Origin of the sequence: Caballeronia sp. LZ003 (genome assembly GCF_031451465.1) — a bacterium.
In the GTDB taxonomy this organism is placed as follows: Bacteria; Pseudomonadota; Gammaproteobacteria; order Burkholderiales; family Burkholderiaceae; genus Caballeronia.
This window is the reverse complement of sequence record NZ_JARUXJ010000001.1, coordinates 1,170,075-1,226,220: the sequence shown is the minus strand read 5'-3', so window position 1 is coordinate 1,226,220 and position 56,146 is coordinate 1,170,075. Positions and strand designations below refer to the sequence as shown.

The window sequence follows — 56,146 nt, the reverse complement described above, 5'->3', positions numbered from 1 at the left end:
GCGTGGTCGACACACCCGAATTATTCACGAGGATGTCGATGGTACCGGCTTCCGTCTCCGCATGCGCGACCGCGGACTTGATGCTCTGATAGTCGGTCACGTCCAGCGACACGACATGCGCCGCGCCACCCGATGCCTCGATTTCCGCGCGCAATTCCTTGAGACGCTCGGTGCGGCGGCTCGCCAGCACCACTTTCGCGCCGGCTTGCGACAGTACTTGCGCAAAACGCTTTCCAAGTCCACTGGACGCGCCGGTAATCAGCGCGACCTTGCCTTCCAGATTGATCGAACGGCCCATTGTGCTTCCTTCTTTTACGGTTGATTCGGCCTTACGCGGCACGCGGCATGCGCCAGTCCGCTAGTGGCATCGACACCGATTTCGCGGCGCCGTCTAGAATAGTACGATCGTACTCGATCAGACAAGGTCGGTTGCAGCCTGCCTGACGTTCGCTGACAATACGCGATCTTAAAAGGCCATTCTAACGGTACAGAGGAGCATTGATGACCCCGGCGAGCCTTATCGAGCAGTACGGTCCCCGCGAATCGATGGAATACGACGTCGTCATCGTCGGCGGCGGGCCAGCCGGTTTGTCGGCGGCTATCCGGTTAAAGCAGCTTGCGCAGGAAAAAGGCGTCGAAATCGGCGTGTGCGTGCTGGAAAAAGGTTCGGAGATCGGCGCGCACATTTTGTCGGGCGCGGTCATGGACCCGCGCGGTCTGTCCGAACTCATCCCCGACTGGAAGGAAAAAAACGCACCGCTCGACGTCGAAGTGACCGAAGACCGCTTCCTCTTTCTCACGCAGGACAGCGCGAAGCAGGTGCCGAACTGGCTGCTTCCCGACAACTTCAAGAATCACGGCAACTACGTCGTGAGTCTCGCCAACGTCACGCGCTGGTTGGGCGCGCAGGCGGAGGAACTGGGCGTCGAGATCTTCCCGGGCTTTCCGGCCGCCGAAGTGCTGTACAGCGACAGTGGCGCGGTGAAAGGCGTCGTCACCGGCAATCTGGGCATCGGCAAGGATGGCGAGCCGACCGAGAACTTCCAGCTCGGCATGGAATTGCACGCGAAGTACACGTTATTCTGCGAAGGCGCGCGCGGGCATCTCGGCCGTCAGTTGATGGACAAGTTCAAGCTCAATCAGAATGCCGATCCGCAGGTATATGGCATCGGCATCAAGGAATTGTGGGAGATCGATCCCGTCAAGCACAAGCCGGGGCTCGTTATCCACACGGCGGGCTGGCCGCTCGATCCCGACACGTACGGCGGCTCGTTCCTTTATCACATGGACAACAATCAGGTGATGGTGGGCTTTGTGGTCGGACTCGGCTATTCAAACCCGTATCTTTCGCCGTTCGAAGAGTTTCAGCGCTACAAGACGCATCCGGCCATTCGCCCGTTCCTCGAAGGCGGCAAGCGCATTTCCTACGGCGCGCGCGCCATTACCGCGGGCGGCCTGATGTCGTTGCCAAAGCTCGTGTTTCCGGGCGGCGCGCTGGCCGGCGACGACGCGGGCTTTTTGAACGCATCGCGCATCAAGGGCAGCCACGCGGCGATCAAGTCCGGCAAGATGGCCGCCGAAGCCGCCTTCGACGCGGTGCAGGCGGGCCGTCAGAGCGACGAGTTGAGCGCGTATCCAGAAGCCTTCGATACTTCCTGGCTCAAGACCGAACTGCATCGCGCGCGCAATTTCAAGCAGTGGATGAGCAAGGGCCTGTACCTCGGCACGTTCATGGTCGGGCTGGAACAGAAGGTCATGGGCGGCAACGTGCCGTGGACGCTGCATCATCAGCATTGGGATCACGAGATGCTGAAGCCCGCGTCGCAGAGCAAGCCGATCGTTTATCCGAAGCCGGATGGCAAGCTGACGTTCGACAGGCTTTCGTCGGTGTTCATTTCGAACACGAATCACGAAGAGAATCAGCCGGCGCATCTGACGCTGAAAGACCCGAGCGTGCCGGTGAACGTGAATTTGCGGACCTATGCAGGTCCGGAAGGACGTTATTGCCCGGCAGCGGTGTACGAGTTCGTGAAGACGGACGATGGCGGCGAACGTCTGCAGATCAACGCGCAAAACTGCGTGCATTGCAAGACATGCGATATCAAGGACCCAACGCAGAATATCGTGTGGGTGACGCCTGAAGGCGGCGGCGGGCCGAATTACCCGAATATGTAATCGGGTGAGATGGTGGGCCGCGCGTGGGCGCGGCTGTCGTACGGCGCCGGTCTTGAACCGGCGCCGTGCTTTTATCGGCGAGGATAACGCCGGCGCGGTCAAGCCTGCCGTTCAGAAAAGCGCAATCAAAGCGCGATCAACTAGCCGGCGTATGCGCCGCAATCTTCGGTGTGCCGACGACGACATCGCCGTTCTGCGCACGATGCCTCAGCGCGTGGTCCATTAGCACGAGCGCAAGCAGCGCCTCGGCGATAGGCGTCGCGCGGATCCCCACGCACGGATCGTGACGGCCGAAGGTCTCGACAGTCGCGGGCGCGCCCGATTTGTCGATCGACTGACGCGCCGTGCGAATGCTCGATGTCGGCTTGATCGCAATCGACACGGTGATGTCCTGCCCGCTCGAAATGCCGCCGAGAATGCCGCCCGCATTGTTGGTCGCGAAACCTTCGGGCGTCATCTCGTCGCCATGCTGCGAACCGCGTTGCGCCACGCTCGCGAAGCCCGCGCCGATCTCGACGCCCTTCGCTGCATTCAGGCCCATCATCGCCTTGGCGATGTCCGCATCGAGTCGATCGTAAAGCGGCTCGCCCAAGCCGACCGGCACGCCGCTCGCGACCACTTCGATGCGCGCGCCGACCGAGTCGCCGTCGCGCCGCAAATTGTCCATGTACGCTTCGAGCTGCGGCACCACGTCGGCATTCGGCGCGAAGAACGGGTTCTCGCGCACATGTTCCCAGCCGACGAACGGAATGGGAATCTCGCCGAGCGCGCTCATGTAGCCGCGCGTTTCCACGCCGAACTTTTCGCGCAACCATTTCTTCGCGACCGCGCCTGCCGCGACTGTCGGCGCCGTCAGACGCGCCGACGAACGGCCACCGCCGCGATAGTCGCGCACGCCGTATTTCTGCCAGTAGGTGTAATCGGCGTGACCGGGGCGGAAGGTTTCGACGATATTGCCGTAGTCCTTGCTGCGCTGATCCGTATTGCGGATAAGCAGCGCGATGGGCGTGCCGGTGGTCACGCCTTCGAACACGCCCGAGAGAATCTCGACCTGATCCGCTTCCTGGCGCTGCGTCACGTGGCGCGACGTGCCGGGACGGCGGCGGTCCAGTTCGACCTGGATATCGGCCTCGGTCAGGGCCATGCCGGGCGGGCAGCCGTCGATCACGCAGCCGATCGCCGGTCCGTGCGACTCGCCGAAGTTGGTGACGGTGAAAAGCGTGCCAAGGGTATTGCCGGACATGAGCGTCGACCTTAGAAAAGTGCCGGGGAAACCGACATTATGCCAGTGGCATCTAGCGCCGCGCCCCGCGCAACGCCGTCACGATCTGCTGCAAACGTTCCGGCGTCGCCTCTTCCGGCGCGATCGGTTTGCCTACCGCCAGCGTCAGGCAGGTCATGACGCCGCGTTGGATAGGCCGCGGCCAGCGCGCATCTTCATGACGCGAAAACACGCTGCCCCACAAGCCTCGCAGCGCGACCGGCACGACCGGCGCCGGATGCCGCCGCAGGATCTGCGAAATGCCGTGCCTGAACGGATTGATCTCGCCCGTACGCGTGAGTTTGCCTTCGGGAAAGATGCACACGAGCTCGCCCTCTTCGAGCGCTTCGGCGCATTCCTGGTATGCGCGTTCGAGCAATTCCGCGTCTTCGTGCGCGGGCGCGATCGGAATCGCCTTCACATGGCGGAACAGCCAGCCGATCACCGGCGAGCGAAAGATGCGGTGATCCATCACGAAGCGGATTGGGCGCGGACTTTCGGCCATGATGACGATGGCATCGACGAAACTGACGTGATTGCACACCAGCACCGCCGCGCCGCGCGATGGAATGCGCTCGGCATCCACGAGACGAATGCGGTAGAACGTATGCACCAGCACCCAGGCCATGAAGCGCAGCAAAAACTCCGGCACGAGCGAATAGATGTACACGGCGACAACCACGTTGAGCAGCGCGGTCGCGAGAAAGAGCCCGGGAATGCCGACGCCGAGCGCCGTGAGCCCGAGCGCCATCAACGCCGAGACAATCATGAAGAACGAGTTCAGGATATTGTTCGCGGCGATGATGCGCGCCCGATGCGTCGGCTGGCTGCGCGCCTGAATTAGCGCGTAGAGCGGCACGCTGTAGAAGCCGCCGAACATGGCAAGGAGAAAGAGGTCCGCGAGAATGCGCCAGTGCGGCAACGCGAGCAGAAACTCCGCAACGCCGAGCAGATGCCCCGCCGGCGCAATCCGATGACTGGCAAAGAACAGATCGATGGCGAACACGCTGATGCCGATGGACCCGAGCGGCACCAGTCCGATCTCGACGCGCCGCTTCGACAGCTTCTCGCACAAGAGCGAACCCGTGCCGATGCCGAGCGAAAACGTCGCGAGGAGAATGGTGACGACATCGGGGTTCGCGGAGAGCACGTCCTTCGCGAAGTTGAAGAACGACGTGAGAAAAGTCGCGCCGACGAACCACAGCCATGAAATGCCGAGCAGGCTCAAGAACACGGTACGGTCGGCTTTCGCGAGCTTGAGATTGCGCCACGTCTCCGAGACCGGATTCCAGTTGATGCGCAAATCCGGCTGCGACGCCTTGGACTTCGGAATGAAGCTCGATACGACGCGCCCGATGATCGCGAACGCGAGACACGCCGCCGCGAGCACCATCGCCCCGTGTTCGACCGCACCCGCCGCCGCCCCGCCGACGATCGTGCCGATGAGAATCGCGACGAATGTGCCCATTTCCACGAGCCCGTTGCCGCCGACGAGTTCGGAAGCCTCCAGATGCTGCGGCAGATACGCATACTTCACCGGCCCGAACACCGTGGAGTGCACGCCCATCAGAAATGTGCAGACGTATAAAAGCGGCGCGCTGTGGAGCACGAAGCCCGCGCCGCCGATCAACATGACGAGAATCTCGAAGCTCTTGACCAGGCGCGCGAGCGTGGCCTTGTCGTATTTGTCGGCGATCTGGCCTGAGGTCGCGGAGAACAGCACGAACGGCACGATGAAGATGGCCGAAATGAGGAACGCGGCCGTGCCCGGATCGACGCCGGAAAAGCGCGCCGCCTGAAACGTGACGAGCGACGTGAAGCCGACCTTGAAGACGTTGTCGTTCATCGCGCCTAGAAACTGCGTCCAGAAGAACGGCGCGAAACGGCGTTCGCGCAAAAGACCGAACTGGCCTTTCTCTTCGTGGCGTGCGGCGCGGGATGCGCGCGACGAGGCACGCGACGGATTTTCACTACTCATGGCTATCTACAAAAATTGATCCGGAGTTGATCGCGAACCGGGCTTGGATGGCGCCGCGCGATCGAATGCGGATGTCACGGGAAAAGAAGCTCGAAGCCTGCAAAGGCGTTCGAGCCGGACGAAAAAAAGCGCGCCACCGGGGCGCGCTTCCATGGGGTGTCACGCGAAGCGTCGAAGCGTTGGATCGGGCAGGTGCTCAGCGCGCTTCTTCCTGTTGCTCAGGCCAGTCGCGTATATACGCTTTCAGCATGCGATTCTCGAAGCCTTGTTCCTCGACGACCGCGCGCGCGACATCATAAAACGAGATCACGCCCATCAGCGCGCGATTCTCCATGACCGGCAAGTAACGCACGTGATGCTCGAGCATCATGCGCCGCACTTCGTTGACGTCCGTTTCCGGCGTGCAGGTGAGCGGATGGTCGTCCATGATCTTGCGGATGCTCGTTGTGCCGACGCTGCCGCCGTTGTCGCGCAAGGTGACGATGATTTCGCGGAAGGTAAGCATGCCGGCCAGATCGCCGTATTCCATGACGACGAGCGAGCCGATGTCATGCGCCGCCATGGCGTCGATTGCTTCGGCGAGCGGCGTGTCGGGCGTGACCGTGAATAGCGCGTTGCCCTTTACTTTCAGAATGTCGCTGACTCGCATGACTGTCTCCTCGCGAAATGCCTGTTCAATTGCCGAACGTTCTTGAAACCATGTTTCGATGCTATCGGAAAGGCCCGCAAAAAGAAAGCAAAGCAGCCTTGTCTGGCCATTCGGATAAGGCTTTGCGGGCCGATCTCCCATTCGATGCGCGCGTGTTCGCCCTAAGTTTTCCCGCGCGAGGCGGATGTTACGATGATCGACCGCTATTTTCCTGACCTGCTCCACACAGGCCGCCAACCATGCCCGCCAACCGCTTCGACACGCTCGCGCTGCACGCGGGCGCCGCGCCCGACCCCGTGACCGGGGCGCGCGCCACGCCGATCTACCAGACCACGTCGTTCACTTTCCGCGATACCGATCACGCCGCCGCGCTCTTCAACATGGAGCGCTCGGGGCATGTCTATTCCCGCATCTCGAACCCGACGGTGGCGGTTTTCGAGGAACGCGTGGCGGCGCTGGAAGGCGGCGCGGGTGCAATCGGCACGGCGAGCGGCCAGGCGGCGCTGCATCTGGCCATCGCCACACTGATGGGCGCGGGCTCGCACGTCGTGGCATCGAGCGCGCTGTATGGTGGCTCGCACAATCTGCTGCACTACACGCTGCGGCGCTTCGGGATAGAGACCACCTTCGTCGCGCCGCACGATCTCGATGCGTGGCGTCAAGCGGCGCTTCCGGAAACGCGCCTCTTCTTCGGCGAAACGCTCGGCAATCCGGGACTCGACGTGCTCGATATCGCGGGCGTCGCGGAGATCGCGCATGAGCACGGCGCGCCGCTGCTCGTGGATTCCACCTTCACCACGCCTTACCTGCTGCGACCGCTCGAACACGGCGCCGACCTGGTCTACCACTCCGCGACCAAATTTTTGGGCGGTCATGGTACGACCATCGGCGGCGTGCTGGTGGATGGCGGCACGTTCGACTTCGCGGCGAGCGGACGCTTTCCCGAATTCACCCAGCCTTACGACGGCTTTCATGGCATGGTCTTCGCCGAGGAAAGCACGGTTGCGCCGTTCCTGTTGCGCGCGCGGCGCGAAGGGCTGCGCGACTTCGGCGCGTGTCTGCATCCGCAGGCTGCGTGGCAGTTGCTTCAAGGCATCGAAACCTTGCCGTTACGCATGGATAGGCACGTTGCTAATACGCGCAAGGTGATCGAATTCCTGCTGAGTTCGCCGGCAGTCGAAGGCGTGGCTTATCCCGAACTGCCGACGCATCGCGACCATGCGCTCGCCAAGAGGCTTCTGCCGCGCGGTGCGGGCGCGGTGTTCAGCTTCGATCTGCGTGGCGGCGTGCCGGCGGCGCGCAAGTTCATCGAGTCGCTGACGCTGTTTTCGCATCTCGCCAATGTCGGCGATGCGCGCTCGCTCGTCATCCATCCCGCCTCGACCACGCACTTTCGCATGGACGCGGCGGCGCTCGCTGCGGCGGGTATCGGTCCGGGACGTATTCGTTTGTCTATCGGACTGGAAGATGCGGACGATCTCATCGACGATCTCAAACGCGGGCTCAAGGCAGCGCAAAAGGCGGCCGAAAGCGCAGAGAGCGGCAAAAGCAGCGAAGGCTCACGCGCCGCGCAGCTTGGGAGCCGCGCATGATGTTCGATATCGCCGGGCGCCCGGCCTATGCCTACACCGGTGGCAAACCGTTCGATGCCGCCAGGCCAACGATCGTCTTCCTGCACGGCGCGCAGCACGATCACAGCGTTTGGGGCTTGCAGACGCGTTACTTCGCGCATCACGGTTTCGGCGTGCTCGCGCCCGACCTGCCCGCGCATGGCCGTAGCGCCGGGCCCGCGTTGAGCACCATCGCCGCGCTCGCCGACTGGACGATTCACCTTCTCGATGCAGCCCATACGGACAAGGCCATTTTCGTCGGGCACAGCATGGGTTCGCTGATCGCGCTCGATGCCGCCGCGCGCCATCCGGCCCGCGCGCATGGACTGGCGCTCGTCAGCACGGCCGCACCGATGGCCGTCTCCGACATGCTTCTCGATGCCGCGCGCGAACACGAGCCGGAAGCGATCGATATGGTCAACCAATGGTCGCATTCGACCATCGCCGCGAAACCGTCGGCTCCGGCGCCCGGATTCTGGTTGCGAGGCGTCAACCAGCGCCTGATGGAACGCATCAGCGCTCAAGGCGAGGCGCAGCTTTTTCACACCGATTTCAGCGCGTGCAACGGTTACGCGGATGCGCTCGAACGCGCTGCAACGGTGCAGTGTCCGGTACTCATACTGAGCGGCAAGCGCGATGTAATGACGCCGCCGCGCGCCTCCCGCCCGCTCGTTGACGCGATGAAGCGTGCGGGCGCAACGGTGAGCGCGGTCGAACTGGACGGCGGTCATGCGCTGATGGCCGAGCAACCGGATGCCGTGCTGGACACGTTGTTTGCGTTCGCGCTGAAGTGTGCGGGGGAACGGTAAGCGCTTTCGAACCGATTGACGATTCTGCGCTGTTGGCCGAGGAACCGGACGCGTCGTTTGTCTTGGCGCCGAAATGTGTGGGGAAGCGGTAAGCGCTTTAGGTCCGAGTGACGATTTTGCGCGGATAGCCGAGTAACCGGACGCGTCGTTTGTCTTGGCGCCAAAGGGTGTGGGGAAGCGGTAGGTGCTTTAGGTCCGAGTGACGATTTTGCGCACATAGCCGGGTAACCGGACGCGTCGTTCGTTTGGCGCCGAAGGGTGTGGGGAAGCGGTAGGTGCTTTAGGTCCGAGTGACGATTTTGCGCACATAGCCGGGTAACCGGACGCGTCGTTTGTCTTGGCACCGAAGTGCATGGAAAAACCGGTGAGCGCGTGGTTTGCAAGAAGTTAAAGCCTCGCGCGTCAAAGCCTTGCATCGCTTGCACCACCACGCGCACCGTCGCAGAATGAATCTTGCTGGCGCTTTCGTCAGGTGGAAGGCACCGCATCGACCGGGAGGCGATCATGGCGCAGACGACACACGGAGAACACTTCGCGAACTTCGCCGAGTTCTATCCGTACTATCTGGACGAGCATCGCAATCTGACATCGCGCAGGCTGCACTTTTTAGGCTCACTCGGCGTGATTGGCTGCATTGCCATGGCCATCGCCACCGGCGACTGGCTCTGGCTGCCGGCCGCCGTGATCTGCGGCTACGGCTTTGCGTGGATCGGCCACTTCTTTTTCGAAAAGAACCGCCCTGCCACCTTTCGCCATCCGGTCTATAGCCTGATGGGCGACTGGGTAATGTTCAAGGACATCTGCATCGGCAGGATCTCGCTTTGAACCGTGTGCTCAGGCCGGTTGTTGCGGCATGGAAGAACGCGGTGTTTCGAGCAGGCGCGGGTTCGTGAGCGCAGCCGCGCGCGCCGCAACGAGCGAGTTGAGCGTGGCTTCGAGCCTGTCGTTTTCGAGCGCTTCCATCAGCGCCGTGCGATCGAGATGCGTGGCATCGAGACGCAATTGATAATCCAGTTCCTCCCGGTCGATCACGAACTGGTCGAACAGCATGGTCATGGTGATGTGCGCCGGGTTGGCGATCAACACGAAACGCGGCATCTTCGAGTCTTCGAGCCGGCCGATCCAGCCGAGCGCATCGAGCCGCGTGATCAGGCGCGTGGAGGTATCCAGATCGCAACGCGCCATCTTGGCGAGTTCCATCGCCGTGTAGCCAGGCTTGCCTTCGTCGCGCAATTCGACGAGTCGCGCGAGTATTTCGAGCGCGTAAAGCAAGTCGCTGCCCGGAAAGTCGCGCCGATGATATTGCCCGATGCGAATGGCCGGCAACGCGGACGTCACCATTGCTCCGACGAGCGCGATCATCCAGCAGAGATAGACCCACAGCAGAAACACCGGCAGCGCGGCGAACGCGCCATACACGGCGGTATAAGTGGGAATGCGCCGCACGTAGTAGCCGAAGCCGCGCTTGCCCAGTTCGAACGCCACCGCTGCAATCAGCCCGCCGATGACGGCATCGCGCCATTCGACCTTGCAGTTCGGCATGAACACGTAAATGATGGTGAAGGCAAACACCGTGAGCGGCAACGAAACGCCCGTGAGCGCCCATTCGACGATAGGCGGCATGAGATTGTGCGACCCCGCGAACGCGATCGAATGCGCGAACACGTAGGACGAGATGGACAGACTGCAGCCGAAGAGAATAGGCCCGAGTGTGATGATGGCCCAATAGACCATGACGCGTTGCGCGAACGGGCGCGCCTTCTTCACGCGCCAGATGACGTTGAGCGCCGATTCGATCGTCATCATGGTCATCACCGAGGTGACGAACAGGATAATGAGGCCGACCGTGGTCAGGCCCTTCGCTTTCGCGGCAAACTGGTTCAGATAGTTGAAGATCTGCGTGTTGATCTGCGTCGGCATTAAATGCGCCGCAAGGAAGTCCTGCAACGACGACTGGAACGAACCGAAAATGGGAAACGCGGTGAAGAGCGCGAACGCGACGGTTGCGAGCGGCACGACGGACAGTACGCTCGTGAACGTGAGACTGCCCGCCACCTGCGCGACGCGATCCTCGCCAAGACGCCGCGCGACGAAACCGGCGAGACGCTTGACTGCCGCGAGATCGATGAAAACGTGCCGCAAACGCATTCTCCCAAGCGAGGCCGCGTGAGGCTATTGCCCTGCGCGCCCCTAAAAACAGGCTAATCCCTATAATAGCCGTTCACTAAAAAGCCTTATGAACGACATCCTCGTGCTCTACTACAGCCGCCACGGCGCGACCCGCGAGCTTGCGCTCGCCATCGCCCAGGGCGTCGACAGCGTTCCTGGCATGGCCGCGCGGGTGCGCACGGTGCCGCCGGTTTCCACCGTCTGCGAAGCCACGCAGCCCGACATTCCCGCCGACGGCCCGCCTTACGCCGAGCTGCGCGATCTGGAGGAATGCGCGGGTCTTGCGCTCGGTTCGCCCACGCGCTTCGGCAACATGGCCGCACCGCTAAAATATTTCCTCGACGGCACCACGCCGCAGTGGCTGTCCGGCGCGCTCGCGGGCAAGCCGGCGAGTGTCTTCACCTCCACCGGCAGCCTGCACGGCGGCCAGGAAACCACGCTGCTCTCGATGATGCTGCCGCTCCTGCATCACGGCATGCTGATCGTCGGCATTCCTTACACCGAGTCGCGCCTGACTACCACGCAAAGCGGCGGTACGCCTTACGGCGCATCGCATCATGCGCGCACGGGCGACGCCAGCCAGCACGGCATCACCGCCGACGAGAAAGCGCTCGCCGTCGCGCTCGGCGCAAGGCTCGCGCGCACCGCGCTCGACCTCGTGCGTGGCGCGAAGGCCGCTTAAGTCCGTTTGAACCCGCTTAAGCCCGCCATGACCGCACCTTCGCTGACCGAGCCGCGAACGAACGCGCCGCTTGCCATCGGTGCGCTGACGAGTCTTGCCGCGCTCATCGTGCTCTCGCTTCTCTGGGAGCTGTGGCTCGCGCCGCTGCGTCCCGGCGCATGGGCACTCGCGTTGAAAGCACTGCCACTTGCATGCGCGCTGCCCGGTGTCATCAAGCGCAACGTCTATACCTTGCAATGGGCTTCGATGCTCGTTTTGCTCTACTTCGCCGAAGGCATCGTGCGCGGCATGACCGATACCGGCCTCTCCGCGCGCCTCGCCTGGCTCGAAACTTTGCTTGCGTTCGCATTCTTCGTCTGCGCGCTCGGCTTCGTCGCCCCCTTCAAACGTGCGGCGCGTGCAAGAAAACGCTGAATCGTTCGCTTTTTTCCATACGGACGTGATGCTTTTTAGCACGGATCGAAACGCTGCGCGCGGCCTACGCCATTCGGCCGAGGCGCAAGCCGCGCCCCGCTGCGCGATACTGTCGACTACGCTACACGGTCCAATCTGCCCTCATCCATGACTGCCTCTCACGCCCCGTTCATCGCCGCCTGCACCGAACTGCTCGGCGCGTCCCACGTTCTTACGCACGATCACGACACCGAGCCGTTTCTCGTCGACTGGCGCAAGCGCTATCGCGGCAATGCATGCGCCGTGCTGCTTCCCGCCGACACCGCGGAAGTCGCCGCCGTCGTCGGACTCGCGCATGAACACGGCGTGGCCATCGTGCCGCAAGGCGGCAACACGGGACTCGCGGGCGGCGCAACCCCCGACGAGAGCGGCGCGCAAGCGGTGTTGAGCGTGCGCCGCCTGAACCGCATTCGCGGTATCGATCCGCATAACAACACCATTACCGTCGAAGCGGGCGTCGTGCTCGCCGAAGTCCAGGCGCGCGCCGAAAGCGCACAACGTCTCTTCGCGCTGAGTCTCGCGGCCGAAGGCAGTTGCACGATCGGCGGCAACCTCTCGACCAACGCGGGCGGCACGGGCGTTCTGCGTTACGGCAACACGCGCGAGTTGTGCCTGGGCCTCGAAGTCGTGACGCCGCAAGGCGATATTTGGGACGGCCTGCGCGGCTTGCGCAAGGACAACACCGGCTACGATCTGCGCGATCTGTACATCGGCGCGGAAGGCACGCTCGGGATCATCACGGCGGCGGTGATGAAACTGCATCCCGCGCCGGTCGCGCGCGTGACGGCGCTCGCGGGTCTTGCCTCGCCGCACGCCGCACTCGATTTCCTGGCAATGGCGCAACGTCACGCAGGTGCGCTCCTGACCGGCTTCGAGCTCATGTCCGACTTCTCGATGCGCCTCGTCGGCCGGCATTTTCCGCAACTGCGTTATCCGTTCGGCGAACCGCACGCGCAAACCGTGCTGCTCGAACTCTCCGACAGCGAAAGCGACGAACACGCCCGCGCGCTCTTCGAAAGGCTGATGGAACAGGCTATGGAAGAAGGTATCGTCGAAGATGCCGTGGTCGCGGAAAGCCTCGCGCAGTCGCAGGCATTCTGGGACTTGCGCGAGCATATCCCGCTCGCGCAGGCGGAGGAAGGGCTGAACATCAAACATGACATTGCGGTGCCGATCTCGAGCATCGGCCGCTTTATCGAGGAAACCGACGCGATCATCGCTCGAGCCACGCCCGGCGCGCGCATGGTGACCTTCGGACATCTGGGCGACGGCAATCTGCATTACAACGTGCAGGCGCCCGAAGGCGTCGATCAGAAGCAATTTCTCGAAGCGTTCCAGACGCCGATCAACGCACTCGTCTACGACCAGGTGCATGCGCATCGCGGCAGTATCAGCGCCGAGCACGGTCTCGGGCAACTGAAGGTGGACGAAGCGATGCACTATAAATCGGCCGTCGAGGTGCGCCTCATGCAAAGCATCAAAGCCGCGCTCGATCCCGAGAATCGCATGAATCCGGGCAAGGTCGTGCGCTGGGCGCAAGCCGGGACAAGGAAGGAGAACATCGCATGAAGATACGCGTGCTGTCGGACCTGCACCTGGAAAACGACGAGCCGCTCGCGATTCCTTATGCCGAAGCCGATCTCGTCGTGCTGGCGGGCGATATCCACAATCACGCGGAAGGCGTGCGTTGGGCGGTGGAGAATTTCGGTTCGGATGTGCCTATCGTCTATGTGCCGGGCAATCACGAGTACTACGACGCCGAATTCGGCGCGATGGAAGTTGCCATGCTCGACGCGGCGCAAAGCGTGGACAACGTGCATTACCTGAACAACGCGGCGCTCGTCGACCGGCGCGGCGCGTGGCGCGTTCTCGGCACGACGCTCTGGACCGACTTCGCGCTGTTCGGGTCGAGCGACGAAGAAATCGGCCGCGCGCAGGAAGCGTGCATCAAGGCCATGCTGGATTATCGAGGGCTGATCCAGCTCGCGTGGCCGGAGCAAGACGGCGAACCCCGCGCGTTCGCGCCGGAAGATTCCCTCGCGCTGCACGAGCAAGCGCGCGCGTGGCTCGAAAACGAATTGGCCAGACCGTTCGCGGGCCAGACGATCGTCGTCACGCATCACGCGCCGTTGCGCGAAAGTCTGTCCGAGCGGTATGCAACGGATATCGTGTCGGCGGGCTTCGTCAATCATCTGCCGACGCTCGCCCGCACGCCCGCCGCGCTTTGGATTCACGGCCACACGCATACGTCGTTCGACTACACGGCGAATGGGACGCGCGTGGTCTGCAATCCGCGCGGCTACTTCGACCGTCGCTCCGGGCGCTGGGAAAACGAACAGTTCGCCTGGGACAAGGTCGTCGAAATCTGACGGAGCAACGCGAATAACGGGAGCCAAGCCATGTGCGGCCGAATCAGCCAGTACCGACTGCCGATGCATTACGCGCAACGTCTGCATCTGAAGAACCCGTTCGTACTCGTCGATGCCGCCGACCGGCGACCCGGCTACAACTTGTCGCCGGGCACGCATCCGCTCGCCGTCTATCCCGACGAATCGATTCGCGCTGTGCATTGGGGATATTGCCCGCCGTGGGCGATACAAAAGAAGTTGCCGCAGACCATCAATGCGCGCGTCGAGACGGCGTCGACCAGTGCCTATTTTCGCAATCTGTGGAAAAAAGCGCGCATTCTCGTGCCGGCGGATGGCTGGTTCGAATGGCGAATCGAGCCGCGTCCGGGCGAATTGGCGACCAAACCCGCCGCTGCGAAGCCCTTCAAGCAACCGTATTACATTCGACGCGCCGACGGCGAGCCCATGTTCCTCGCCGCGCTCACGAGCATCACGCGCGAGGAGGACGCCGCGCAGCCCGGCGCGGGCTTCGTGATCGTCACGGCAGCAGCCGACGAAGGCCTCGTGGACGTCCACGACCGCCGCCCGCTGGTTTTCTCCGCAGCCACGGCGCGGCGCTGGCTGGACCCGGACGCATCAGCGAAAGATTTGGCGCGGCTCGTGAAATCCGACGGCGTGCCGGCTTCGCACTTCGTCTGGCACCGTGTTTCAACCGATGTGAACCGCGCCACCACGGACGAAGCGCGGCTCATCGAGCCACTGGAGGCGCTTTTTTAGATTCAGCGGGTGCGCCGGTCGCGGTTGCTTTCGACGCGAATCGGGATCAGGCGCTTTCTTGCCTCTTCTTCCGACTGGGCACGCATGGCATTGAAAAGCTCGCGCGACGCCGGAACGGCGATCAACGACACAAGCGCGGCAAGAGCGAACATAAGTGGCGTGCTCATCAGACGAGTCCCCAAAATTAAATGCAGTGAACGTAGACAGACAGTAGCAAATGCGGGTGAATCAGGAGTAAGCAAGTGTTGCGCCGCAGCTTATTCGTAACCGGAGTTCGGTCAGCGCGCCGGAGCCGACAGCACTGACGGCAAGCATATTCAGCCTACTACGAACTCCTTGAGCGACTCGGAATCGGCGGCGAGCGTGTCGGGCAACGCCTCGCGCAGAAACTCCACCCACGTGCGGATCTTGGCGTCCAGATACTGGCGCGACGGGTACAGCGCGTAGACCGTCAGTTCCTGCATCGTGTATTGCGGCAGCACACGCACCAAAGTGCCTGCGCGCAAGGCGGGCAGCGCGGAGGACGTCGGCAATACGCCGATGCCCATGTTTTCCCGGATCGCCGTCACCATGGCGTCGGCCACGTTCACCGTGAAGGGCGAAGCGCCGAGACTGACCGTTTCCTGCCCGTTCGGACCGTCGAAGACCCAGCGGTCGGGCGGAAACACGGGCGTCATCAATTGCAGACAGGTGTGGCGCACCAGGTCGGACAACACATGCGGCGTGCCGTGCTTTTCGATATACGCCGGTGACGCACATGCAATGCTGAACACCGTGCCGAGCCGCGCCGACACCAATGCGGAATCCGGCAACTCAGAAGCCAGCACCACAGACACGTCGTAACCCTCGTCCAGTAGATCCGGCACGCGTTGCGCCAAAGTCAGCTCGACCTGCACGGACGGATGACGCTGCTGATAGCGCGAGATCATCGGCACGACATAGTGCACGCCGAAGCTCGTCATCGAATGCACCTTGAGTTTGCCGGCCGGACGCGCGTGGGCGTCGCTGGCTTCGGCTTCGGCCTGATCGACGTAAGCGAGAATCTGCTCGCAGCGTTGCAAATAGCGCTCGCCCGCCTCGGTTAGCGCGATTCGGCGCGTCGTGCGATTGAGCAGCCGCGTGCGCAGATGCGCTTCGAGGTCGGACACGGCGCGCGACGCGTAGGCGGTGGTCGTATTGAGATGCTGCGCGGCGGCGGTGAAACTGCCCGCCTCGACGACGCGCGCGAACACGCGCATGTTTTGGAGCGTATCCATGACGCTTTCCCGTTTTTCGGCGTTTGTGTAGATCGAATTGTTACATGACCAGTAACAGCGATTATCGCAATCTCAGTAAGAATGCTTTACATCGTTACTGGTTATTCGACAATCCCTGCAAAAATATAATTCACTCTCAAATTCTATTCAATTTTGGGAGGGAATCGTGCGGAGCCGGTCATTCAGTTACGCCGCTTATGCCGCGGTTCTTACGGCATCTTTAACAATCGCCGGATGCGCAAGTACGGGCAAGGTCGCGCCGCAGGATCCGCTGAAAGACGTGGCAACGCTCGATGTCGGCAACGCCATTCGCGCCGCCAATGCGGACGCCGCGTGGCCCTACCAGGAATGGTGGCGCGCGTATCGCGATCCGCAGCTCGATGCCTGGATTACACGCGCAACCGGCGGCAACCCGACACTGGCGATGGCCGCCGCACGCGTTCGCGAGGCGCGCGAGGAAGCCGGCGTGGCGCGCTCGGCGCTTTTGCCGCACGTCGATGGCGCGATGAGCCTGCAACGCAAGCACTGGCCGGAGAACGACTTCTACGGCCCCGGCTACTACGGCGGCACGACTACGTGGGACGACACCGCCGGCCTTTCGCTCTCCTATGACCTCGATCTCTGGGGCCGCGACGATAACGCCGCCCAACGCGCGCTCGATGTCGCCCACGTGCGCGCCGCCGATGCCCGCGCCGCCCAGCTCGAACTCGAAACCAACGTGGTGCGCGCCTACATCGGCTTTTCGCAGGCGTTCGCGCTGCTCGATATCGCTCAACAGACGCTCGCGCAGCAGCAGCGCATCGCGGATCTCGCAGAGCGGCGTTTAAAAGGCGGCATCGGCACACAGCTCGAAGTGAGTCAGGCCGAAACGCCGTTGCCCGAGTACGAGCGTCAGGTCGATATCTATCAGGAAGAGATTGAGCTCGCGCGCCATCAGCTCGCCGCGCTTGCAGGCGAAGGTCCCGGCGCGGGCGATGCGCTCACGCGTCCCACGCTCGCGCTCGCGACGCCGCTGCCCTTGCCCTCGTCGCTGCCCGCCGAACTCGTGGGTCATCGGCCCGATATCGTCGCGGCGCGCTGGATGGTGGCGGCGCAAGCGCGCGGTATCGATGTCGCGAAGGCCGAGTTCTATCCGAACATCAATCTCGCGGCGTCTCTCACGCAGACTTTCGCGGGCGGCGCGCTGCTCAGCTTCCTCACGAGCAAGGCGACGGGTTATACGTTCGGCCCGGCGCTGTCGTTGCCTATCTTCGAAGGCGGACGGCTGCGCTCGCAACTCGGCGCGGTGTCGGCGCAATACGACGTAGCCGTCGATCACTACGACGCGACGCTCGTCGCCGCGCTCAAGGACATCGCCGATCAGGTCGTGCGCGTGCGTTCGCTCGACACGCAGCTGGAAGCGTCGGGGCGCTCGGTCGCCGCCGCACGCAAGAACTACGACCTCGCCAACGCCGGTTATAAGCGCGGCCTGACCGATTACGTCAACGTGCTGATCGCGCAAGCGCAATTGCTGCGCGCGCAGGACGGCGAAGCACGCGTGCGGGCGCAACGGCTCGCAGCCTATGCAACGCTCACCTCCGCGCTCGGCGGCGGTATCGACGATCCCTCGAATGGTCCGCAAGAAACGGCGCTCGCGCCCGCGAAGCATATCGGCCCGTTCGGTTCGTCGCTCGGCGCGTCGTCCTCGGTGAAGTGAGGAGAACGTTCATGGCCACTGTTCTCATCGACAAGCGCGCATCGCTCGTGAACGCCTTCGCGGATTGGGCGCGCACCGACGGCCTCGCGTGGATCTACATTTTCAAGGCGGTGCTGGCGGCGCTGGTCGCGCTATGGATCGCCATGCGGCTCGACATGCAGCAGCCGCGCACCGCGATGACCACCGTCTTCGTCGTGATGCAGCCGCAAAGCGGCATGGTGCTCGCGAAGAGCTTCTACCGTTTCTGCGGCACGATGGTCGGTCTCGTCGTCATGCTCGCATTCATCAGCCTGTTCTCGCAGCAGCCAGTGCTGTTTCTCTCGGCGACGGCGCTCTGGGTCGGCATCTGCACGGCGGGCGCGGCGCGCAATCGCAACTTCCGCTCGTATGGCTTCGTGCTCGCGGGATACACGGCGGCGCTGATCGGCATACCGGCGGCGCAGCATCCGGATGGCGCGTATCTGTCGGCCCTGACGCGGGTAGGCGAAGTGTCGCTCGGCATCGTGTGCGCGGGCGCCGTGAGCGCGCTCGTGTTTCCGCAACTCGCGGGCGAGCAGATCCGCACCACGGTGCGACGGCGCTTCACGCAATTCGTCGATTACGTCTGTCACGCGATGTCCGGCAAGCTCGAGCGCGCGCAAATCGAACGCACCAATCTGAGCTTCGTCGCGGATATCGTCGGCTTCGAGGCGGCGCGCAGTGTCGCGATTTTCGAGCATCCCGAATCGCGGCGGCGCGGCGGGCGGCTCGCGCGGCTGAATAGCGAATTCATGAGCGCATCCACGCGTTTTCACGCGCTGCATCAGTTGATGAACCGGCTGCGCGCAAACGCGTCGGGCACGACCATCGATGCGCTCGAACCGTTCATTCACGAAGTGCCGCCGCTGTTGCTGATTGCGGGCGAGCCGGTGCGCAACGCTGCCGACGCCGCGCACGCCGCCGCGCAATTGCGCGACTACAAGGCCGCGTTGCCCAAGCGCGTGCGCGCGACGCGTATCTCGCTCGAAGCCGCGCCCGGCTTCACCGCACTCGAATTCGATACCGCGACCGAGCTGCTTTATCGTTTCGTCGACGACATGCTCGCGTATGCCGACACCTACGCGTCGCTCGCGGCGCCGTCGCATGAACGCGAGCGCTGGGTCGCGCGTTACGTGCCCAAGACCAATCTGCTCGCGGCCGCGGTTTCCGGCCTGCGCGGCGCGGTCGTGATGTTCGTCCTGAGCGCGTTCTGGATCGCGAGCGCGTGGCCGAGCGGCGGCACGATGGTGCTCAACGCCGCTGCCGTATGCGCGCTGGCGTCGTCGTCGCCACGGCCGACGCAGATGGCCGCGCAAATGGCTATCGGCACGACGCTCGCGAGCATCACGGGCATGATCGTCGTGTTCGGCGTGTTTCCGCATATCGACGGCTTCGTGCTGATGTGCGCGGCGCTCGTGCCCGCGCTCATGCTCGGCGCGTTCTTGACGACGCGTCGCTCGCTCGCGGGCGTGGGCATCGGCTACTGCATCTTCTTCTGCTTTCTCGCGGGGCCGGACAACCTCGTGCATTACGATCCGACCGGCTTCATGAACGACGCCATCGCGCTCGTCTTGTCGATGATCGTCTCCGCGATCGCCTTCGCCGTGCTCCTGCCGACCGATGCGCCGTGGCTGCGCCGTCTGCTGCTCGCGGACCTGCGCCGCGAAGTAGTGAGCGCGCGGCGCGGACGTCTCGCGCAACTGACGACGCATTTCGAAAGCCGCACGCGCGACCTGCTTTCGCAGATCAACGCGCTCGCCTCCGACAAGCCCGCGCTGCAACGCGAGGCCTTGCAGTGGCTCTTCGCGGTGCTCGAATTCGGCAATGCGGTGATCGATTTGCGACGCGAAATGGCGGGCTTCGAACGCGTCGTCAACCCGACGCTCGATGCGGTGGCGCGGCTCTTCGATCGGCCACGGCAAGCGCGTTTCGATGGCGCGCTCGTCGCGACGGAACACGCCATCGACGAGATGCAGGCCAGGCTTGCTTCGCAGGCTTCGGATTCGGATACGCCGCGTGAAGAGCGGCATCGGCTGCAACGCATCGTGAGTCATCTGCATTTCATTCGTACCGCGCTGCTCGACCCGGAATCGCCGTTCGCAGCGTTCCAACCGATTTCGCCTGAAGGAGCGTCCCATGCCGCGTGATACCGCGATTCTCGAAGCTTACGTGCCAACGCTGCTTTTGCTGTGCCTCGCGGGCGGGCTCGTCACCTGGATCATCGACCGCGTGCTGGCGCTGACAGGACTGTATCGCGTGGTCTGGCATCCGGCGCTGTTTCGCGCGAGCCTGCTCGTCTGCGTGTGCGGCGTGCTGGGTCTCGCGGTGTATCGATGATTCTCGACCGCTTCGTCGCCAACAACATATTCAAGAGAGTTGCATCATGCTGATCAGAAAACTCGTCGGCTTCGTCATGACGATAGCCATCTTCGCCGCGGCGCTCGTCATCGGCCGCATGCTGTGGGTGCATTACATGAACGATCCGTGGACGCGCGATGGACGGGTGCGCGCCGATGTGGTCAACGTGGCGCCGGACGTGTCGGGCGCGGTCGTGCAGATGCCGTTGCACGACAATCAGTTCGTGAAGAAAGGCGACTTGCTGCTGGAGATCGACCCGTCGCATTACCAGATCGCCGTCGAGCAGGCGCAGGCGAACGTCGCGGCGCGCGCGGCCGAGTTGCGCATGCGCCGGGCCGATGCGGCGCGTCGCGCGGACATGGACGCGCTGGTCGTCTCGAAGGAAGCACGCGAGAACTCCATGCAGACGGCATCGACTGCCGAGGCGCAGTTGCAGCAGGCGAACGCCGCGCTGGATGCCGCGAAGCTCAATCTGGAACGCACCAAGGTGTTTTCCCCGGTGGATGGCTACGTGACGAATCTGAACGTGTATCGCGGCGATTACGCGACGGCGGGCGCGGCGAAGCTCGCCATCGTCGATAGTCATTCGTTCTGGGTCTATGGCTATTTCGAAGAGACCAAGCTGCCACATGTGAAGATCGGCGACAAGGCGCGGATTCGTTTGATGAGCGGCGGCGAGCTCACGGGTCACGTCGAGAGCATTTCGCGCGGCATTTACGATCGCGACAATCCGCAAAGCCGTGAGTTGCTCGCGGATGTGAACCCGACGTTCAACTGGGTGCGGCTTGCGCAACGCGTGCCTGTGCGCGTGAAGATCGATGATGTGCCGGAAGGCGTGCTGCTCGCGGCGGGAACGACTTGTACGGTGGTGATTGGGGCGATGTAAGGTACGAAAGCCCGTTCCGCTTTCGCCAGAAACGGGCTTTCTCAAGCAAGACCAAGCCTTACTTCAAAACCACTTTCACATCGAAGTACTTGGCCGCGAACCGGTCGATGCTCCCATCGTCCTTCAACTCCTTCAGCGCGCGATTGAGCGCATCCTTCAGCGCCTTATCGTTCTTGCGCACGCCGAAGCCGACGCCTGATCCGAGCAGCTTGTTATCCGACACCGCCGGTCCCGCGAACGCGAAACCCGCGCCTTGCGGCTGCTTCAAAAAGCCCTTCGATGCCGCCTCGGCATCTTGGAACGCGGCATCCAGACGGCCCGTCGCGAGATCCGCGTAGATCTGATCCTGCGCCTGATACGACTCGACATCTATCCCCGCCGGCGCCCATTTCGCCTTCGCGTATGTCTCTTGAATCGAGCCTTGCAGCACGCCCACGCGCTTGCCCTTCAGACCATCGACGCTCGGCAGGATCGTGCTGCCCTTCTTCGCGACGAGCTGGTTGGGAATCGTATAAATGGGATCGGTGAAGTCGATCGCGACGCGCCGCTTGTCCGTGATCGTCATGTCGGAGTTGATGGCGTCGAACTTGCGCGCCTGCAAGGCCGGAATCAGGCCGTCGAACGAATTTTCGACCCACACGCATTTCGTCTTCAGCTTCGCGCACACCGCGTTGCCGATGTCGATATCGAAGCCCGTCAGTTCACCCGACGGCGTCTTGGATTCGAACGGCGCGTAAGACGCCTCCACGCCGAAGCGCAGTTCCTTCATGCTGTCGGCGGCATGCGCGTCGAGCGTTGCCATGCCTGCCGCCGCGGAAACGCTCACGAGCGCGAACGCGGCAAACCTGCGATTGAGCCATTGCAGTTTAATCAAGTCCATCTCCTTCCAGTTCGATTCGTTCGTCTCTGTTAGATGCCGCATGCCGCCAGCGTCCGAAGCATCGCGGCACGGAAAGCCATGCTCAAACGTCTCGGCGATGATCGCTGCGCCGCATCAAACACAGGGCCGCGATTGTAGCGCGGTCGCGGCAACAGACTGTGGAGATAACGTGGACGGGAAAGTTGCAAGTGGCGGTCGCGTTCATGCAAGTGCAAATGGACGGCCGGGTGCGCGGGCAGGTGCGTGCTGCAAGCTCAAGCTAGAGCCCAAACGCAAACGCACGGGCAAGCCCACGCACAAGTGCAAACACGCGACAGATCGCGAAGGCGTGCCACCCACCTCGATAGACATCTCGGCGATGTGCCGCCCAATAATCGCGACCGATGTGTGGCCACAAGCACGACTCGACGCTCGGACAAACGTGCAAGCGCCACCGCAAACGCCAGCGCTCAATCGAGCGCCGCTAGCGTAGCCTCGGTCGTATCGACGACCATCAGCCCCGCGCGCAATCCCGCCTTGACCCGAGCATTGGGAAACACGATCCGCTCTTCATCGTGCGATACGCGATACCGGTAATCACCGTCATGCGCGAGCTCGGTGCCCGCCGGAAACGCCGTGAAATTCGGCACGTCGCCAGCTACGTTCAGCACGAACGCATCGCTTTGCTTGTCGATCTGCGCGACCACGGAAAATACGCGCAAAGGCGCATCCGCGTCCGGCCGCTCACCGCCTACCAGACGACGCAACGCCGCATCCGATGCCGCGAAACGCGTGAGATCGTTCGCGCCGAACGGACGCACCTTGCCGAGCTCCAGCGTGCAGGCAAGCGCGTTGCAAGCCTGCGCCGTGAAGTATGAGAACGTATTGTTCTTCTCGCGATGCAAAAGCACCGCCTGCAAGCGCGCATCGCGCAGCCAGTCGAACATCGCGCGTGCGAGCGGTGCGCCGGTGTGCGGCAGCAAGGCGAACTGCTCGAATACCGAGGCGCGTATCGCCGTGTGCATGTCGATATGCCATCGCGCATGCGTGACGCCCTCGAAGAACGCCAACGCACTCGCTTCGAGCGACGCCGCGCGAGGCGCTTCCCGGCTCTGCGTGAACTTCGCATGGCGGCCGCTAAAAAGCCGGTTCAGATCGTCGTCGATATACCGCTCACCCGCGCTGATCGCCTCGATGTTGCCGAGAATCACCAGCATGCGCGCGGCAAGTGGCGCCGCGCCGCTCGCGATATCGGCAACAAGCCGCGACAGCATTTCGATGGGCGCGGTTTCATCGCCATGAATGCCCGCCGATGCAATCACGCTTTGCGATGCCTCGTTCGCCGCGGGTTCGAGCAGCAGCACGCCATCGTCCTGCCAGGTCCAGCGCACGCCCGAAGGCGCGACGCCGAAGGTTTGCGACGGCTGCGCGCCCGACAGCGTGAAGCGCAAAAAATCGTTCAGCAGCAAGGCATCAGCGCTGGAAGTCATAGATCGATCCGAGCGAGAGAATGGCCGTCAATTCATCGAGCGCGGTGCGCGACTGATCGAGCAATTGCGGATCGGCGAGATCGGCGGGCGCGAGGCGATCGCGATAATGTGTGTCGATCCACGCATCGAGGCGGGTGAAGAGCGCGTCGTTCATCCAAACATCGCGATTGACGGCCGCGTGCTCCACGTCGTTCAGCACGACGCGCAAGCGCAGACACGCCGGGCCGCCGCCGTTTTTCATGCTCTCGCGCAGATCGAAGACGAGCACTTCGTCGATCGGCGTGGATCGCTCGCCCAGCGAATCCAGATACGCGGCCACGCGCTCGTTCTCGCGGCATTCCTGCGGCACGACGAGCACTTGCTTGCCCTGAACGTTCGACAGCAACTGACTGTTGAAAAGATACGACGAGACCGCATCCGCGACGCTCACTTCGCTCTCCGGCACTTCGAGCGCCGTGAAGACCGCGCCACGCGCCGCGAGCTTCGCGCTCAGTTCGTCGTACACGCGGTGTTGATCGACGAACGCGCGCTGATGGCAAAACAGCGTCGTGCGATTGCCGACCGCGATGACATCGTTGTGGAACACGCCGGCATCGATCACATCGGGCGATTGCTGCGCGAAAACGGTCGCCGACTCATCGAGTTCATGCAGACGCGCGACGGCCCGGCTCGCCTCCAGCGTCTGCCGCGCGGGATAGCGTTGCGGCTGCGGTCCCTGCGCATATTCGCTGCGTCCGTAGACAAAGAACTCGACGCCCTTCTCCCCATATTCGCGCGCAAAACGCGTGTGATTCGCCGCGCCTTCGTCGCCGAGCGCGGGCGTGCCGGGCAGCGCGTGATGAATGCGAAAGCGCGCTTCGTCGACGAAGATCGCGGCGAGCGAACGGCGCGTTTCGCCATGCTCGATCGCGCGATGCAGCTTCGCGGCGAGATTCGCGGGCGTGAAGTGGACGCGGCCATCGGCGGTATCGGCGGAAGGACTGACGGTCGCGGCGTTGGCGGTCCACATCGCCGATGCGGAACTGGCCGCCGCCAGCAGTTCGGGCGCTTCGCGAGCGGCGCGCGCGATGACCGTGGCATCGTCGCCGGAAAAGCCGACGTCGCGCAGAAGACGCACGGAAGGCCGTTCGAGCGGCGGCAAGACGCCTTGCTTGAAGCCGAGGTCCGCCAGCCGCTTCATCTTGCGCAAGCCCTGCTTCGCGGCGGCCTTCGGGTTCGCCACCGACTTCTCGTTGCTGCGCGACGCGACGTTGCCGAACGACAGCCCCGCGTAGTTGTGCGTCGGGCCGACCAGCCCGTCGAAGTTTGCTTCGAATGAAGACATCCTTGATCCTTCGCGGTTCTTTAGAACGTGAGTCCCGGCGACACGCTCGCGGGCATCTGCAGTTGCGCGCTTTCCACCGATGCCATCGGGTACGAACAGTAATCCGCCGCATAGTACGCGCTCGGCCGCTGATTGCCCGAGCGCCCGATGCCGCCGAACGGCGCCGCCGACGAAGCGCCGTTGGTCGGCCGGTTCCAGTTGACGATGCCCGCGCGAATGGTGCGCTGAAAGTGCGTCCACGCGGCTTCGTCGTCGGCGAGCAAGCCCGCCGAGAGACCGTAGGCCGTATCGTTCGCGCGTTCGATGGCCTCGTCGAAAGTCCGGTAGCGCGTGACCTGCACGAGCGGCCCGAAATGCTCTTCGTCGGGAACGTCGGCCGCGTGGGTCACATCCAGGATAGCCGGCGTGACGAAGCCCAGATGCGCCGCGCGCTGCTTCATCTCGAGCACGGGCGCCGCGCCCGCTTCGATCAGATGCGCCTGCGCCTTGACGAGCCGCGCCGCCGCGCGCGCCGAGATCACCGCGCCCATGAACGGCTGCGGATCTTCGTCGTAAGCGCCAACGCGAATGTTCGCACTCACTTCGGCGAAGCGCTGCATGAAGCGCTCGCCGAAGGCATCGTCGGGAACGAAGAGACGGCGCGCGCACGTGCAACGCTGTCCCGCCGACAAGAACGCCGATTGAATGGTGTGATGCACGGCGGCGTCCACGTCGTCCGTATGCGCGACGACGAGCGGATTGTTGCCGCCCATTTCCAGCGCGAGCACGATCTCCGGCCGCCCACCGAACTGGCGATGCAACAGCGTGCCCGTATCCGAACTGCCGGTGAAGAAAAGCCCGTCGATTTGCCGATGATTCGCCAGCGCCACGCCTGTCTCCTTCTCGCCCTGCACGAGATTCAACACGCCGGCGGGCAAGCCTGCTTCGCTCCACAAAGCGACCGTCGCTGCAGCCACGCCCGGCGCGAGTTCCGAAGGCTTGAACACGACCGCGTTGCCCGCGATGAGCGCCGGCACGATATGACCATTGGGCAGATGCCCCGGAAAGTTGTACGGCCCGAACACGGCAACGACGCCATACGGCCGATGCCGCAACACGGCGACGCCATCGGCCATGGGTGCGCGCTTCTCGCCGGTGCGCTCGTGATAGGCCTGCACGGAGATATCGACCTTCGCGGCCATCGCAGCCACCTCGGTGCGCGCTTCCCACAACGGCTTACCGGTCTCGCGGCCGATGGCGTCGGCGAGCGCTTCCTTGTTCTCGTTCAACGACGCGGCGAAGCGGCGCGCAATGGCGACGCGTTCATCGAAACTCACCGCCGACCAGGACGCAAACGCGCGCCGCGCCGATGAAACCGCGCGCTCGACATCGTCGGCCGAAGCACTGTTGCCTTGCCAGACGACCGAGTCCGTCGCCGGGTTGCGCGAGGCGAACGCCGCACCCTTGCCTTCGAGCCACTCGCCGCCTATATACAGCTGATTCTGGATAGTCATGTCGTTTCTCTTTACTTGGCGCGCGGATAAGACGTGAGCACGCGCACGGCATCGCCTGCGGTTACGCGCAGGGCATCGGCTTCTTCCTGAGTCAGCAGGAACTCGCCGTCATCGACCGCGCCAACGGTCGCGCCGCAGCGAAACCCTTCGAGCAGCGTGTTCGACACGAGACTGCGCGCATCGCTTTCGATGGCGGCATCGCGCACGCCGATCCTCACTTCGGCCAGCACGCTTTCACGCACCGTGCGCAAATCCGCGACGTGACATTCGAGCACGGGACCGGCATCGAAGATATCGACGTGATTCTCGTAGCGCAGCCCTTCGGCTTCGAGCATCTTGCGCGCGGGCGCGGTATCGCGATGCGTGATGCCGACCGCATCGCGCGCGGCATCGGGCAACAAGTCGAGGTACACGGGATAACGCGGCATCAGTTCCGCCACGAACGACTTCTTGCCATGCGAGCTGAGATAGTCCGCTTCGTTGAAATCGATCTGATAAAAATGCGAGCCGACCGCGTTCCAGAATGGCGACTCGCCGTTGTCATCGAAATGACCGCGCAACTCGGCGCACAGACGCTGCGGAAACCGCGAAGTGAATTGCGCGATGAACATGAAGCGCGAGCGCGACAGCAAACCGCCGACACCCGCCGTGCGATAACGCGGGCTCAAAAACAGCGAGCACACTTCCGCGTAACCGGTGAGGTCGTGCGAGATGTTGAGCAGCGACATACGCGTCCATACGCCCAGATCCTTGCTCGCATGCACGACCGTTGCCACGCGATAGTTGTAGAACGGCTGCTCCAGTCCGACTTCCGTTTCGATGCCGCAAACGCCCGCGATATCGCCCGTCGCGGTGTCTTCCATCACGAAGAGATAGCCTGCCTCGAAAGCCTCGGCGGCATCCGCAAGCGTGCGGCGCGCGCGTTCGACGCGCGCGGCGAGCGCCTCGCGATCCGGCTTGAAGGTGGTCAGGCCCGGACCCGTTTCGAGGGCCAGCGCGACGAGTGCGTCGACATCTCCCGGCCGCACAGAGCGCACGACGATCATTGCAATTCTCCCGAAGCCTGATGCAAGGGCACGGCACGCACCGTCTCTTTTTCCTGCACGCCGAGCGCCGCGCGCGCGTCGGCGCTCAAGGCCGCGCCGTCGGACCGCGTGCCCGCCAATGGTGCGACGATCGCGCGAAATTCGTGCGCGCCGCCCGCGGCCACGAGATACGGCGCGGCGCGTGAACCGGCAAGCGCGCCATCGCGCACCGTGCGCAATTCGCCCGAACTCGCCGATGCGCTCTTGTCCACGGCTATCGTCAACACCGGGCCGGCGTCGAAGATGTCGACGAAACGGTCGGGCTCGAAGCCCTCTTCCAGATGGATGTCGTATGCAAGGAGCGTGCTTTCGTTCGGCTCGCCGAGGACGCGCTGCGCTTCGCCTGGCAAGAGCGGTACATAGATGGGATAACTCGGCATGACTTCGGCAATGAACGTGCGGCTGCGTCCACCCGATTCGAGTTCCACCTGCTCGAAGTCGCGGCTGAAAAACTTGCGTCCCACTGCTTCCCAGAACGGCGACGCGCCGGTGTCGTCGCTGACGCCGAGCATCAGCGAGAAGACTTCGCTCGAAAAGCGCTTGCGGTTCGCGGCGATATACAACATGCGCGAACGCGACAGCAAATGCGCCGCCGCTTCGCCTTCGGGCGTGCGCAGCGACGGATCGATATAAAAGCCCGTGAGACGGCTCTTGCCCGTGAGTTCGTGCGACATCGTGAGCGCGTGAATCTTGCGATTCACCTTGAGTTCGCGCGATGCGTGGATCAGCGCGTCGTTACGAAACGCGTAGAACGGCTCCGAGTACCCTGCCGACGCGACGATGCTCGATGTCCCGAGCAGCTTGCCCGTCGCCGAATCCTGCATCACGAAGAGATAGAACTCTTCGCCGGGCAAATCCACCTCGGCGCGAAACGAATCTTCCGAGAGCGCAACGCGCGTTTCGAGCGCGCGGCGGTCGCGCGGCAGCGAATGCAGCACGGGTTGCGCCGCACGCGCCATCCGTTCGAGCTCGTCGAGATCGGAGAGTCTTGCGGGACGAACGAATAGCATCATCGGGTCCTATTAGCGAGTGACGGCGGACGCGTTCACGAGCTGGCCGATTGCCTGCTCGATACGCGCGAAGCCTTCGTCGAGATCGGCCATCGGCATGATGAGCGACGGCGCGAAACGCAGCACGTTGGGGCCGGCGATCAGCATGATCACGCCATTCGCCGCTGCCGCATTGAGCACGTCCTTCGCGCGGTCCTTGTAAGCGTCGTTGAGTTCCGCGCCGATCAGAAGACCGCGACCGCGAATCTCCCTGAACATGTTAAAGCGCTCGCCAATCCGCTGCAGATGCGCCTTGATCGCGCGGCTGCGCGCTTCCACGCCTGCGAGCACCGTTGGATCGCTGATCAGTTCGACGACCTTTTCCGCAATCGACGCGCCAAGCGGATTGCCGCCATACGTCGTGCCGTGCACGCCGACCGAGAAATGGCTTGCGATCGCTTCGGTGGTCAGCATCACGCCGATGGGAAAACCGTTGCCCAGCGCCTTCGCGCTCGTGAGAATGTCGGGCGTCACGCCATACTGCATGTATGCGTAGAACGTGCCCGTGCGGCCGACGCCCGTCTGCACTTCATCGAAAATCAGGAGTGCGCCGTGCTTGTCGCAGGCTCGGCGCAGACCCTCGAGGAACGCGGGATCGGCGGGCAGCACGCCGCCTTCGCCTTGCACCGGCTCGACGATCACCGCGCACGTGTCCGGACCGATGGCTTCGACGGCCTTCGCGAGATCGTTATACGGCAGATGCCGAATGCCTTGCGGCTGCGGCCCGAAGCCTTCCGCGTATTTCGGCTGGCCGCCCACGCTCACCGTGAAGAAAGTGCGGCCATGAAACGATTGCGTGAACGAGACGATGCCGATCTTCTCCGGACCGAATGTGTCGATGGCATAACGGCGCGCGAGCTTGAGCGCGGCTTCGTTGGCTTCGGCGCCCGAGTTGGCGAAGAACGCGCGATCCGCGAAAGTGAGGTCCGTGAGGCGTTTCGCGAGGCGCAACACCGGCGCGTTGGTGTAGCCGTTGCCGATATGCCAGAGCTTCTCGCCCTGCTCGTGCAAGACCTTGAGCAGTTCGGGATGCGCATGACCGAGCGCCGTGACCGCTATGCCGCCCGCGAAGTCGATGTAGTCTTTTCCTTCGGTATCCCACACGCGAGAGCCGCGGCCTTTTTCCGGCACGAAACTCGCCGGCGAAAACACCGGCACCATGACTTCGTCGAACGTATCGCGGCTTACCTTGATCTCGCTCATGCTGTGCTCCTCGTCTGCCATTGCAATGCCTCCGATATTAGGCAATCGCGCGCCATCCGTCTTGCGCGTTCGCGACATGCTTCGAGGGCTTTTCGCGGAACGGCGCGTGCAAGACCGCAGCGCAATGCCTTGGAGCACGCTTCCCTATCGCAGGATTGCGCGATTTATCCGGCGCATTGATCGCGTATTACCCCCGCCGGACCCCATCTCGTACGCTCGAGCTGTAACAAAAGGATTGACCACAACTCGTTGAGGAGGTCCGTATGCAGGTGAATTCGCAAACTGGGTATATGTACGGCGTATCGAATGATGAACTGACGCGAAATACGAGCGGCTTGCCGCCGGAAACGCTGATACCGGCCGGTACGAGAGCGCTGGCGGCCCCGCCGCCCCGTGTGGGAAGCGAAAATACTCCGCCTGGGAACGCAGGCACGACGGGAGGCCCGCAAACGCCGCCAGCAACGCCACCCACCTTTCACGGGCAGAACGTATTCACGCGTTATACGCCAAACGGATATTCCGTCTCCGCGAAGGGAGGAAGCTGGCTCACGCTTCGCCCCGACTTGGTCGCGCAGACTATCACCAATCGATTCGGCATGCTGGGAAATAACGTTCTCGCGATTGAAGGCAAATTGCAGGCTCATCAGGAGCTAACGGCGGACGAAATCGTCGCTCTAAGGCGGTTCGCTGTCGCGACGGAATATCTTGCGCGTGTCGATCCCGCGCTCAAGAGCATGCTGGACACACCGTCCACCCATACTCAAGACGAAGTGCAGATCAGCTATGTAGGCGGGCCGATTATCCGGACGGACTATACGCAAGCCGAAGTTCTCGAAATGACGTCCGAGGCTCTTAAAAATCCCCTCGCGTCCTTCGTAAAAAGCTCGCAGGACCTCGGTAAGAAGCTGGCAAGAGGAGAAGCGCTTACTCCCGAAGAGGCATCGACCATAGAACGGTATACCGGCGTGGCGGACCAGTTCATGGCATTAACGCCTGCTGGCTGGGCCATGAAAGTTGCCGGTATGTTGACTGGCGGCTTGAATCAAGTCTTAGAAGGAAAGCCACTTACGAGAGCATTGGCGCACGAGTTGCTCGACGAGCTGAACGTGCGGCCGAACTTGGGAGCCGTGCAAAGCGCACGAAACGAGACGCCGCCTGCAACACCTTCGACGCCGTTCGTCAAGCGGCCTGTACATCTCCAGGACGGGCGCATCGGGTACCTGTTGGGGCCGACCAAACCACCGCGCATGCGCCCGGAACAACCCGGTACCTCCGGCGTTTCGACAGCCGGGGGCGGCAGCACGACACGGCCGCCTGCCCGCCAGCTCGGCCAGCGCGATGTCGAGAAATTGGCCGGAAAAGGTCCGCTCAAATTACGTGCGCCCACCGATCAGGCGGCCGAACAGCAACGAATGAATTCGTTGCGCGTCCGGTTCGAATACTATCGGCACGACAGAGACGTCTCCGACATGGCCACGCCGATGGACGCCACCGAAGCGCGATACGATCAACGTCGCGACGTGCTGAACGTAGGCGAGACAAAGGATGCGACCTCGTACGACAGCAAAATGAAGATGTTCACCGGCACTTATTGGGACAAGAAAGGCGTTTCGCTCAAGAACACCGATCAGATCATCAGTATCGACAATGGCCGGGAGGGAGTCGGTGCGATCGCGGTGCCGTACTCGAAGATTCCGCGCGGGGGAACCGTCCTCGTGACTACAGGCACCCTGTCCGGATGTTCCGTGGTGATGGCATCGGACGGACGGAACTTTTATGCTTACCACGCCGGCACCAATCGCGCGGGTCCAGGATGGACGACCTCTGCGGACGGCGCCGCTGAAATCGTCCGAGCGCACAACGCAATGCGCCCAGATAGCCCGGTCGTTGCTTCTGCCTCGCCCGGCGGTCAAGACCTGATGAACGTCGGCAATAAGTATCCATTCTCGGTGATCGTTTATAACGGCAAATCGGGAAGCCTGACGAATCCGAGTACTGGCAACTCCGCTGAACGAATGTCGATGTTCGACTACTTCGAACCCGACAACTCGAAGAGCGTGGTAGGCACTGGAGAAGCGGTCATCTCCAAGGACATGAACGGCACCGTCTCGGTCCGCGTCCTGGCGGAAAAAGGAACGTTGAGCGATCCCAAGTCGGGGCCGGACGGAATGACGACCAAGTACACGATGCAAATGAGAAAAACGAGCGTCTATACCTTGCCGGAGGCGACTTCATAAAAGAAGCGCCGGTGCAAAACTTCGTGATTCGCTCGATGCGTCCATTGACCGGCGGACAGGCTCCGTTTCGGTCGATGGCGTGCGCCGCGAGGCACCTCGTCAATTGCGCTGGCCGCTGTCATCGGGCGGTTCGATGAGCGCGCCGCCGCGCGGTTCGTCGACCACGCCGCCGCGCTGCTTCTCGATCCAGTTGCGGCGCTCCTCGCGCGGCGTCACGCCGAAACGGTCGCGATAAGCATTCGAAAAATGCGCCGCCGATGAAAAGCCGCATGCAAGACTGATCTGCACGACCGACTTGCTCGTGCGCTGCAATTGCGTGCGCGCCTTGGTGAGCCGCAGATTGAGGTAGTACTTCGATGGCATCGCGCCGAGGTATTGGCGGAACAGCCGTTCGAGCTGCCGCCGCGAAATGCCAATGAGGTTCGCGATTTCATCGGTGGCGAGCGGGTCTTCGATATTCGCTTCCATGAGCTGCAAGGCGTCGTTGAGACGCGGATGACGCTCGCCCGGCGCGGTCACGAACGGAATGCGCTGCCGCTCCGTGCCCGCGCGCAACACGCCGACGCCGAGCGAGTCGGCAATGCGTTCGGCAAGATCCTGGCCGTGATCGCGCGCGATCATCGCCAGCATGAAGTCGATGCTCGCTTGCCCGCCCGCGCAGGTCGCGCGATTCCGGTCGATCTCGAAGATCTGCTGCGAGACGATGGCGCGCTCGAACTGCTCGGTGAATTGCTGATACGTTTCCCAGTTCACCGCGACGCGATACTGCGCGAGTTGTCCCGCCATGGCGAGCCACCAGACACCGTGATGGATGCCGGAAACGAGCGGCGTGCGGGGCGCCACGCGCGCGAGACTTGCCAGAAAGAGGCGGTAGTCGGCGAACTGCTGGTAGCGCTCCGAGATCACGATGAGCCAGTCGCACTGCACCGCGTCGTTGAAGGCGCAATCGGCAGGCATGTGCGCACCGCCCGAGAGCGGCACCGGCCGGCCGTCCCACGAACAGATACGCCATTCGTAAAGCCTGTGCCCGTCGATCTCGTTGGCGAGCAGAAGACTGTCGATGATCGGCGCGATGCCGCTCATGGATACCGGCGGCAGCGCCACGATCACGACCTGCAACGGCCCGGACGAGCCCGCGGAACCCGGCGGCGACAGCCCCACCTTACTTGAGACTGCCGGACAGGAATTGACGCAGGCGGTCGCTTTGCGGCGCGCTCAGCACATCGGCGGGTGCGCCCTCTTCCTCGGTGCGTCCCTGATGCAGAAACATCACGTGATTCGACACGTTGCGCGCGAAGCCCATCTCGTGCGTGACGACGATCATCGTGCGGCCTTCCTCCGCGAGCTTCTGCATGACCTTCAGCACTTCGCCGACGAGTTCGGGATCGAGCGCGGACGTAGGTTCGTCGAAGAGCATGACATCGGGATGCATGGCAAGCGCGCGCGCAATCGCCACGCGCTGCTGCATGCCGCCCGACAAATGCGACGGATACTGCTTCTCCACGCGCGGCGGCAAACCCACTTTCTCCAGATACGTACGCGCGCGGTCCTCGGCTTCCTTCTTCGACAATCCGAGTACGTGGATGGGTGCTTCCATCACGTTTTCGATGGCGGTCATGTGCGACCACAAATTGAAGTGCTGAAACACCATCGCGAGTTTGGTGCGCACGCGCTGCAACTGCTTGTGATCGGCGACATCGAGATTGCCGGCCTTGTCCGCCTTCGTGCGCACGGGTTCGCCGTCGACGACGATCTGCCCCGCGTTGGGCTTCTCCAGAAAGTTGATGCAGCGCAGGAACGTGCTCTTGCCCGAACCGCTCGCGCCGATGATGCTGATGACATCGCCCGCGCGCGCCGAGAGCGACACGCCCTTCAGCACTTCGTTGTCGCCGTAGCGCTTGTGAATGTCACTGGCGACGAGCTTGGTCGCGACGTCTTTAGCGGTAGGCTCCAACGCTTTCTCCTCGGATGATGGCTTGTCGTGATGCATGGCTTCGGATTTTACCGCTCGTCAACGGCTCGCCGGTCTCAAATAGCCGAGCCAGCGCCGCTCCGCGCGCCGGAACGCGGCCACGAGCGCGAACGAAATCGCGAGATACAACAGCGCCGCAATGCCGAACGATTCGAACGACTGATACGTGGCGGAGTTGGCGTCTCGCGCGACCTTCAGGATGTCGGGCACGGTGGCGGTGAACGCGACCGTCGTGGCATGCAGCATCAGGATCACCTCGTTGCTGTACAAAGGCAAGGCGCGGCGCAGCGCGGATGGCAAGATTACGCGGCGATACATCGTGAAGCCGCTCATGCCGTAGGCGCGCGCCGCTTCCACTTCGCCGTGCGGAATCGCGCGAATCGCGCCCGCGAAGATCTCGGTCGTGTAGGCGCAGGTATTGAGCGCGAAGGCGAGGATCGCGCAATTGAAGCCGCTTTTGAAGAACGCTTCGAGAAGCGACTGCGAGCGCACGAATTCGAGGCTGTACATGCCCGTGTAGAGCAGCAGCAACTGCACGTAGAGCGGCGTGCCGCGAAACACGTAGGTGTAGAGACGCACGGGCGTCGAGAGCCAGCGGCGCTTCGACACGCGCGCGCAGGCGAGCGGCACGGCGGCGCAAAAGCCCGTCGCGATCGATGCCGCCAGCAGCCACAACGTGACGACGAGACCCGACGCGCGCATGCCGTCGTTGTACAGGAACGGGCGCCAGTATTCGGCAAGGATCTGGATCATGGCGAGCGTGAGTGGTCAGAGTTCGGCGTGCCGCACGCCAATGGAATAGCGGCGTTCCAGCGCCATCAGCACCAGATTCGAAGCGCTCGTGATCGCGAGATAGATGAGCGCCGCGACGAGGATGAAGAAGAACATGTCGAAGGTGCTCTTGCCCGCATCCTGCGCCGCCTTGACGACATCCGCGAGCCCGATGATCGACACGAGCGCGGTCGCCTTCACCAGCACCTGCCAGTTGTTGCCGATGCCCGGTAACGCAAAGCGCATCATCTGCGGAAAAAGAATGCGGCCGAACACGCGCATGCCGCTCATGCCGTAGGCGCTACCCGCTTCGAGCTGGCCGCGCGGCACGGCGAGGAACGCGCCGCGAAAGGTCTCGGTGAAGTACGCGCCGTAGATGAACCCGAGCGTCAGCACGCCGGCCGTGAAGGGGTCCATGTCGAACTGGTCCCAGCCGAAGGCATCGGTGACGCGATTGATCGCGATCTGAATGCTGTAGAACAAGAGCAGCATGAGGACGAGATCGGGAACGGAGCGGATGAGTGTCGTGTAGGCGGTGGCGATAGCGCGCAGCGCCCCATGCCGCGACAACTTGGCCGTCGCGCCCGCAAGTCCGAGCAGCACCGCCACGAGAAGCGACAGCACCGCGAGCGCGAGTGTTTCCCTGGCGCCCGCCCAGAGGAGCGGACCGAAACCGTGTAAAGACAAGGAGCGCCTCCAATTCGTTCTTCGATTGGCGGCGATCCTCGCAAGCTAAAAATAATCGCTCAAAGCGCAAGCTGGCTTGTATTGCGATGCAGCATCCGTGTGTGAAGGCAGTCGAGACGCCGCTGCGTACGCGAGCGCGGATCGTAACCCGCGCACGCACGACGTTGAAAAATCGCGCTTTCAGGTCGCATTTTCGATAGACGCGTCGGCGTCCAGACAATGACCTGTCGTAGCCGCGTCGCGTTCAATCCGCTGGCAGCGCGCGCACGAGTTGCGCGACCTGGCCGTTGGCCACCGCGATATCGGCGCTTTCCTGCAGCAGCGGCAGGAAACGTTCGGCGAAGGCGGCGTCGCGAGTTTCGGCGCGGAACATCGCGGCCACCGCTTTCGCGTGCTCGATGCGCGCCTCGGGCGTGGCTTCACGGTCGTCGAGGACGTCGTCGATGGCGGCGATCACGGCCGACAAGGGCGAGAGCCATTTATAAGCCGAACCGTTGATCACGATCTGCAGGAACTCGCCGGGCGACACCGCGCCGAACTCGGCCTCGTGGCGCACGCGCATGTGCGCGAGCACGCTGCGATGAAGCGTGAGCAGCGGATGACGGACATCGCGAAGAAAAGCGCTTGCTGTCTGGTCGTTCATGGTCGTGGCTCCTTGAGGTCAGCCCACCAGATGAGGACGATACCGGCGATTCCAACCCGCTCAGTGTCCGCGTGTCCTGCTTGCGTAGCGAATGAACTCGGCAGCCGAGAGCGGCGGCGAGAAGAGCCAGCCTTGACCGAACTTCGCGCCCCGCGCTTGCAGATACGCCGCCTGTTCCTCGCGCTCGATGCCCTCGGCGATCACCTGCACATCGAGCGTCTCGGCCATGTCGACGATATGCGAGGCCACGCTGCTCGATGCCGCGTCCTGACCGATGGTATCGACGAACGATTTGTCGATCTTCAGGCCATCCACGCGAAAGTTTTGCAAGTGCGACAGGCTCGAATAACCGGTGCCGAAATCGTCGAGATAGACCGCGTGCCCCGCATCGCGGAACGCGCTGATGACTTCCTTCGCGGCGGCGGCATCGAGGAAACTGCGCTCGGTCGCTTCGATGCAAATCTGCTGCGGCCGCACGCCGACCCGCGCCACCGCCGGGCGCAGCACGTCGAGAAAACGGTGCGTCGTGAGATCCGGCACGGACAGATTCACGGACACGTAGTAATCGCGATAGCGCTTGAGAAACTCGCCGAGTTCGAAGAGCACGGTGTCGAGCACCTGATCGGTGATGGCCTGGATCAGCCCGCCATGCTCCGCGAGCGGAATGAAGTGATCCGGCCGCACGATCCGGTCATGATGCTTCCAGCGCACCAGTGCTTCCGCGCCGACGCAACGCCGCGTGGTGAGATCGACGATAGGCTGATACGCGACGATGAACTGATGCCGCCGCACCGCGTCGCTCAACTGACCGCGCGGCGAGAGCCTTCTCACGATGAACCATGCGGCCCAGGCCGCGCACGCGAGACCCGCGCCCATGCCGCCGAGCAGCCATCCCCACGGCAAGGTGGAGACACGCTGCCTGAAGGTCTGATGCGGCGCGCTCACGACCACCGCGAGCGGCAGCGACACGGACCGGCGCACGACCCACGACGCGCAATCGGGCCCGGGCGATGGCGTGCGATAAACGGCGAGGATGGCGGCGGTATCGGTGGCGGGCGTGCGCGCGATCACGCGGCTCGCTTCGGTGTTGATGACCGCGAGACTCGCGGGCGCGCTCGCGTTGTCGCGACCATCGAGATAAAGCGAAGGATCGGCGGCGACGTAGAAACCGTCGCGGCCCATGACGAGCGACTCCTTGCCGCCCGGCAAACGCGAGAGCGCATACCAGGCGCTCACGCCGTCGCGCGAACGCCAGTCCGGAGCCGGCAGCGTGAGCCCTTCGAGCGTGCCCGCCGACACCGCGCCCAGAAGCGACGAGCATTGCCAGCGGCCGTCGTGATCGTAGGCGCCCGCATCGCGCACTTGGGTATGTGTCAGCGCGATGCGCCTGAGTTCGTGGAGATAGATCGTCGAGCATGGCGTGGCGCTCACCTTGCCGATTTCGCCGAGCGCGCCCGACAGACGGCGCGTTACGTCTTCCGCCCGAAACAGCGCGGCGGCGGCGGCGGTGTTCAGCAATTCGACTCGCTCCTGCCGGCGGCTGCGCTCCGCCAATAAAAAGCCGATGCCCGCCGGTGCGAGCGCCGCGGTCACCACGATGACGATCAGAAGCGCCGCCAGCGCCCCACGTTGGAATTTGTTCATTGCATGTTATGGTCCGCGGCGCGTTGGGTGATACTGGTCTTACGCCGCACGCGCTTTGAGCGTGTTTTTCGTTCGGATGCTCGACTCGGCGGGGCGCGCGCAGGGCAGCGCCGTCCGCCGTCCCGGACAGACGACTAAGTGTAGGGGGCAGCGCCCGCCCGGTTCAACGCTTTCTTTAACCTATAAGTCGCCGGCTTGGTGGGTTGGCGCACGGCCCGCAGGCCCTTTTTTTGCCTCGGCCGGTCGTGCGAGAATCCGCCTATCACTTTTGCTCCAGAAACGACGATGAACGCACAGAGCGCCACCGCGCCGATCATTCGCGACGCCGCATCCGGCGATTTCGACGCCATCGCGCGCATCTATGCGCATTACGTCGACCATGCGCTCGCCACCTTCGAGGAAGTCCCGCCATCGCCCGATGAAATGCGTTCGCGTCAGGCGGCCATCGTGGCTGCGGGCTTGCCTTATCTCGTCGCCGAGATCGATGGCGAAGTGGCCGGATATGCCTATGCGTCGGCGTATCGGGCGCGCTCGGCGTATCGGCATACGATCGAAGACTCCATCTATATCGCCGAGGGCTTTCATGGCCGCGGTCTTGGCTACACGCTTCTCAGCGCGCTGATCGACCGATGCGAGGCCGGGCCCTGGCGTCAGATGGTCGCGGTCATCGGCAACAGCGGCAACGCGGCGTCGATTGCGCTGCATACGCGGCTCGGCTTCGGACATGTGGGCGTGCTGCGCGATGTCGGCTTCAAGCATGGCCGATGGGTCGATTCCGTGCTGATGCAGCGTGCGCTCGATGCGTCGGCGCCGGTCATCGACGGGAAGAGTTGAGCACGCCTTGCCGACCTACACACTCGGCTCCGCTGTCAGCGCTGAAGTCGATATCCGCAAAAGCCGCTTCATCGCGCTCGCGATTCCCGTCGCCGACCGCGACGCGGCCATGCGCGAACTCGAACGGCTGCGCGCGGAGCACCCATCGGCGACGCATGTCTGCTGGGCGCTCTTGGCGGGCGGCCAGTCGGGCATGTCCGACGACGGCGAGCCATCTGGCACGGCAGGCCGCCCGATTCTCGAAGTGCTGCGCCATCACGAAGTCGATGGCGTGCTCGCCGCCGTCGTGCGCTACTACGGCGGCATCAAGCTCGGCGCGGGCGGGCTCGTGCGCGCCTACACCGATGCCATCGCCAGCGCCATGCAACTGGCCGAGCGTGTGGAGCGCATCGAGCAAGGAGTCGTCGAGATCGACATCGATTACGCCGATGAAGCGCGCGTGCGACGCTGGATCGAACAGAACGCCGCCGAACTCGTGGAAAGCGCCTACGGCATGCGCGTGCGGCTCGTCGTCAAGATGGCGGCCGTCGCACGCGAACCCGCTGCCGCCGAATTACGCGACCTCACCCATGGCCGCGCGAATGTCGAGGTGCGCACTTGAGCGCGTTCGTAATGCGCGTCGAGCCGGCCGGGTTCGTCGTCCCGGTCGATGAAAACGTCTCGCTGCTCGAAGCCGCGCAAAAGGCACGCGTGGCGCTGCCGAGTTCCTGCCGTAACGGCACGTGCCGCGCGTGCATGTGCCGCCTGATCGAAGGCGACGTGCGGTATCGAATAGAGTGGCCGGGGCTGACGGCGGAAGAAAAAGCCGAACGCTGGGTTCTGCCGTGCGTGGCGCTTGCGACGTCAGATGTGGTGATCGAGCAGCCCGAAGCGCGTGAGATGGTGCCTTCGCCGCGCCCTTCACGCTCGCGCGGATTCTGACTCCGCGAACCCGGGTATTCCGGGATTGTCGTCTCGATTCAACGACCTACGATGAACATCCCGAGTCACCGCCAAGCATGTCCGAGTGGAAAGAGGATGCAGGCCGGCTCTCAAAAAGTGTACAATTGCGCTTTGCCCTAAATTCTGGCAGGGCCAGATCAACCGAGAATTCAATGACAAAAGTACTGCTGAAAGAGAATGAGCCTTTCGACGTCGCCATGCGCCGTTTTCGCCGTACCGTCGAGCGCACGGGCCTGATTCAAGAACTCAAGTCGCGCATGGCGTATGAAAAGCCGACCACCGAGCGCAAGCGCAAGAAAGCTGCTGCTGTCGCTCGCCTGCGCAAGCAGATCCGTCGCGCGCAATTGCCGAAGAAATTCTATTGATCGACGTGGGTCTTGAGCCCTCGCCTGCATCAAAGCTGTTCGGAGTCGTTTGAGTTGTCTGGTACTGCGGCCCGATAGCCGGTCATAGCCTGAGTCTGATTAGTCGCGGTTTCGCTTTTGAGTGGCCGTCTGGTCATCGGTGCGAAAGCTCGCGGGTGGTACGCGCACTCGACGTGCGTCCTTCGGACAACGGCTGGCAAGAATGCACAAAGCCTGCATGAGTGAATGCTCATGCAGGCTTTTCGTGCTTGTCGGGGAAGAATTTTTCGACGCGGACTTATGTTTTAGGTTTTGACTTGCAATCAGGATATCGGCGCGCAAAAGCCAAACAAACGCACAAAAGCAAAGAGCCCGGCTTTTACCGGGCTCTTTGCTTTGAAACTTGGTTGCGGGGGTAGGATTTGAACCTACGACCTTCGGGTTATGAGCCCGACGAGCTGCCAGACTGCTCCACCCCGCGTCTGAAGAATTAAATTATAGACGCAATTTGCTCGCTACGTCAAACGGAGTTTTCATCAAGTCGATGAAACACGCAGAAGTGTTTCGCTGGCGTGCGTTTCTTCGCCAGACTGCAACGCTCGATGGTGCTCCCGCGAAAGTTTATTGAGCAATGGCAGCAAGATGAATGCGATGGCCGCGCCGGCCGTCGCAAGCCATCCCAGTCCGAAGAACAGATGCGTATAAAGCGGCAACGACTGCACCGCATCGAGACTGCCGCTCGGCACGCGTGCCAAATTGGCAACCACGCTGCCAAGATACTGCGACACGCCCGTCGCCACGAAATACGCGCCCATCATGAAGCCGCTCATGCGCGCCGGCACGTAACGCGCGATCATCGCGAGACCAAGGCCCGACACCAGCAACTCGCCGAGCGAGTAGAGTCCGTACCCCGCCACCATGAACCACGACGACACGCGCCCTTCCACCGCGTAGCGCCCGCTCAATCCGAAGACGAAAAAGCCGATCGCCACGACGACAAAGCCAAGGGCGTACTTCGCCGCAACGGAAATGTCGCGGCCGCTACGCCCGAGGCGTGTATAAGCCAGCGCGAGCATTGGACTCAGCAGCATGATCCAGATCGGATTGAGCGCCTGAAACTGCGCCGCGCTCCAACTGAAGAGATGCTGGCCTGCAATGGAGAACGAAGGATCGACATTGCGCAGGGCGAACAGCGTGAGCGACGTCGACATCTGCTGATAGAACACGAAGAACAGGATGACCTGAAACACGAGGATCAGCGCGGCGACGAGTCCCGCGCGCTCGCTACGATCGCACACGCTCAGCATGTAGCCGAAGATCGCGAGAATCGCGACGCCCGCGCCATACACGCACGTCACGGCCACGGCCTTGTGCTGCAGGATGAACACTGTTGCCAGCGCCAACAACACGCCGCCGCCGATGACCGCGAACAAACGCCTCCAGTTCAAAGGCGCTTCGTCGGGCGCCGAGCCGATATGCGCGAGCGTGCGTCGCATCAGCGCAAAATTCAGAAGTCCGAGCAGCATGCCGCCGCAGCACACCGCAAAGGCCGCGTGCCAGCCCCAGTGATCTTTGATCCACGGCGTGGCGAGCATCGAAAAGGTCGAGCCGATATTCACCGCCATGTAGTAAATGGTGAACGCACTGTCGATACGCGCGATATCGCCTTCGTAAATACGTCGCACGAGATTCGCCGCATTCGACTTGAAAAGCCCATTACCGACGACGATCACGCCAAGCGACGCATACATGAACCCGAGCGCGTCGTATGGTAGCGCCAGCATGAAATAACCGAGCGCAAGCACGATTGCGCCAAGCGTCATCGTGCGCCGCGCGCCGAGCACTTTATCGCCAATCCAGCCGCCTATGGACGGCGCGGAGAAAACCAGCGCGGTAAATGCGCCCCATGTGAGATTGGCGTGCTCGTCGGCGAAACCGATCTTGTCAATCATGAACAGTACGAGCAACGCAGCCATGCCGTAATAACCAAAACGCTCCCACATCTCGATCAAAAAAACCGTGGTGAACGAGCGCGTCTCAGACGTGCCGGGCGGGCGAGTAATCATCGATAAATCCTTGAACAACGATGGGCGAATCAGCGGCGCGAGAAACGTCGCTTCAAAGGGTGATCAGGAAAAAGTCAAATAACTGTAAGGCGAGTTCGAGCGGGAAAATGGGTGATTATCGCAAATCCGCGATGTGGATCATGGGGGAAATTGAGAAACAGGCTATTGCGCGAGTCGCCGCAGCGGATGCCGACAAAACTCCGACGCACCGGTATTGCAAGGCAGACCAACGAGATTCTCTTGCCAATCTCGCGCTGCACGACAACCGCTGCAATTTTAATTGCGCATATCGCCACGAATCTTTGGGGAAACAGACTTTGCGATGCCAAAAGAGCATTGCAATTACGAGCGTAATAATCGTTCGAATTACGTGAAAATGTGCAGCACCACATTTAAAAACGATGCCGAATTCCAGTCGTGAACATCAACTGATTTCGGCCGCTCGACGGATCATTGCCATAAACCACCGCTGGCGCCTGCGACGATGCTCTCTGATAAATCGATTCGAGATAAACATCGGTGCGTTTCGACAGCAGATAATCCACCTGCAGCGCGCCCTCATGCCAGTGCGCACCGCCGCCGCTGGTATAAACATACATGCCCGCTATCGCAATGGACTGCGTGAGCTTGTAAATGCCGTTGATCTCGTAGTTGTTCAGCCCGAGCGATGGCATGACGTTGCCGGTGTCGGCATCGGTTACGCCAGAATTGACGGTGCGTGAAAAGGCGCCGCCCAGCGTGACCGCACCGAGTTCATAGTTTGCGCCCACGCCGAAAGTATTCTGCTGCTGAACGTTCGCCGAGTAGACCGTGCTGGCCGCGCCGGGAAGCGCCAATGCGTCGTACGCGCCGCTCGTGGTGTCGCCGCGTCCGTTGTTATGCAGATAGGCAGCGCCCGCGCTGAACGACCCGAGCGAATAGTTCGCGCCGATGCTGTACGCGTGGTTCTCCGCAAACTGGCCGGCGGCATTAGAGAACGCGTACAACCCGCCGAAGCTCAGGCCGCCGTAGGAAGCGCTCGTGTACTTCACGGAATTCGCGGCAAGGTACGAATTGTTGGCGTTGTCGTTATCGAGCAAATGGGCGAACGCGGTGCCGCCAGTGCCACCTGTCAACGTGAATGGCGCGAGGTAATCGTGGATGGAATCGTATTGATGCCCGAACGTCACCGTGCCGAGCGTGTCGGTGCCGAGTCCGACGTACATCGGATGATCGTTCAAGCCCTCTCCCGATACCGACGAGAACCCGCGCTCCAGCCGGAAGATGGCGCGCGCGCCGCCGCCGAGGTCCTCCGAGCCTTGCAGCCCCCAATAGCTGCCATCGATCGTGCCGCTCGTCAGCCGATACTGCGACTTCCCGCCCACGTTGCTGACATAAGCGACGCCGGTGTCGATTTCGCCATAGAGCTGCACCGAACTTTGCGCCCAGGCCGCCGACGGCGTCCCGACGACTGCGATGATGGTTGCCACCGCCGCCTGGACGCCGAACAGCGCGCTCGATGGCGTGAGGCCAGCATCGACGGCCGAAGAAGTATCGCGGCAGTTTCGCGGACGGATTGGCATAAAGAGCTCCGATAGTTCGTTTTGGTTCTGAGAGCGATTGTCGATTCTGCAATCGAGGTTGTCAGGTCGAAAAGCGTCAGCAAAGCCCTCTGTGACCTTGAACCAACGAACGCGTTTTTTTCTGCTTTATTGAGGTTGCGGATTTCGCCCTCTTCAGCATAGTCAGCGACCCGTGTAGCTTGCCGCTAGAATCGAGGCGCTCACGGACAACCGGAATACGCCCCATGTCGAAAAACACCATCGCAATCGTGACGGGCCACACGCGCGGCCTTGGCGCGGCGCTCGCCGAAACGCTGCTCGCGCGAGACATTCGACTTCTCGCCCTCTCGCGCAACACAAACGCCGCGCTCGCCGCGCGCTATTCCGGCAAGCTAGAAGAGGTGGAACTGGATTTGACCGACTTGGATGCCCTCGGCCGCTGGCTGGAAGGCGACGCATTGCGCACGTTCATCGGCGACGCGGACCAAGCGCTCCTCGTCAACAATGCGGGCATGCTGGCACCGATCGGCGCGCTCGCGGATCAGAACGCCGCGACCATCGCGCGCGCGGTCAGCGTCAACGTTGCCGCTCCGCTGATGTTCGCCGCAGCCTTCGCCGCACAGGCTGCGCACGTCGCGGACAAACGCATTGCGCATATTTCGAGCGGCGCGGCGCGCAACGCCTATCCCGGTTGGAGCGTGTACTGCGCGACCAAGGCCGCGCTCGATCATCACGCGCGCGCGGTCGCACTGGATTCGGAGCAAGCCGGGGATCGCACGCTGCGCATTTGCAGCGTCGCGCCGGGTGTCGTCGATACGGACATGCAGGCCGAAATCCGCTCGACCGGACTCGAACGCTTTCCGCTGCGAGAACGTTTCGATGCCCTCAAGCGCGACGGTCAGCTCGCGACGCCGCGGCAATCGTCCGAGAAGCTGATCGCCTACTTGTTGAGCGATGCGTTCGGCAGCGCGGCCATAGCGGACGTGCGCGAGCTCGGCTGAGCGTCGTGCGTGTCAATTTGAATCGACGCTCCGTCGAGCGCCCGACGCGACAGCACGTCCGCGCTCGCATTCCGTTCGCGCGGAATCCACGTGAGGCGGACCGCGCCGATCCGGGCGATGAGCGCCCGCGCCTCGCGCGCAAAATGAGTCAGGGAACGAATGCCCGCGCCTTCGCTGGCGTGCATATCGTCGATCACGACGCGGCTGTCGCCGTGAATCGCGATCTCCGTCGCGCCTTCGCGCAAGGCGGCTTCCAATAGCGCGATGAGCGCGCGATATTCGGCAACGCTGCTGTCGCCGCGTCCCGCTTCCGCGCTGATTTCGACGACCTCGCCTTGCGGGCTCTGCAATACCGCGCCAATGCCGACGCGCCCCGGATTCGGCAGCGCGGAGCCGTCGAACCAGCCGCGCCAGGCGGGCGCATCGGTGACCACGGGTTTCCGGTTCGCGCGGCTCGCACGCTCGGCCTCGCGCGTTCGTACGGCATCGGCGAACTTCCGCTGCGCTGCACGTCGCGTCGCGATCAAATCGGCGAGGCTTTGCGAACCGGCGACTTTCGTCATCGTCCTGATGAGCGCTTCGTGCTCGGACAACGAAGCGCCTTTGGACAGCCGGCGGCTCCGTTCACGTTCCTTCTTATAGGCAACCGCAAGCAGTTCCTCGACATCGATCATGGACTAAGGAGGCATCGGGGAAAAGAAGCCCGAGCTTAGCAGACGCCATTAGCGCGCATTCGAACAGGCATCGATGGGAACGAACGTTGCTGCTCGAATGAAGAAAAAGAGCGGCTCATGCACCTTTGAAAACCGACACCGCGCAACGTTTTTCACGCGTAAGGAGCGAATCATGAACCAACCGATGGAACCCGCCTCGGGCGGCGCGACGATCATAGGCAAAGGCGCCGCGACCGCCGCCGGACCTGGCCCGGACGTGATGGCCGCAAGTACGCTCGATGGAAATTCGGTGTTGTCGAGCGACGGTCACGACGTCGGCTCGCTGAAGGAAATCATGCTGGATGTGAGCAGCGGACGTATTGCGTATGCGGTGCTGTCGAGCGGGGGCTTTCTTGGCATCGGCAACAAGCTGCTGGCCATTCCCTGGAGCGCGCTGACGCTGGATACCGACAATCGCTGCTTTCGGCTAACCGCGACTGCCGAGGAAGTGCGCAGCTCGCCCGGTTTCGACAAGGATGCGTGGCCTTCCATGGCCGACCGCGTCTGGGCGACCACGGTGCATCAGCACTACGGACGAGAGCCTTATTGGACCAATGAGACGCGGCCGGACGATGTGAGTCCGACGGGCGCGATCCCGCCATCCGGCGTCGACGCGCCCGAGGCGGGCGGCGTCAAGCTCTGACGGGCGGACGGATTTCGGCGAGCCGCCTAGTCGCGGCGGCGCTCGCCGACTTGAACGTCGACGCCTTCGGTCTCGCCCATCAGCGCCTTCAGGACGTCGCCGGCGAAGTCTTCGATGGCGAAATGCCATTCGAGCGAGCCCACGGGGAAGTCGTTGGGATTGCATTTGCCTTGTGCACGCCGGATGGCTCCGACCGACAGGCTCAACGCACGAGCGTGTTCGAAGTGTGGATCGCTCGAATCCAGAAACGGTATCTGATCTTTATCCATGACACTCTGTCGGCCCCGGCCGCGGCGGTTGCATGAAATCGATAACGGCTGACGCCGGCAATACTTTAGGATCACGCGCGCTGTCGGACTCGCATTACACGGCCACACGGCCGCGCCAGATCCAGCATGCGGGAAACTACTCATGCAGCCTTATGCAAATCTTTCGGGCAAATCGGGCATTGCGGCTTTCGAAATCCTGCACGACGGCATAAAAATACGCTTCGTCAACGGCGGGACCTATTTATACGACTATTGCACGCCGGGGCGTACGACAGTCGAGAAAATGAAACGGCTAGCTAGCACTGGACGCGGGCTGAGCACCTACATTTCGCGATACGGCGGCGAGTATGCCGAAAAAATTAGCTAGCCGCCAAAACCGCCATTTTAGCTTATTGCCGCCAGCACTCTTTTTTTGCCCCACTATGGAACAACTCAACGACGCGACGGAAGGTGCGGGACAACTTCGTTGCAGGTCGTTTCGAGTTGATGAAGCTGACGTTGAAGCTTGCTGAGCTGCACCTGTGCCGAGACTCGCCGGCCTTCTAGTTGAGCAAGCTCGCGACGTATTTCCTGCTGCCTGGCTGCGACTTGCTGATCCTGACTATTGCCACGCTGTAGATCGACCCGCACACGCTCGACTTGCGCTTCGGATTCTGCAATCAACCGTGTGTACTGTTCGTTCTGTGCTTCCAGGTGGCGCGCCGCATTTCGGCTTCGGCGAGTCGCATGGCTTGCTCGACGAAGTGACGGAACGCGGCTTCAGCGGCATCGGCATCTTCTGCTTTCAGGACTCGCCACACAGCGTCGTCGTGGAAAAGCACCGAATAGTACGTCAGGTCACGCGGGTAGAACAGGAGAGTGGTCGAAAACGCAAAACTTTGAAAAGCGCGAAACGTCGATAACGATGATTGCTGAATCAGCCATTCGACTTCTGCTATTTGAGCAGCCTGCAACGCTTGCGAATTGACTTGCTGCGCCGATGCGCCTATCGGCCGAAGAGGCGTGACGCGCGTTGCTTGCGCGGCGGATGTATTGGCGACGGTAGGCGGCTCGGCACCAGTGTCATCGTCATCGTCATGCGGCTGAGGGGCGTGCATTCGAAAGGAATCAGGCGCTTTTGGCCGTAAGAGAAACGATGGCGCATTATCGAGTAAGGTGCCTCTTCTGCTGAGCAGACTCTTCACATTGACTCCCCGGCTGCCCCTCGCTCCGATCGCCAGATGTCACGCGATCCGTATTCGAAGTTCGCGACTTGAAATTGCTTCGCGATGAATTGCGAGCTTGAAGATTGAAACGCCACTAATATGTATCGCTCAGTGACGCTTTAATCTTCAATACGATTGAACTGCGGAAAACTTAGTATAGCCGAGGCGTCGGTAGATTCAATCGACGCCTTGAAAAGGCCGAGGCTTCTCATGTATCTCGTAGGATTGACTCGCGACGTTTCCGTGAATGCAATTCCGTGAAACGCCGTGACTCTTCCGGCTACGCTAATCACATATGGCGGTAGATTGCCTGAGTTCCACTCATGCGCAACTTAGCTAATTGCGCGGACCGTGCCTTGGACATTAAAGCAACCATGCGCATGATTCGAATGCCCTGTACGCCACATGTAATGCCGGGCGTCTTGGCGACGCTGGCTTCAAGCGTGGACATGTGGCGATACAAATGTTCGATAGGCGCAACGCCATGTACCAGCGAAGGTGGTGCAGCGTGCGTGGACGCGGACAGACGACTGACGTTTTCGACGGCAACCGGCGTATTCACCGGCGGTTCCGGAAGCGGCTCGGGCGCTGGTATATCGGCACGGATGGTGCCTTCATTTCGGCCGACGAAAAACTGATAAACCGCTTCCAGACCATCGGCAGGCGTTTGCTCGACACGTCGCGCAGTCGCGGCGCACACATGCAAGCGCCAATTCTCACGCTCACTTATTTTCGAGATGAGATCGGCAATGCGCAAGCGCAATTCGCTATCGCGGCGCGCAATCATGGTCTGAAGCATTCGCGCTTCTTCGCTCGATGGATCGGGCATGCGTGCGCTCCATGCCATTAATTCGTTCAGGGAAATCGACATGGAAAACTCCGTAACATTCTGTTGATTGAAACGGATTTCGATCCGTTCCAGATCTTCTGGACCACGAATTGTAACGAACCAACAGCGGCTTTTGCCCGTCCATAAATCCTAGTCTTTGCGAATGATTTAAGACAAGAAAGCCGCCGTTTCGACGCGGCACGCGCGATGCTTACGAAGTCGGCACACGGCGCACCTCTCGCGCCGGACTTCAAGGAGACAAACATGAAATCCACCGCATTGGTTGCCGGCGCTCTCATCGCCTTAGTCAGCACCGCCACGCTGGCGCAGGAGCTGTCGCGCGATCAGTTGAATCAGCGTCCTTCCCAAATGCAGCAGGTGCAACCTGGCGTCTCGCCGGGCAAGAACATGAACGACTCGGCTCAGGGCGGCGTGCCGTCGGGCACAGCGGGGAGCGGCACGCTCATGCAACAGCGCGAGAAGGGCATGGCGCCCGACGCGACGCAAGCGCCCGCAAAGGGCGCGAATTCTACTGGGACGATGAAGCAGTAGTCGTGCGCAAAGCAGCGCCGCGCGCCGCGTATTCGTGCGGCGCGCTGACACGCGCGTTTCCGGACAAAGCGTCCATAACTGTTGGCGGCTTGGGCGCGACACTCGCGAACGGTCTGACGTGGTCGCCATCGGACCTACGAAACGTTAATTATCGTCTCCATCACAACGATTAAGAATTGTCCGAAGGTTTTTTGCAGCGTGAGTCGCTTAAATGCATATCTCCTACAGACCATAAAGAGGCTCACAATAATGAAGGACCTGCAAGTTTCCGTCGACTCCAACGGCCGCGTCACCACTTCCCACTCCATGGCTATCGGCGAGCATTGCGCCAATCGTGCGCGCCTGCTGTCATCGCTCGTCAACATCGTTGCAGCGCCGGGCGGCTTCGAACACTTTTGCTCGTATCCGGAAACCATGCGTCGCGACATCCTGAGCCTGCTCCACTCCGTCGCAGAAGAACAGATGCCGTTGATCGCCGCGCTCGAAGAGCACACGGCTCGCGCGTCCTTTGAAAAGGGCGTTCAGACGGCGCGTGAATTCATGGCGCAGGAACAGGCGGCAAACGCCGCATTGCATTTCGACGCAGAGCAGGCTGCGCAAGCAATGATCGCTCACTAAACGACTTGACCGCGAGCAAAAGCACGCGGTATCGAGTCGAGCGACTCACAGCCCCGCACGCGCGGGGCTTCTGACTGCAACGATTTCAACCGTTACGCGCCCATGTCCACGTACCAGGCAGCGTCATGGTGCATCCGCCAATTGGAAAACAATCACGAAATCATGCGAACACTTAGCGCTCTTATTGTTTCATTCGGATTCCTGGCGTTGACCTGTGCATCGTCGGCCTTCGCGACCTACAGCGAAGAATGGGTTAGCAATACGGCGGGCGCGCGACAAAGCACGCCGCAACATGCGGCGAAGACGGTGTCACCAAAACGAAAAGTGGCGGATACGTCACAGCACGTCGATACCGCAAACCAGTCCGATCCCATCGCCGCGTTCGCGCGACCGGACTCATCAGCCAGGAAACGCGAGGAAAAAGCGGCCGCGTCGCGCGATCCGATCGAGGCTTTCGCGACTGCGCCGCGGCAACGGTAAGCACGGAGCGTACGTTTCTTCGGCAATTTGACGATGAAACGTTTGCAGAAACACGATTAATCCGATATCGACACCGGAGCAGGATCGACTATTCTTTTGGATGTCGTAAGAGATGGATACACGGTTGGCCCCGCCCTGCCATGTGCGCGATTCAATCGAGCATTATTAGAGGCCTGGCCTTGCCGTCGTAGCCATCGTTCTTACGGCGCCTCCTTTTCCCCGTGTCTGTCCTAAAAGAAAGCCCGCTATCGGAAATGACTCCGATAGCGGGCTTGTTCTGCTGACTGTCTTTTGCTTGCGTTTAAGCAAGCATATCCGACGGCAGCTTGCCGCCATTGGCAGCCAATGCCTGCATCAGTTGCTTGTGCAACCAGATGTTCATCGTCGCCGAGTCGTTGGTGTCGCCGCTGTACTTCAGCTCGGCGGCCAACTGCTTGCGATGGTCGAGGCTGCTGTCTACTTGCAGAAGCTTCATCAGATCGACGATCGATACGCGCCAGTTGAGCGTCTGGCCGCTTTCGCGCGCCAAGCTGTCCATGACGGCGGCCACGTCGATGTCGGACAGTGCGGCAGGAGCCGGCGCCGCGTCGGCTTGTGCGACATCAGCCGGGACCGGTTGCGCTTCGACTGCGGGCGCTTGCTCGGCGGGCTTTGCCTTGTGGAAAATCTTGTTGACGATGTCACCGAAGATGCTCATGTTTCAATTCCTTGAGTTGATAGGGAGTTGCAGCGCGTGAACCTTAGCGCGGAGTACCGTCGATGGTTAGTCTTTCCAGCATCGAGTGATGCGAATTTGACTAAATTTTTCAAGGACGTACGCTTAGGAGTGCGGCTTTTCCCGCGGATGAGTATTCGGTTGGATCGCGCGTGAGAAATGGCGATCGCTTGCGTTGCGTGAAGTGCATCGCTTGGGGAAACGTCTGGAACGCGGACGTTGTCGTGATGAGAATCGCCTAAGAGCAAGGCGAAAATTACGGCTGGAAAAGAAAAAAGCCCTTGAACAATCAAGGGCTTGAAATTCTGGCGGAGAGAGGGTCAGCACGCGAGCACCGTGCGACAATGCTTTGCGGGCGATCCGGGGGTTCTACCCACATCCCTACCCCCAGCCAATGCGGCATCGTCATGGAACAATATGGGTCTGACCGAGACAGCCGGATCATCCTTAACTGCGCCTTAAAATTCACCATTCGTTAGCATCAAAAATTCCTAACGGCACCTTTCTTGCCGTTGAAAAGTTTACCTTCATAGGAATGTCATAGCCGAATACACTCCGTTTGCTCGTTCACTTTGCACGAGTCCGGCCGGGATCATTCCTCATGGTGAGGTTCATCCTCGGCCAATCACTGCGGAGATGAGTATGAAACGAAAGGTTGGGGTGCTGCTGGCTAGCGTTGCCAGCGCGGTTTTGTGTGTATCGGTTGTAGCGTTGGCAAGCGTATCCGATGTTTCTGTTAAAACTGAAGGCCGGTTCCAAAGAGTCAGTGAACAAGAACCTCAAGTAGGTGGAACGAAAGTCCCCACCTACCGATGCCAAGAATGCAACGCGCCACACGGTGGTTGCTACTACCCGTTGTGCCCTGATTGCCATAGCAAGCAGTGTCCGCCGAAACCCTTCGTGCCGCCGACACCGATCAATCCGAAATAAGGAAATGACTCTCTAATGGACGATGCACAGATCCCCGAGGGCGTTGGCCCGCATAGCGAAATCGAGTATCGACTCATGTGTGAAGGCAAGAAAAAACTGGCTATGTTCTCGGATTTGATACCGGACGAGTTTATTGACAACCCGTCCAATCTTGACATGGACGTCATTAGCGACACGAGGGGAATGTGCACCATCTTCTACATGCGCGGGCATAACGCCGACGCAGAACGGCTGATGGCGCTCAACCTCAGTACGCGTGGTAGAGGCTACATACCGGAGGTTGAGCGAGAGATAGGCCGATTGCTCGGTTACGAGGAGTGGGAAATCAACGCGTTTCTTGCCCACGTCGGAGCGGCGAAACTTCAGGAATCGCCGCGGTAGATGTCAGACTGCGGCGACGCCGCGGCTGTGCGATCGGTCATGCGCCGGACATTAGAAACGAAAAGCCACCCTCGACGAGCGGCTTTCGGCGGGGATAACCAAATAGCGCCGACGGCGCGCCGCGATGAACCCGTATGCAGAGTTCGTCGAGGTCGAGAAGTTGGAGCTGATGACGAGATAGACCGTCGTCGTCGACGACAACGAAAGCCGCGTCATTCCGACCGGAGCGATGAGTACCAGCCGGCGGTCGGCGATGTGCCGAACCGGCGGATGTGCGGCGACTGTGACTGCGTGGTCAACGAACACGACGACGAGTACGAGCAGCCCGACTGGATCGAACCGGCGCCCGTCGAGGTGCAGGCGCAGGATTGATCATGAGGAATGGAAGTGTTTCGCTCGGCCAGATAGCAGCCCGCGCAAGCCACATCAACATCGCCTGCTCTCGTTGCGATCGAAAGGGGCGATACCGATCAGTAGATTGGTCGCCGAATATGGCAAGGACTTCCCGGTGACCGAACTCGGCGCCAAGCTGGCCGCCTGTCCAAGGCGCACTGCCGCTGCGCAGCACGAGCGATGCGATGTCTCCTTCCCGGGTCTGCGACTGCTCATGTCCGGTGACGCCGCCGCCGAACCGTGATTCATTCTTGCTTGGCCGCGCGCCGGGCATTTCTTATCCAGCGACGAGGGTTCCGAGAATTCGAACACGGACACCTATAGGTTGGATCGAACTTTTTGCAAGAACAAGATATTGTGGAAATGGCCCACGCAGTGGGTTAAAGTCTGACCGCGGAAACGAAAAGGCCACGTCCCGGCAAGGAAGTGGCCTTAGTTGAATCTGCAAGCGGCCTCATCATCTTTTCCGAGATCAGCGAGGCCTTTCTGCAACGTACAGGTCGTGATATTGGCCGCTCAATGGAGCGATGTCAAGGCGCGCCCAGAGGAATCGTCAAAATGAAAAACTTTAGCATCAGGGTTGAACTGCTCGGCAGAACCATTGCCGCCGATTACGAACACCTCCATGCACGCATGCGCGCAGCCGGGTTCGGCACTGTAATTGTCAGCTCGGACGGCAGCAAGGCACATCTTCCACCTGCTGAGTACGTCCATTCAACAACAGAGGCGCTCGCGACCACAAAGACGGTCCGCAATAAGGCAAGTGCTGCAGCGTCGACTCAGCTCCGCGCTGGCCTATCTCATAGGGTGTTCGTGGTTCAGATGGCAGATTGGGCTTCAATGAACCTTCAGCCTGCATAAGTCATCTGCTTGGCGACGCAGCCCGGCCGCGCGCCGGGCCTTTTCATTTCCCGCCGAACTTCCACCCGCAATGTTCGACACCCATCTTCAGGTTCGCGGTCACCTGGCGAGAAAGGGTCTCGACGTCAGCATCATTTCTGCGGGCGACCAGCAACCGCGCCTGTTTCGCGATGCATGAAAGAAGGTATTTGAGATCGCACATTAGACACAAACTGAACATCATAGTTCTGATTGCCCACCATACTCAAAGCTCCTATGCTAGTGAGGCTGCATTTGCGGAAGCGCGTAATGTGCAAGAGGTTGCTTGTTCGTAGCCAGCTAAGCTGGGGTGTATCAATGTATAGCGCCAGCTATTGGGGAAATTTCAAATGCTTATAGGCGAGCGATTGACGGTGGGCGGAGGCTGGAACAGTCTTGCAGCATTTATCGGCGGCATGCTCGTAGTGACATTTGGCATTTTATTGTCTGCGCGCCGTTATTCCGCGGCACGCGCTGCCGACGAGGATGAGAGTGCGGTCGCCGATACGATCGCCAGTGCGATTGCTACCTTGAGCGCACTTCTTTTGGCCTTTGTGGTCGTCGTCGTCTGGGAGAAATACAATGCAATCCGTGACACAGTAGCAAACGAGACGGGAGCGATCCACAATTTAATGCGCGAGACGCAAAGACTCCCGGAGCCGCGACGCAGCCAGATCCTTGGACTGCTCCAGTCGTACACCGAACAAGTACGGGATAACGATTGGCCAATATTGGCAAGCACGGGAAAAAAGCCGATCGACCAAGTGCCCTTAGCCGACGCAACTCTCGACAGGCTTTGGCGAGCTGTGATCGTAACTGATGAACCGCAGGATCATACCTTGAATGACGCAATTGTCGCAGAGCTCAAAGAGCTTAACGTCAACCGAACTCATCGCTTCGCTCTCGCTCGCGATGGCGTAACAGGGCCACTGTGGTTGCTGTTGATCTTGTCGAGCGTCGCCACCGTTGCGCTCACGATTTTCCGTTATCGTCAACTATCGAGGAAGCACATGCCGATTTTCCTTTTTTACGCGGCGTTTCTTGGCGCGATGTTATGGCTTGTTGCTGACAGCGACGATCCATTTGGCGGTACGCAGCGCATTCGCGCCGACCCTTTCGAATATGCTACACGAATGATACAGGCGCAGCGGAAACCGAAGTGACGTGCTCGTTATGCGATTCTAATTCGGACTATATCCGACTTCATGCGACAAGCGGGGCCGTCCGCCCTGCCGCCTCTCCATAAAGGTCGGTATGGAGTGCTCTATGAGCTTGCCCCGAACGTGCCAGGCATGCGCTTCGGTTCGCGGCTCGCAGTACTGAGATCGGTTACGAAAAATAGCGAATACCTCAGCATGGACGAATTTGGAACACAACTGTCGCTAGTCGAGGTTTATTGACGAAGATCAAGAATTTTTGTCGTCCGGGCAATATTGTTTGATCGTTGAAAGGCTACTTTCCTCTTCATCAGCGAAATAGGAGAGTCAGATCTCAGGTGCATTCAGTGGTGGCGAGGGGCTACGCGGCTCGAACCAGTGAGGACTATAACTGACACCAGGTTGTTCCTTAACAATTTCGAACTGTGTCGAGCGGGCGTTGAAAAATGCTAGTCGATGCCCATCCGATGGAGGCACGCCAGGCCGACCTTGCCGAAACGCGGTCAAGAAATTCGATGGCTGGAATCTTTGGGGAATCCAAACCTGACCTTCATAGGCCTTAACAGGCTTCCGCATAGCGTTCGCAAAGCCTTGAGCAAAGGAGTTGATATCGCCGTCTGCGGTAAAACATGCGATCAAACGAATGGTTTTGTACGCCGGAACGTCGACATGAGAAAGCATGATGACGTTGCGCAAATGGCTTGGTTCTGTCACGAACCTTCGCGAGTTGAGCGCGAGCGCTAGCCTACCATTTTCCATCCGGGAAGAATGGGCTACGATGTTGAGGCGCCGGCCGAATTTGTAATCATCGGCGAACATGTACATTGTGTTCGTCGGCACCGTCAATAGGCGGATGTCCCCGCCCATGGCGACAGGGCGCGTCATGGCAATCGCAGTACGCGATGCCATGCTTGCCCTGACAGCGCCTAAAACGGCAGATGTGACGCCTACCCCGCCAGACGCCAACGAAAGCCACCCCAACTCGGCCGACGCCTTCGGCTCGCTATCCTCAACAGCGCCGCTCGCAATTGCCGCAAGGTCACCGATCACGCCCACCGCTCCAACCGCCAGTCCCACGGCGGAAGCGCTTTCGATTGCGGCTATGACACCGCCTGCAGCGGCGATGGAAGTGCCTGCGGTGAATGCCGCGAGCCCGAGCCCCACTACCCCCAAACCGATACCCATCCAGGCCTGCCAACTGAGATGCCCGGAGGGATCCAGCCTGTTAATGGGGTCGCCCGCGCAATATGCGTAGGGATTAATGCCGCCCGCTCCAAACGGGCTCAAGCTATCAGGGCATCGGAAGCGCATTAATGCGGGACTGTACGCTCTGTATCCGTTACCCAGGTGGTAGGCGTTGCTAAATGCATCGTGCCGCTCCCCGCCGAATGCCGGAAGTTTTCTGTCTGCATTCCGTGTGCTGCCTGATGCCGTTTGATCCATATGAAATCTCGAATGTCTGCGCCTCGTCTGACGTGACAACAACGTCGTGTAGGTCGTTCAAAACCAAAGCCGTGTTGTCATTTTCCGTGACGTTCAATTTTGTGCGCGAACGGTGTCGTCGAGCAAGCGTCCCTCCGGAACGACCGAACACCACATTCGCCAATACAACCTGAATTGGTTGGTTATTCGCTAGAACCTGACCCGTCGTTCAGCGCCCCGGCGGATCGACGCATTATTGATGGAGGAATACCGAGTATCCCGCCTCGCTAATCAAATTCTTTGGCCACGTTACTAGACGGCTCGACTCCGGTGATCAGACCTCGCCGTTGCAGCATGAGCACGTAGTGCTGCAAGTAAGTTGCCTTCATTCGGGCGTTGCCATCAGCATCGTCAACTATTGCAAAAAGATCTCTTCCAATCTCTGGTGATAGCTCGGCGTAGCGACTGGCTCCATCGCCCATGCCGCCGGCGGTGGTGCCTGTAAGTGGGGCAATGCCACCGCTGGTTGTTTTGGCGATTGCGACGCGCAACCGACGAGTGCCGTCAGCAATAGCGGCGCGATTTTTGGCGTTGTCAGCTTCATGGGAAATCCTCTCACGGTGGAACTGTTCGTCGAGCGCTGCGATACG

56 protein-coding genes, 1 tRNA gene and 1 pseudogene (1 of these 58 running past the window's edge) are annotated in these 56,146 nt (G+C 61.6%); 28 read left to right on the top strand and 30 right to left on the bottom strand.

What is annotated here, in order from left to right:
- On the bottom strand, positions 1 to 298 hold the 5' portion of the coding sequence (locus QCE79_RS05665; RefSeq protein WP_244827691.1) for an SDR family oxidoreductase. The gene continues 476 nt to the left of window position 1, outside the view; 298 of the gene's 774 nt are visible here — the first part of the coding sequence; it begins with the start codon at positions 296 to 298; the stop codon falls past the left edge of the window.
- 203 nt (positions 299 to 501) lie between these two features.
- Here QCE79_RS05665 and QCE79_RS05660 point away from each other — a divergent pair, with 203 nt between their 5' ends.
- Entirely contained in the window at positions 502 to 2,175 is a 1,674-nt protein-coding gene (locus tag QCE79_RS05660) for an electron transfer flavoprotein-ubiquinone oxidoreductase (RefSeq protein WP_250464410.1), read from the top strand.
- A gap of 136 nt (positions 2,176 to 2,311) precedes the next feature.
- On the opposite strand, the gene aroC is transcribed toward QCE79_RS05660, so the two are convergent.
- The 3 genes from aroC to QCE79_RS05645 all read right to left on the bottom strand — a co-directional run bounded on the left by aroC (position 2,312) and on the right by QCE79_RS05645 (position 6,063).
- Positions 2,312 to 3,418, bottom strand: a complete 1,107-nt coding sequence (gene aroC, locus QCE79_RS05655) for a chorismate synthase (RefSeq protein WP_250464408.1) — start codon at positions 3,416 to 3,418, stop codon at positions 2,312 to 2,314.
- A 52-nt stretch (positions 3,419 to 3,470) separates the two neighbouring features.
- Entirely contained in the window at positions 3,471 to 5,414 is a 1,944-nt protein-coding gene (locus QCE79_RS05650) for an MFS transporter (RefSeq protein WP_309842563.1), read from the bottom strand.
- A 196-nt stretch (positions 5,415 to 5,610) separates the two neighbouring features.
- Positions 5,611 to 6,063, bottom strand: a complete 453-nt coding sequence (locus tag QCE79_RS05645) for a CBS domain-containing protein (RefSeq protein ID WP_244827687.1) — start codon at positions 6,061 to 6,063, stop codon at positions 5,611 to 5,613.
- A 239-nt stretch (positions 6,064 to 6,302) separates the two neighbouring features.
- Between QCE79_RS05645 and QCE79_RS05640 the strand changes: the two genes are divergently transcribed.
- From QCE79_RS05640 to QCE79_RS05630, 3 genes are all read left to right on the top strand, one after another.
- Positions 6,303 to 7,655: an O-acetylhomoserine aminocarboxypropyltransferase gene (locus QCE79_RS05640; protein ID WP_309842559.1), complete on the top strand. Its 1,353-nt coding sequence runs from the start codon at positions 6,303 to 6,305 to the stop codon at positions 7,653 to 7,655.
- Complete coding sequence (locus tag QCE79_RS05635; protein WP_309842557.1) at positions 7,652 to 8,482, top strand: alpha/beta hydrolase; 831 nt, start codon at positions 7,652 to 7,654, stop codon at positions 8,480 to 8,482. Before QCE79_RS05640 ends, QCE79_RS05635 begins: the two co-directional genes overlap by 4 nt.
- Before the next feature lie 504 nt (positions 8,483 to 8,986).
- Positions 8,987 to 9,307: an Mpo1-like protein gene (locus tag QCE79_RS05630; RefSeq protein ID WP_244827684.1), complete on the top strand. Its 321-nt coding sequence runs from the start codon at positions 8,987 to 8,989 to the stop codon at positions 9,305 to 9,307.
- A gap of 9 nt (positions 9,308 to 9,316) precedes the next feature.
- Here the strand turns inward: QCE79_RS05630 and QCE79_RS05625 are convergent, their stop codons facing one another.
- Complete coding sequence (locus tag QCE79_RS05625) at positions 9,317 to 10,624, bottom strand: YihY family inner membrane protein (RefSeq protein WP_404989076.1); 1,308 nt, start codon at positions 10,622 to 10,624, stop codon at positions 9,317 to 9,319.
- A gap of 94 nt (positions 10,625 to 10,718) precedes the next feature.
- Here QCE79_RS05625 and wrbA point away from each other — a divergent pair, with 94 nt between their 5' ends.
- From wrbA to QCE79_RS05600, 5 genes are all read left to right on the top strand, one after another.
- Positions 10,719 to 11,333 carry an NAD(P)H:quinone oxidoreductase gene (gene wrbA / locus QCE79_RS05620; protein ID WP_244827682.1) on the top strand — a complete coding sequence of 205 codons (615 nt, stop codon included), beginning with the start codon at positions 10,719 to 10,721 and terminating at the stop codon, positions 11,331 to 11,333.
- Positions 11,334 to 11,360: 27 nt separating this feature from the next.
- Entirely contained in the window at positions 11,361 to 11,747 is a 387-nt protein-coding gene (locus QCE79_RS05615; RefSeq protein WP_250464400.1) for a DUF2069 domain-containing protein, read from the top strand.
- A 147-nt stretch (positions 11,748 to 11,894) separates the two neighbouring features.
- A complete protein-coding gene (locus QCE79_RS05610; RefSeq protein ID WP_309842550.1) occupies positions 11,895 to 13,355 on the top strand; it encodes an FAD-binding oxidoreductase in 1,461 nt (486 codons plus the stop codon).
- Positions 13,352 to 14,155 carry a metallophosphoesterase gene (locus QCE79_RS05605; RefSeq protein ID WP_250525710.1) on the top strand — a complete coding sequence of 268 codons (804 nt, stop codon included), beginning with the start codon at positions 13,352 to 13,354 and terminating at the stop codon, positions 14,153 to 14,155. The genes QCE79_RS05610 and QCE79_RS05605 overlap by 4 nt, the downstream gene beginning before the upstream one ends.
- A 30-nt stretch (positions 14,156 to 14,185) precedes the next feature.
- Positions 14,186 to 14,911, top strand: a complete 726-nt coding sequence (locus QCE79_RS05600; protein ID WP_309842545.1) for an SOS response-associated peptidase — start codon at positions 14,186 to 14,188, stop codon at positions 14,909 to 14,911.
- A 2-nt stretch (positions 14,912 to 14,913) separates the two neighbouring features.
- Here QCE79_RS05600 and QCE79_RS05595 read toward each other — a convergent pair whose 3' ends face one another.
- Positions 14,914 to 15,063 carry a hypothetical protein gene (locus tag QCE79_RS05595; RefSeq protein WP_309842543.1) on the bottom strand — a complete coding sequence of 50 codons (150 nt, stop codon included), beginning with the start codon at positions 15,061 to 15,063 and terminating at the stop codon, positions 14,914 to 14,916.
- Between the two features lie 165 nt (positions 15,064 to 15,228).
- The gene (locus tag QCE79_RS05590; RefSeq protein WP_244827676.1) at positions 15,229 to 16,167 is read right to left on the bottom strand and encodes a LysR family transcriptional regulator; all 939 of its coding nucleotides are present in this window, start codon (positions 16,165 to 16,167) and stop codon (positions 15,229 to 15,231) included.
- Between the two features lie 166 nt (positions 16,168 to 16,333).
- On the opposite strand from QCE79_RS05590, the gene QCE79_RS05585 reads away from it, so the two are divergent.
- Genes QCE79_RS05585 through QCE79_RS05570 form a run of 4 tightly spaced genes read left to right on the top strand, consistent with a single transcriptional unit; the run spans position 16,334 to position 21,125 of the window.
- Positions 16,334 to 17,863 carry an efflux transporter outer membrane subunit gene (locus QCE79_RS05585; protein WP_309842538.1) on the top strand — a complete coding sequence of 510 codons (1,530 nt, stop codon included), beginning with the start codon at positions 16,334 to 16,336 and terminating at the stop codon, positions 17,861 to 17,863.
- Between the two features lie 11 nt (positions 17,864 to 17,874).
- A complete protein-coding gene (locus QCE79_RS05580; protein ID WP_309842536.1) occupies positions 17,875 to 20,028 on the top strand; it encodes an FUSC family protein in 2,154 nt (717 codons plus the stop codon).
- Entirely contained in the window at positions 20,018 to 20,218 is a 201-nt protein-coding gene (locus QCE79_RS05575) for a DUF1656 domain-containing protein (RefSeq protein WP_250464390.1), read from the top strand. Before QCE79_RS05580 ends, QCE79_RS05575 begins: the two co-directional genes overlap by 11 nt.
- Positions 20,219 to 20,264: 46 nt before the next feature.
- A complete protein-coding gene (locus tag QCE79_RS05570) occupies positions 20,265 to 21,125 on the top strand; it encodes an HlyD family secretion protein (protein WP_309842534.1) in 861 nt (286 codons plus the stop codon).
- A gap of 58 nt (positions 21,126 to 21,183) precedes the next feature.
- On the opposite strand, the gene QCE79_RS05565 is transcribed toward QCE79_RS05570, so the two are convergent.
- The 7 genes from QCE79_RS05565 to QCE79_RS05535 all read right to left on the bottom strand — a co-directional run bounded on the left by QCE79_RS05565 (position 21,184) and on the right by QCE79_RS05535 (position 29,628).
- The gene (locus QCE79_RS05565) at positions 21,184 to 21,996 is read right to left on the bottom strand and encodes an ABC transporter substrate-binding protein (RefSeq protein WP_309845207.1); all 813 of its coding nucleotides are present in this window, start codon (positions 21,994 to 21,996) and stop codon (positions 21,184 to 21,186) included.
- Positions 21,997 to 22,454: 458 nt separating this feature from the next.
- Positions 22,455 to 23,474 carry a succinylglutamate desuccinylase gene (gene astE / locus QCE79_RS05560; RefSeq protein ID WP_309842531.1) on the bottom strand — a complete coding sequence of 340 codons (1,020 nt, stop codon included), beginning with the start codon at positions 23,472 to 23,474 and terminating at the stop codon, positions 22,455 to 22,457.
- Positions 23,458 to 24,798: an N-succinylarginine dihydrolase gene (astB, locus tag QCE79_RS05555; RefSeq protein ID WP_309842528.1), complete on the bottom strand. Its 1,341-nt coding sequence runs from the start codon at positions 24,796 to 24,798 to the stop codon at positions 23,458 to 23,460. Before astB ends, astE begins: the two co-directional genes overlap by 17 nt.
- A 20-nt stretch (positions 24,799 to 24,818) precedes the next feature.
- Entirely contained in the window at positions 24,819 to 26,291 is a 1,473-nt protein-coding gene (astD, locus tag QCE79_RS05550; RefSeq protein ID WP_309842526.1) for a succinylglutamate-semialdehyde dehydrogenase, read from the bottom strand.
- Between the two features lie 11 nt (positions 26,292 to 26,302).
- Positions 26,303 to 27,337 (bottom strand): arginine N-succinyltransferase, encoded by a 1,035-nt coding sequence (astA, locus tag QCE79_RS05545; RefSeq protein WP_309842523.1) that lies wholly within the window; start codon positions 27,335 to 27,337, stop codon positions 26,303 to 26,305.
- Positions 27,334 to 28,386: an arginine/ornithine succinyltransferase subunit alpha gene (aruF, locus tag QCE79_RS05540; protein ID WP_250464691.1), complete on the bottom strand. Its 1,053-nt coding sequence runs from the start codon at positions 28,384 to 28,386 to the stop codon at positions 27,334 to 27,336. The genes astA and aruF overlap by 4 nt, the downstream gene beginning before the upstream one ends.
- A 12-nt stretch (positions 28,387 to 28,398) precedes the next feature.
- Positions 28,399 to 29,628 carry an aspartate aminotransferase family protein gene (locus QCE79_RS05535; protein WP_250508880.1) on the bottom strand — a complete coding sequence of 410 codons (1,230 nt, stop codon included), beginning with the start codon at positions 29,626 to 29,628 and terminating at the stop codon, positions 28,399 to 28,401.
- Positions 29,629 to 29,891: 263 nt separating this feature from the next.
- Between QCE79_RS05535 and QCE79_RS05530 the strand changes: the two genes are divergently transcribed.
- On the top strand, positions 29,892 to 31,865 hold the full coding sequence (locus QCE79_RS05530; RefSeq protein WP_309842518.1) for a cytotoxic necrotizing factor Rho-activating domain-containing protein: 1,974 nt from the start codon (positions 29,892 to 29,894) through the stop codon (positions 31,863 to 31,865).
- Between the two features lie 99 nt (positions 31,866 to 31,964).
- Here the strand turns inward: QCE79_RS05530 and QCE79_RS05525 are convergent, their stop codons facing one another.
- From QCE79_RS05525 to QCE79_RS05500, 6 genes are all read right to left on the bottom strand, one after another.
- A complete protein-coding gene (locus tag QCE79_RS05525) occupies positions 31,965 to 32,948 on the bottom strand; it encodes a GlxA family transcriptional regulator (RefSeq protein WP_244828008.1) in 984 nt (327 codons plus the stop codon).
- 79 nt (positions 32,949 to 33,027) lie between these two features.
- A complete protein-coding gene (locus QCE79_RS05520; RefSeq protein WP_404989070.1) occupies positions 33,028 to 33,855 on the bottom strand; it encodes an ABC transporter ATP-binding protein in 828 nt (275 codons plus the stop codon).
- 21 nt (positions 33,856 to 33,876) lie between these two features.
- Complete coding sequence (locus QCE79_RS05515) at positions 33,877 to 34,590, bottom strand: ABC transporter permease (protein WP_309842512.1); 714 nt, start codon at positions 34,588 to 34,590, stop codon at positions 33,877 to 33,879.
- Positions 34,591 to 34,605: 15 nt separating this feature from the next.
- Complete coding sequence (locus QCE79_RS05510) at positions 34,606 to 35,295, bottom strand: ABC transporter permease (protein WP_244827663.1); 690 nt, start codon at positions 35,293 to 35,295, stop codon at positions 34,606 to 34,608.
- 244 nt (positions 35,296 to 35,539) lie between these two features.
- Positions 35,540 to 35,938, bottom strand: a complete 399-nt coding sequence (locus QCE79_RS05505; protein WP_309842509.1) for a hypothetical protein — start codon at positions 35,936 to 35,938, stop codon at positions 35,540 to 35,542.
- Positions 35,939 to 35,998: 60 nt separating this feature from the next.
- Complete coding sequence (locus QCE79_RS05500; protein WP_309842507.1) at positions 35,999 to 37,582, bottom strand: EAL domain-containing protein; 1,584 nt, start codon at positions 37,580 to 37,582, stop codon at positions 35,999 to 36,001.
- Positions 37,583 to 37,867: 285 nt separating this feature from the next.
- Between QCE79_RS05500 and QCE79_RS05495 the strand changes: the two genes are divergently transcribed.
- The 4 genes from QCE79_RS05495 to rpsU all read left to right on the top strand — a co-directional run bounded on the left by QCE79_RS05495 (position 37,868) and on the right by rpsU (position 39,723).
- On the top strand, positions 37,868 to 38,416 hold the full coding sequence (locus QCE79_RS05495; RefSeq protein WP_250464381.1) for a GNAT family N-acetyltransferase: 549 nt from the start codon (positions 37,868 to 37,870) through the stop codon (positions 38,414 to 38,416).
- Between the two features lie 7 nt (positions 38,417 to 38,423).
- Positions 38,424 to 39,017 (top strand): YigZ family protein, encoded by a 594-nt coding sequence (locus QCE79_RS05490; RefSeq protein ID WP_309842504.1) that lies wholly within the window; start codon positions 38,424 to 38,426, stop codon positions 39,015 to 39,017.
- 11 nt (positions 39,018 to 39,028) lie between these two features.
- Positions 39,029 to 39,337, top strand: a complete 309-nt coding sequence (locus QCE79_RS05485) for a 2Fe-2S iron-sulfur cluster binding domain-containing protein (RefSeq protein WP_250464686.1) — start codon at positions 39,029 to 39,031, stop codon at positions 39,335 to 39,337.
- A gap of 173 nt (positions 39,338 to 39,510) precedes the next feature.
- Positions 39,511 to 39,723 (top strand): 30S ribosomal protein S21, encoded by a 213-nt coding sequence (rpsU, locus tag QCE79_RS05480; RefSeq protein ID WP_006999077.1) that lies wholly within the window; start codon positions 39,511 to 39,513, stop codon positions 39,721 to 39,723.
- A 383-nt stretch (positions 39,724 to 40,106) separates the two neighbouring features.
- Here the strand turns inward: rpsU and QCE79_RS05475 are convergent.
- From QCE79_RS05475 to QCE79_RS05465, 3 genes are all read right to left on the bottom strand, one after another.
- Positions 40,107 to 40,183, bottom strand: a tRNA-Met gene (locus QCE79_RS05475).
- A 55-nt stretch (positions 40,184 to 40,238) separates the two neighbouring features.
- Positions 40,239 to 41,768, bottom strand: a complete 1,530-nt coding sequence (locus QCE79_RS05470) for an oligopeptide:H+ symporter (RefSeq protein ID WP_309842501.1) — start codon at positions 41,766 to 41,768, stop codon at positions 40,239 to 40,241.
- Positions 41,769 to 42,160: 392 nt separating this feature from the next.
- Complete coding sequence (locus QCE79_RS05465; protein ID WP_309842499.1) at positions 42,161 to 43,330, bottom strand: porin; 1,170 nt, start codon at positions 43,328 to 43,330, stop codon at positions 42,161 to 42,163.
- A 224-nt stretch (positions 43,331 to 43,554) separates the two neighbouring features.
- Here QCE79_RS05465 and QCE79_RS05460 point away from each other — a divergent pair, with 224 nt between their 5' ends.
- Positions 43,555 to 44,310: an SDR family oxidoreductase gene (locus QCE79_RS05460; RefSeq protein ID WP_250525691.1), complete on the top strand. Its 756-nt coding sequence runs from the start codon at positions 43,555 to 43,557 to the stop codon at positions 44,308 to 44,310.
- Here QCE79_RS05460 and QCE79_RS05455 read toward each other — a convergent pair.
- Positions 44,250 to 44,984 carry a ribonuclease HI family protein gene (locus tag QCE79_RS05455; protein ID WP_309842496.1) on the bottom strand — a complete coding sequence of 245 codons (735 nt, stop codon included), beginning with the start codon at positions 44,982 to 44,984 and terminating at the stop codon, positions 44,250 to 44,252. The two genes, QCE79_RS05460 and QCE79_RS05455, sit on opposite strands and share 61 nt — an antisense overlap.
- 172 nt (positions 44,985 to 45,156) lie before the next feature.
- Between QCE79_RS05455 and QCE79_RS05450 the strand changes: the two genes are divergently transcribed.
- Entirely contained in the window at positions 45,157 to 45,666 is a 510-nt protein-coding gene (locus tag QCE79_RS05450) for a PRC-barrel domain-containing protein (RefSeq protein WP_244827647.1), read from the top strand.
- A gap of 26 nt (positions 45,667 to 45,692) precedes the next feature.
- On the opposite strand, the gene QCE79_RS05445 is transcribed toward QCE79_RS05450, so the two are convergent.
- Positions 45,693 to 45,935, bottom strand: coding sequence for a hypothetical protein (locus tag QCE79_RS05445; protein ID WP_250464374.1), 243 nt, complete (start codon positions 45,933 to 45,935; stop codon positions 45,693 to 45,695).
- 142 nt (positions 45,936 to 46,077) lie between these two features.
- Here QCE79_RS05445 and QCE79_RS05440 point away from each other — a divergent pair, with 142 nt between their 5' ends.
- Positions 46,078 to 46,302, top strand: a complete 225-nt coding sequence (locus QCE79_RS05440; protein WP_244827645.1) for a hypothetical protein — start codon at positions 46,078 to 46,080, stop codon at positions 46,300 to 46,302.
- Between the two features lie 65 nt (positions 46,303 to 46,367).
- Here QCE79_RS05440 and QCE79_RS05435 read toward each other — a convergent pair.
- Positions 46,368 to 47,032, bottom strand: a pseudogene (locus QCE79_RS05435) (DUF2968 domain-containing protein).
- Between the two features lie 397 nt (positions 47,033 to 47,429).
- The gene (locus QCE79_RS05430) at positions 47,430 to 47,897 is read right to left on the bottom strand and encodes a hypothetical protein (protein WP_250464372.1); all 468 of its coding nucleotides are present in this window, start codon (positions 47,895 to 47,897) and stop codon (positions 47,430 to 47,432) included.
- Positions 47,898 to 48,233: 336 nt separating this feature from the next.
- On the opposite strand from QCE79_RS05430, the gene QCE79_RS05425 reads away from it, so the two are divergent.
- The 3 genes from QCE79_RS05425 (at position 48,234) to QCE79_RS05415 (ending at position 49,619) form a co-directional block, all read left to right on the top strand.
- The gene (locus tag QCE79_RS05425) at positions 48,234 to 48,521 is read left to right on the top strand and encodes a hypothetical protein (RefSeq protein ID WP_309842489.1); all 288 of its coding nucleotides are present in this window, start codon (positions 48,234 to 48,236) and stop codon (positions 48,519 to 48,521) included.
- A 249-nt stretch (positions 48,522 to 48,770) separates the two neighbouring features.
- Entirely contained in the window at positions 48,771 to 49,139 is a 369-nt protein-coding gene (locus QCE79_RS05420; RefSeq protein ID WP_250508867.1) for a hypothetical protein, read from the top strand.
- 141 nt (positions 49,140 to 49,280) lie between these two features.
- Entirely contained in the window at positions 49,281 to 49,619 is a 339-nt protein-coding gene (locus tag QCE79_RS05415; protein ID WP_309842485.1) for a hypothetical protein, read from the top strand.
- A gap of 301 nt (positions 49,620 to 49,920) precedes the next feature.
- On the opposite strand, the gene QCE79_RS05410 is transcribed toward QCE79_RS05415, so the two are convergent.
- The gene (locus QCE79_RS05410) at positions 49,921 to 50,316 is read right to left on the bottom strand and encodes a DUF3597 domain-containing protein (protein ID WP_244827639.1); all 396 of its coding nucleotides are present in this window, start codon (positions 50,314 to 50,316) and stop codon (positions 49,921 to 49,923) included.
- Between the two features lie 963 nt (positions 50,317 to 51,279).
- Between QCE79_RS05410 and QCE79_RS05405 the strand changes: the two genes are divergently transcribed.
- The 4 genes from QCE79_RS05405 to QCE79_RS05390 all read left to right on the top strand — a co-directional run bounded on the left by QCE79_RS05405 (position 51,280) and on the right by QCE79_RS05390 (position 54,080).
- Complete coding sequence (locus QCE79_RS05405; protein WP_309842481.1) at positions 51,280 to 51,645, top strand: hypothetical protein; 366 nt, start codon at positions 51,280 to 51,282, stop codon at positions 51,643 to 51,645.
- A 478-nt stretch (positions 51,646 to 52,123) separates the two neighbouring features.
- The gene (locus QCE79_RS05400) at positions 52,124 to 52,282 is read left to right on the top strand and encodes a hypothetical protein (RefSeq protein ID WP_309842479.1); all 159 of its coding nucleotides are present in this window, start codon (positions 52,124 to 52,126) and stop codon (positions 52,280 to 52,282) included.
- A 182-nt stretch (positions 52,283 to 52,464) separates the two neighbouring features.
- Complete coding sequence (locus QCE79_RS05395) at positions 52,465 to 52,899, top strand: hypothetical protein (RefSeq protein WP_309842477.1); 435 nt, start codon at positions 52,465 to 52,467, stop codon at positions 52,897 to 52,899.
- Positions 52,900 to 53,267: 368 nt separating this feature from the next.
- A complete protein-coding gene (locus QCE79_RS05390) occupies positions 53,268 to 54,080 on the top strand; it encodes a hypothetical protein (protein ID WP_309842474.1) in 813 nt (270 codons plus the stop codon).
- Between the two features lie 321 nt (positions 54,081 to 54,401).
- Here the strand turns inward: QCE79_RS05390 and QCE79_RS05385 are convergent, their stop codons facing one another.
- Together QCE79_RS05385 and QCE79_RS05380 are read right to left on the bottom strand one after the other, a co-directional pair.
- A complete protein-coding gene (locus tag QCE79_RS05385) occupies positions 54,402 to 55,517 on the bottom strand; it encodes an RHS repeat-associated core domain-containing protein (RefSeq protein ID WP_309842471.1) in 1,116 nt (371 codons plus the stop codon).
- A 266-nt stretch (positions 55,518 to 55,783) separates the two neighbouring features.
- Positions 55,784 to 56,146 (bottom strand): lysis system i-spanin subunit Rz (locus QCE79_RS05380; RefSeq protein ID WP_309842469.1); only part of this gene is annotated, 363 nt, incomplete at its 5' end.

Excerpts from the sequence above, each read along its gene's own strand:
- QCE79_RS05520 (WP_404989070.1), bottom strand. The coding sequence starts at position 33,855 with ATGCATCACGACAAGCCATCATCCGAGGAGAAAGCGTTGGAGCCTACC.
- QCE79_RS05390 (WP_309842474.1), top strand. The coding sequence starts at position 53,268 with ATGCTTATAGGCGAGCGATTGACGGTGGGCGGAGGCTGGAACAGTCTT.
- QCE79_RS05570 (WP_309842534.1), top strand. The coding sequence starts at position 20,265 with ATGCTGATCAGAAAACTCGTCGGCTTCGTCATGACGATAGCCATCTTC.
- QCE79_RS05530 (WP_309842518.1), top strand. The coding sequence starts at position 29,892 with ATGCAGGTGAATTCGCAAACTGGGTATATGTACGGCGTATCGAATGAT.
- QCE79_RS05630 (WP_244827684.1), top strand. The coding sequence starts at position 8,987 with ATGGCGCAGACGACACACGGAGAACACTTCGCGAACTTCGCCGAGTTC.
- QCE79_RS05455 (WP_309842496.1), bottom strand. The coding sequence starts at position 44,984 with ATGATCGATGTCGAGGAACTGCTTGCGGTTGCCTATAAGAAGGAACGT.
- QCE79_RS05645 (WP_244827687.1), bottom strand. The coding sequence starts at position 6,063 with ATGCGAGTCAGCGACATTCTGAAAGTAAAGGGCAACGCGCTATTCACG.
- QCE79_RS05385 (WP_309842471.1), bottom strand. The coding sequence starts at position 55,517 with ATGGATCAAACGGCATCAGGCAGCACACGGAATGCAGACAGAAAACTT.
- QCE79_RS05460 (WP_250525691.1), top strand. The coding sequence starts at position 43,555 with ATGTCGAAAAACACCATCGCAATCGTGACGGGCCACACGCGCGGCCTT.
- QCE79_RS05485 (WP_250464686.1), top strand. The coding sequence starts at position 39,029 with ATGCGCGTCGAGCCGGCCGGGTTCGTCGTCCCGGTCGATGAAAACGTC.
- QCE79_RS05425 (WP_309842489.1), top strand. The coding sequence starts at position 48,234 with ATGAAATCCACCGCATTGGTTGCCGGCGCTCTCATCGCCTTAGTCAGC.
- QCE79_RS05635 (WP_309842557.1), top strand. The coding sequence starts at position 7,652 with ATGATGTTCGATATCGCCGGGCGCCCGGCCTATGCCTACACCGGTGGC.
- aroC (WP_250464408.1), bottom strand. The coding sequence starts at position 3,418 with ATGTCCGGCAATACCCTTGGCACGCTTTTCACCGTCACCAACTTCGGC.
- QCE79_RS05590 (WP_244827676.1), bottom strand. The coding sequence starts at position 16,167 with ATGGATACGCTCCAAAACATGCGCGTGTTCGCGCGCGTCGTCGAGGCG.
- astD (WP_309842526.1), bottom strand. The coding sequence starts at position 26,291 with ATGACTATCCAGAATCAGCTGTATATAGGCGGCGAGTGGCTCGAAGGC.
- QCE79_RS05605 (WP_250525710.1), top strand. The coding sequence starts at position 13,352 with ATGAAGATACGCGTGCTGTCGGACCTGCACCTGGAAAACGACGAGCCG.
- astE (WP_309842531.1), bottom strand. The coding sequence starts at position 23,474 with ATGACTTCCAGCGCTGATGCCTTGCTGCTGAACGATTTTTTGCGCTTC.
- QCE79_RS05640 (WP_309842559.1), top strand. The coding sequence starts at position 6,303 with ATGCCCGCCAACCGCTTCGACACGCTCGCGCTGCACGCGGGCGCCGCG.
- QCE79_RS05535 (WP_250508880.1), bottom strand. The coding sequence starts at position 29,628 with ATGAGCGAGATCAAGGTAAGCCGCGATACGTTCGACGAAGTCATGGTG.
- QCE79_RS05500 (WP_309842507.1), bottom strand. The coding sequence starts at position 37,582 with ATGAACAAATTCCAACGTGGGGCGCTGGCGGCGCTTCTGATCGTCATC.
- aruF (WP_250464691.1), bottom strand. The coding sequence starts at position 28,386 with ATGCTATTCGTTCGTCCCGCAAGACTCTCCGATCTCGACGAGCTCGAA.
- QCE79_RS05495 (WP_250464381.1), top strand. The coding sequence starts at position 37,868 with ATGAACGCACAGAGCGCCACCGCGCCGATCATTCGCGACGCCGCATCC.
- QCE79_RS05650 (WP_309842563.1), bottom strand. The coding sequence starts at position 5,414 with ATGAGTAGTGAAAATCCGTCGCGTGCCTCGTCGCGCGCATCCCGCGCC.
- QCE79_RS05450 (WP_244827647.1), top strand. The coding sequence starts at position 45,157 with ATGAACCAACCGATGGAACCCGCCTCGGGCGGCGCGACGATCATAGGC.
- QCE79_RS05505 (WP_309842509.1), bottom strand. The coding sequence starts at position 35,938 with ATGAACGACCAGACAGCAAGCGCTTTTCTTCGCGATGTCCGTCATCCG.
- QCE79_RS05410 (WP_244827639.1), bottom strand. The coding sequence starts at position 50,316 with ATGAGCATCTTCGGTGACATCGTCAACAAGATTTTCCACAAGGCAAAG.
- QCE79_RS05660 (WP_250464410.1), top strand. The coding sequence starts at position 502 with ATGACCCCGGCGAGCCTTATCGAGCAGTACGGTCCCCGCGAATCGATG.
- QCE79_RS05575 (WP_250464390.1), top strand. The coding sequence starts at position 20,018 with ATGCCGCGTGATACCGCGATTCTCGAAGCTTACGTGCCAACGCTGCTT.
- QCE79_RS05440 (WP_244827645.1), top strand. The coding sequence starts at position 46,078 with ATGCAGCCTTATGCAAATCTTTCGGGCAAATCGGGCATTGCGGCTTTC.
- QCE79_RS05515 (WP_309842512.1), bottom strand. The coding sequence starts at position 34,590 with ATGATCCAGATCCTTGCCGAATACTGGCGCCCGTTCCTGTACAACGAC.
- QCE79_RS05445 (WP_250464374.1), bottom strand. The coding sequence starts at position 45,935 with ATGGATAAAGATCAGATACCGTTTCTGGATTCGAGCGATCCACACTTC.
- QCE79_RS05595 (WP_309842543.1), bottom strand. The coding sequence starts at position 15,063 with ATGTTCGCTCTTGCCGCGCTTGTGTCGTTGATCGCCGTTCCGGCGTCG.
- QCE79_RS05405 (WP_309842481.1), top strand. The coding sequence starts at position 51,280 with ATGGACGATGCACAGATCCCCGAGGGCGTTGGCCCGCATAGCGAAATC.
- QCE79_RS05580 (WP_309842536.1), top strand. The coding sequence starts at position 17,875 with ATGGCCACTGTTCTCATCGACAAGCGCGCATCGCTCGTGAACGCCTTC.
- QCE79_RS05525 (WP_244828008.1), bottom strand. The coding sequence starts at position 32,948 with ATGAGCGGCATCGCGCCGATCATCGACAGTCTTCTGCTCGCCAACGAG.
- astB (WP_309842528.1), bottom strand. The coding sequence starts at position 24,798 with ATGTCTTCATTCGAAGCAAACTTCGACGGGCTGGTCGGCCCGACGCAC.
- QCE79_RS05615 (WP_250464400.1), top strand. The coding sequence starts at position 11,361 with ATGACCGCACCTTCGCTGACCGAGCCGCGAACGAACGCGCCGCTTGCC.
- astA (WP_309842523.1), bottom strand. The coding sequence starts at position 27,337 with ATGATCGTCGTGCGCTCTGTGCGGCCGGGAGATGTCGACGCACTCGTC.
- QCE79_RS05470 (WP_309842501.1), bottom strand. The coding sequence starts at position 41,768 with ATGATTACTCGCCCGCCCGGCACGTCTGAGACGCGCTCGTTCACCACG.
- QCE79_RS05610 (WP_309842550.1), top strand. The coding sequence starts at position 11,895 with ATGACTGCCTCTCACGCCCCGTTCATCGCCGCCTGCACCGAACTGCTC.
- QCE79_RS05420 (WP_250508867.1), top strand. The coding sequence starts at position 48,771 with ATGAAGGACCTGCAAGTTTCCGTCGACTCCAACGGCCGCGTCACCACT.
- QCE79_RS05600 (WP_309842545.1), top strand. The coding sequence starts at position 14,186 with ATGTGCGGCCGAATCAGCCAGTACCGACTGCCGATGCATTACGCGCAA.
- rpsU (WP_006999077.1), top strand. The coding sequence starts at position 39,511 with ATGACAAAAGTACTGCTGAAAGAGAATGAGCCTTTCGACGTCGCCATG.
- wrbA (WP_244827682.1), top strand. The coding sequence starts at position 10,719 with ATGAACGACATCCTCGTGCTCTACTACAGCCGCCACGGCGCGACCCGC.
- QCE79_RS05465 (WP_309842499.1), bottom strand. The coding sequence starts at position 43,330 with ATGCCAATCCGTCCGCGAAACTGCCGCGATACTTCTTCGGCCGTCGAT.